54 protein-coding genes and 1 pseudogene (1 of these 55 running past the window's edge) are annotated in these 57383 nt (G+C 68.9%); 31 read left to right on the top strand and 24 right to left on the bottom strand.

What is annotated here, in order from left to right; all coding sequences use genetic code 11:
* Together ACYVKL_RS09070 and ACYVKL_RS09065 are read right to left on the bottom strand one after the other, a co-directional pair.
* On the bottom strand, positions 1-1404 hold the 5' portion of the coding sequence (locus ACYVKL_RS09070; RefSeq protein ID WP_379168285.1) for an AMP-binding protein. The gene continues 126 nt to the left of window position 1, outside the view; 1404 of the gene's 1530 nt are visible here — the first part of the coding sequence; its start codon is at positions 1402-1404; its stop codon lies off the left edge, out of view.
* 177 nt (positions 1405-1581) lie between these two features.
* Positions 1582-3024: an MFS transporter gene (locus ACYVKL_RS09065; protein WP_379168283.1), complete on the bottom strand. Its 1443-nt coding sequence runs from the start codon at positions 3022-3024 to the stop codon at positions 1582-1584.
* Positions 3025-3150: 126 nt separating this feature from the next.
* Between ACYVKL_RS09065 and ACYVKL_RS09060 the strand changes: the two genes are divergently transcribed.
* Positions 3151-3621, top strand: a complete 471-nt coding sequence (locus tag ACYVKL_RS09060) for a MarR family winged helix-turn-helix transcriptional regulator (RefSeq protein WP_379168280.1) — start codon at positions 3151-3153, stop codon at positions 3619-3621.
* 82 nt (positions 3622-3703) lie between these two features.
* On the opposite strand, the gene ctaD is transcribed toward ACYVKL_RS09060, so the two are convergent.
* On the bottom strand, positions 3704-5440 hold the full coding sequence (gene ctaD, locus ACYVKL_RS09055; protein WP_379168278.1) for an aa3-type cytochrome oxidase subunit I: 1737 nt from the start codon (positions 5438-5440) through the stop codon (positions 3704-3706).
* Positions 5441-5692: 252 nt separating this feature from the next.
* On the opposite strand from ctaD, the gene ACYVKL_RS09050 reads away from it, so the two are divergent.
* Positions 5693-6094 carry a hypothetical protein gene (locus ACYVKL_RS09050; protein WP_379168276.1) on the top strand — a complete coding sequence of 134 codons (402 nt, stop codon included), beginning with the start codon at positions 5693-5695 and terminating at the stop codon, positions 6092-6094.
* 12 nt (positions 6095-6106) lie between these two features.
* On the opposite strand, the gene ACYVKL_RS09045 is transcribed toward ACYVKL_RS09050, so the two are convergent.
* The gene (locus ACYVKL_RS09045) at positions 6107-6970 is read right to left on the bottom strand and encodes an LLM class flavin-dependent oxidoreductase (protein ID WP_379168274.1); all 864 of its coding nucleotides are present in this window, start codon (positions 6968-6970) and stop codon (positions 6107-6109) included.
* Positions 6971-7376: 406 nt separating this feature from the next.
* On the opposite strand from ACYVKL_RS09045, the gene ACYVKL_RS09040 reads away from it, so the two are divergent.
* From ACYVKL_RS09040 to ACYVKL_RS09030, 3 genes are all read left to right on the top strand, one after another.
* The gene (locus ACYVKL_RS09040; RefSeq protein WP_379168273.1) at positions 7377-8735 is read left to right on the top strand and encodes a WS/DGAT/MGAT family O-acyltransferase; all 1359 of its coding nucleotides are present in this window, start codon (positions 7377-7379) and stop codon (positions 8733-8735) included.
* A gap of 23 nt (positions 8736-8758) precedes the next feature.
* A complete protein-coding gene (locus tag ACYVKL_RS09035; RefSeq protein WP_379168889.1) occupies positions 8759-9541 on the top strand; it encodes an RluA family pseudouridine synthase in 783 nt (260 codons plus the stop codon).
* Between the two features lie 135 nt (positions 9542-9676).
* Positions 9677-10456: a metallophosphoesterase gene (locus tag ACYVKL_RS09030; RefSeq protein ID WP_379168271.1), complete on the top strand. Its 780-nt coding sequence runs from the start codon at positions 9677-9679 to the stop codon at positions 10454-10456.
* Here ACYVKL_RS09030 and ACYVKL_RS09025 read toward each other — a convergent pair.
* Positions 10437-11504, bottom strand: a complete 1068-nt coding sequence (locus ACYVKL_RS09025) for an AraC family transcriptional regulator (RefSeq protein ID WP_379168269.1) — start codon at positions 11502-11504, stop codon at positions 10437-10439. The genes ACYVKL_RS09030 and ACYVKL_RS09025 overlap by 20 nt on opposite strands.
* 97 nt (positions 11505-11601) lie before the next feature.
* On the opposite strand from ACYVKL_RS09025, the gene ACYVKL_RS09020 reads away from it, so the two are divergent.
* On the top strand, positions 11602-13056 hold the full coding sequence (locus ACYVKL_RS09020; RefSeq protein WP_379168268.1) for a flavin-containing monooxygenase: 1455 nt from the start codon (positions 11602-11604) through the stop codon (positions 13054-13056).
* A 58-nt stretch (positions 13057-13114) separates the two neighbouring features.
* Here the strand turns inward: ACYVKL_RS09020 and ACYVKL_RS09015 are convergent, their stop codons facing one another.
* Entirely contained in the window at positions 13115-13426 is a 312-nt protein-coding gene (locus ACYVKL_RS09015; protein ID WP_379168266.1) for a Rossmann-fold NAD(P)-binding domain-containing protein, read from the bottom strand.
* Positions 13427-13437: 11 nt separating this feature from the next.
* Complete coding sequence (locus ACYVKL_RS09010; RefSeq protein ID WP_379168264.1) at positions 13438-13596, bottom strand: hypothetical protein; 159 nt, start codon at positions 13594-13596, stop codon at positions 13438-13440.
* Between the two features lie 12 nt (positions 13597-13608).
* Between ACYVKL_RS09010 and ACYVKL_RS09005 the strand changes: the two genes are divergently transcribed.
* The 4 genes from ACYVKL_RS09005 to ACYVKL_RS08990 all read left to right on the top strand — a co-directional run bounded on the left by ACYVKL_RS09005 (position 13609) and on the right by ACYVKL_RS08990 (position 17783).
* Entirely contained in the window at positions 13609-14004 is a 396-nt protein-coding gene (locus ACYVKL_RS09005) for a TetR-like C-terminal domain-containing protein (protein WP_379168262.1), read from the top strand.
* A gap of 136 nt (positions 14005-14140) precedes the next feature.
* Positions 14141-16219, top strand: a complete 2079-nt coding sequence (locus ACYVKL_RS09000) for an ABC transporter ATP-binding protein (protein ID WP_379168887.1) — start codon at positions 14141-14143, stop codon at positions 16217-16219.
* Complete coding sequence (locus ACYVKL_RS08995; protein WP_379168260.1) at positions 16216-16980, top strand: energy-coupling factor transporter transmembrane component T family protein; 765 nt, start codon at positions 16216-16218, stop codon at positions 16978-16980. The genes ACYVKL_RS09000 and ACYVKL_RS08995 overlap by 4 nt, the downstream gene beginning before the upstream one ends.
* 167 nt (positions 16981-17147) lie before the next feature.
* Positions 17148-17783 carry a DUF8020 domain-containing protein gene (locus tag ACYVKL_RS08990; RefSeq protein WP_379168258.1) on the top strand — a complete coding sequence of 212 codons (636 nt, stop codon included), beginning with the start codon at positions 17148-17150 and terminating at the stop codon, positions 17781-17783.
* Between the two features lie 25 nt (positions 17784-17808).
* Here the strand turns inward: ACYVKL_RS08990 and ACYVKL_RS08985 are convergent, their stop codons facing one another.
* The gene (locus ACYVKL_RS08985; RefSeq protein WP_379168256.1) at positions 17809-18981 is read right to left on the bottom strand and encodes a lipase family protein; all 1173 of its coding nucleotides are present in this window, start codon (positions 18979-18981) and stop codon (positions 17809-17811) included.
* A 302-nt stretch (positions 18982-19283) separates the two neighbouring features.
* Between ACYVKL_RS08985 and yczE the strand changes: the two genes are divergently transcribed.
* The 4 genes from yczE (at position 19284) to ACYVKL_RS08965 (ending at position 22494) form a co-directional block, all read left to right on the top strand.
* The gene (gene yczE, locus ACYVKL_RS08980; RefSeq protein WP_379168254.1) at positions 19284-19934 is read left to right on the top strand and encodes a membrane protein YczE; all 651 of its coding nucleotides are present in this window, start codon (positions 19284-19286) and stop codon (positions 19932-19934) included.
* A 153-nt stretch (positions 19935-20087) separates the two neighbouring features.
* Positions 20088-20507, top strand: a complete 420-nt coding sequence (locus ACYVKL_RS08975) for a YciI family protein (protein ID WP_213558150.1) — start codon at positions 20088-20090, stop codon at positions 20505-20507.
* Positions 20508-20518: 11 nt separating this feature from the next.
* A complete protein-coding gene (locus ACYVKL_RS08970) occupies positions 20519-21799 on the top strand; it encodes an RNA polymerase sigma factor (protein WP_379168252.1) in 1281 nt (426 codons plus the stop codon).
* Between the two features lie 50 nt (positions 21800-21849).
* Positions 21850-22494 carry a cysteine hydrolase family protein gene (locus ACYVKL_RS08965; protein ID WP_357198235.1) on the top strand — a complete coding sequence of 215 codons (645 nt, stop codon included), beginning with the start codon at positions 21850-21852 and terminating at the stop codon, positions 22492-22494.
* On the opposite strand, the gene ACYVKL_RS08960 is transcribed toward ACYVKL_RS08965, so the two are convergent.
* From ACYVKL_RS08960 to ACYVKL_RS08945, 4 genes are all read right to left on the bottom strand, one after another.
* On the bottom strand, positions 22491-24749 hold the full coding sequence (locus ACYVKL_RS08960; RefSeq protein WP_379168250.1) for an ATP-dependent DNA ligase: 2259 nt from the start codon (positions 24747-24749) through the stop codon (positions 22491-22493). The two genes, ACYVKL_RS08965 and ACYVKL_RS08960, sit on opposite strands and share 4 nt — an antisense overlap.
* Before the next feature lie 132 nt (positions 24750-24881).
* Positions 24882-25256: an antitoxin gene (locus ACYVKL_RS08955; RefSeq protein WP_379168885.1), complete on the bottom strand. Its 375-nt coding sequence runs from the start codon at positions 25254-25256 to the stop codon at positions 24882-24884.
* Between the two features lie 35 nt (positions 25257-25291).
* Complete coding sequence (locus ACYVKL_RS08950) at positions 25292-26413, bottom strand: MBL fold metallo-hydrolase (protein ID WP_379168247.1); 1122 nt, start codon at positions 26411-26413, stop codon at positions 25292-25294.
* Positions 26414-26454: 41 nt separating this feature from the next.
* A complete protein-coding gene (locus ACYVKL_RS08945) occupies positions 26455-27180 on the bottom strand; it encodes an enoyl-CoA hydratase (RefSeq protein WP_379168244.1) in 726 nt (241 codons plus the stop codon).
* Between the two features lie 82 nt (positions 27181-27262).
* Here ACYVKL_RS08945 and ACYVKL_RS08940 point away from each other — a divergent pair, with 82 nt between their 5' ends.
* Positions 27263-28402: an NAD(P)-binding domain-containing protein gene (locus ACYVKL_RS08940; RefSeq protein WP_213558157.1), complete on the top strand. Its 1140-nt coding sequence runs from the start codon at positions 27263-27265 to the stop codon at positions 28400-28402.
* A 7-nt stretch (positions 28403-28409) separates the two neighbouring features.
* Here the strand turns inward: ACYVKL_RS08940 and ACYVKL_RS08935 are convergent, their stop codons facing one another.
* The 5 genes from ACYVKL_RS08935 to ACYVKL_RS08915 all read right to left on the bottom strand — a co-directional run bounded on the left by ACYVKL_RS08935 (position 28410) and on the right by ACYVKL_RS08915 (position 32475).
* The gene (locus ACYVKL_RS08935; protein ID WP_379168242.1) at positions 28410-29267 is read right to left on the bottom strand and encodes an aldo/keto reductase; all 858 of its coding nucleotides are present in this window, start codon (positions 29265-29267) and stop codon (positions 28410-28412) included.
* A 119-nt stretch (positions 29268-29386) separates the two neighbouring features.
* Positions 29387-30937 carry a carboxyl transferase domain-containing protein gene (locus ACYVKL_RS08930; RefSeq protein ID WP_379168240.1) on the bottom strand — a complete coding sequence of 517 codons (1551 nt, stop codon included), beginning with the start codon at positions 30935-30937 and terminating at the stop codon, positions 29387-29389.
* 159 nt (positions 30938-31096) lie between these two features.
* Positions 31097-31699 carry a GTP-binding protein gene (locus ACYVKL_RS08925; protein WP_174391578.1) on the bottom strand — a complete coding sequence of 201 codons (603 nt, stop codon included), beginning with the start codon at positions 31697-31699 and terminating at the stop codon, positions 31097-31099.
* Positions 31680-32054, bottom strand: coding sequence for a DUF742 domain-containing protein (locus ACYVKL_RS08920; RefSeq protein WP_033085504.1), 375 nt, complete (start codon positions 32052-32054; stop codon positions 31680-31682). Before ACYVKL_RS08920 ends, ACYVKL_RS08925 begins: the two co-directional genes overlap by 20 nt.
* 7 nt (positions 32055-32061) lie before the next feature.
* Positions 32062-32475 carry a roadblock/LC7 domain-containing protein gene (locus tag ACYVKL_RS08915; protein ID WP_029930951.1) on the bottom strand — a complete coding sequence of 138 codons (414 nt, stop codon included), beginning with the start codon at positions 32473-32475 and terminating at the stop codon, positions 32062-32064.
* A gap of 104 nt (positions 32476-32579) precedes the next feature.
* Between ACYVKL_RS08915 and ACYVKL_RS08910 the strand changes: the two genes are divergently transcribed.
* Positions 32580-34199, top strand: coding sequence for a pentapeptide repeat-containing protein (locus tag ACYVKL_RS08910; RefSeq protein ID WP_379168883.1), 1620 nt, complete (start codon positions 32580-32582; stop codon positions 34197-34199).
* A 411-nt stretch (positions 34200-34610) separates the two neighbouring features.
* Here the strand turns inward: ACYVKL_RS08910 and ACYVKL_RS08905 are convergent.
* Positions 34611-35108: pseudogene (locus ACYVKL_RS08905) on the bottom strand (sensor histidine kinase); the annotation flags it as partial.
* Positions 35109-36805: 1697 nt separating this feature from the next.
* Between ACYVKL_RS08905 and ACYVKL_RS08900 the strand changes: the two are divergent.
* From ACYVKL_RS08900 to ACYVKL_RS08870, 7 genes are all read left to right on the top strand, one after another.
* A complete protein-coding gene (locus ACYVKL_RS08900) occupies positions 36806-38935 on the top strand; it encodes an AMP-binding protein (RefSeq protein ID WP_379168237.1) in 2130 nt (709 codons plus the stop codon).
* A 117-nt stretch (positions 38936-39052) separates the two neighbouring features.
* Positions 39053-39439, top strand: a complete 387-nt coding sequence (locus tag ACYVKL_RS08895) for a hemophore-related protein (protein ID WP_379168235.1) — start codon at positions 39053-39055, stop codon at positions 39437-39439.
* A 25-nt stretch (positions 39440-39464) separates the two neighbouring features.
* Positions 39465-40172, top strand: a complete 708-nt coding sequence (locus ACYVKL_RS08890) for a response regulator transcription factor (protein WP_379168233.1) — start codon at positions 39465-39467, stop codon at positions 40170-40172.
* The gene (locus ACYVKL_RS08885; RefSeq protein ID WP_357198260.1) at positions 40169-41569 is read left to right on the top strand and encodes a sensor histidine kinase; all 1401 of its coding nucleotides are present in this window, start codon (positions 40169-40171) and stop codon (positions 41567-41569) included. Before ACYVKL_RS08890 ends, ACYVKL_RS08885 begins: the two co-directional genes overlap by 4 nt.
* Before the next feature lie 73 nt (positions 41570-41642).
* Positions 41643-42800: a YhgE/Pip domain-containing protein gene (locus ACYVKL_RS08880; RefSeq protein WP_379168231.1), complete on the top strand. Its 1158-nt coding sequence runs from the start codon at positions 41643-41645 to the stop codon at positions 42798-42800.
* Positions 42801-42948: 148 nt separating this feature from the next.
* A complete protein-coding gene (locus ACYVKL_RS08875) occupies positions 42949-43230 on the top strand; it encodes a hypothetical protein (RefSeq protein WP_213560659.1) in 282 nt (93 codons plus the stop codon).
* A gap of 55 nt (positions 43231-43285) precedes the next feature.
* Positions 43286-43960, top strand: a complete 675-nt coding sequence (locus tag ACYVKL_RS08870; RefSeq protein WP_379168229.1) for an RDD family protein — start codon at positions 43286-43288, stop codon at positions 43958-43960.
* A gap of 69 nt (positions 43961-44029) precedes the next feature.
* Here the strand turns inward: ACYVKL_RS08870 and ACYVKL_RS08865 are convergent, their stop codons facing one another.
* Positions 44030-44395 (bottom strand): FKBP-type peptidyl-prolyl cis-trans isomerase, encoded by a 366-nt coding sequence (locus tag ACYVKL_RS08865; RefSeq protein WP_213558167.1) that lies wholly within the window; start codon positions 44393-44395, stop codon positions 44030-44032.
* Between the two features lie 89 nt (positions 44396-44484).
* Here ACYVKL_RS08865 and ACYVKL_RS08860 point away from each other — a divergent pair, with 89 nt between their 5' ends.
* On the top strand, positions 44485-45288 hold the full coding sequence (locus tag ACYVKL_RS08860) for a TrmH family RNA methyltransferase (protein ID WP_379168226.1): 804 nt from the start codon (positions 44485-44487) through the stop codon (positions 45286-45288).
* Complete coding sequence (locus tag ACYVKL_RS08855) at positions 45285-45578, top strand: DUF2537 domain-containing protein (RefSeq protein WP_213558169.1); 294 nt, start codon at positions 45285-45287, stop codon at positions 45576-45578. Before ACYVKL_RS08860 ends, ACYVKL_RS08855 begins: the two co-directional genes overlap by 4 nt.
* A 25-nt stretch (positions 45579-45603) precedes the next feature.
* On the opposite strand, the gene ACYVKL_RS08850 is transcribed toward ACYVKL_RS08855, so the two are convergent.
* From ACYVKL_RS08850 to serC, 3 genes are all read right to left on the bottom strand, one after another.
* Positions 45604-46338 (bottom strand): DUF6928 family protein, encoded by a 735-nt coding sequence (locus ACYVKL_RS08850; RefSeq protein WP_379168223.1) that lies wholly within the window; start codon positions 46336-46338, stop codon positions 45604-45606.
* 217 nt (positions 46339-46555) lie between these two features.
* Positions 46556-47638: a septation protein SepH gene (sepH, locus tag ACYVKL_RS08845; protein ID WP_379168221.1), complete on the bottom strand. Its 1083-nt coding sequence runs from the start codon at positions 47636-47638 to the stop codon at positions 46556-46558.
* Between the two features lie 220 nt (positions 47639-47858).
* On the bottom strand, positions 47859-48983 hold the full coding sequence (serC, locus tag ACYVKL_RS08840; protein ID WP_357198274.1) for a phosphoserine transaminase: 1125 nt from the start codon (positions 48981-48983) through the stop codon (positions 47859-47861).
* A 132-nt stretch (positions 48984-49115) separates the two neighbouring features.
* Here serC and ACYVKL_RS08835 point away from each other — a divergent pair, with 132 nt between their 5' ends.
* Positions 49116-49922: a hypothetical protein gene (locus tag ACYVKL_RS08835; RefSeq protein ID WP_379168219.1), complete on the top strand. Its 807-nt coding sequence runs from the start codon at positions 49116-49118 to the stop codon at positions 49920-49922.
* On the opposite strand, the gene ACYVKL_RS08830 is transcribed toward ACYVKL_RS08835, so the two are convergent.
* The gene (locus ACYVKL_RS08830) at positions 49919-50788 is read right to left on the bottom strand and encodes a polysaccharide deacetylase family protein (RefSeq protein ID WP_379168216.1); all 870 of its coding nucleotides are present in this window, start codon (positions 50786-50788) and stop codon (positions 49919-49921) included. The genes ACYVKL_RS08835 and ACYVKL_RS08830 overlap by 4 nt on opposite strands.
* Before the next feature lie 359 nt (positions 50789-51147).
* Between ACYVKL_RS08830 and ACYVKL_RS08825 the strand changes: the two genes are divergently transcribed.
* Entirely contained in the window at positions 51148-51969 is an 822-nt protein-coding gene (locus ACYVKL_RS08825) for an RDD family protein (protein ID WP_379168214.1), read from the top strand.
* Between the two features lie 66 nt (positions 51970-52035).
* Here the strand turns inward: ACYVKL_RS08825 and ACYVKL_RS08820 are convergent, their stop codons facing one another.
* Positions 52036-53178, bottom strand: a complete 1143-nt coding sequence (locus tag ACYVKL_RS08820; protein WP_213558174.1) for a citrate synthase 2 — start codon at positions 53176-53178, stop codon at positions 52036-52038.
* Between the two features lie 133 nt (positions 53179-53311).
* On the opposite strand from ACYVKL_RS08820, the gene pdxH reads away from it, so the two are divergent.
* The 4 genes from pdxH (at position 53312) to ACYVKL_RS08800 (ending at position 57231) form a co-directional block, all read left to right on the top strand.
* On the top strand, positions 53312-54028 hold the full coding sequence (pdxH, locus tag ACYVKL_RS08815) for a pyridoxamine 5'-phosphate oxidase (RefSeq protein WP_379168881.1): 717 nt from the start codon (positions 53312-53314) through the stop codon (positions 54026-54028).
* Between the two features lie 109 nt (positions 54029-54137).
* The gene (locus tag ACYVKL_RS08810; protein ID WP_379168212.1) at positions 54138-55421 is read left to right on the top strand and encodes an MFS transporter; all 1284 of its coding nucleotides are present in this window, start codon (positions 54138-54140) and stop codon (positions 55419-55421) included.
* Positions 55422-55606: 185 nt separating this feature from the next.
* Positions 55607-56920, top strand: coding sequence for a citrate synthase (locus tag ACYVKL_RS08805; protein ID WP_357198297.1), 1314 nt, complete (start codon positions 55607-55609; stop codon positions 56918-56920).
* Between the two features lie 188 nt (positions 56921-57108).
* Positions 57109-57231, top strand: coding sequence for a hypothetical protein (locus ACYVKL_RS08800; RefSeq protein ID WP_379168210.1), 123 nt, complete (start codon positions 57109-57111; stop codon positions 57229-57231).
* Positions 57232-57383: the final 152 nt, after the last annotated feature.

Genomic DNA, 57383 nt, shown 5'->3' with positions numbered 1-57383 from the left:
TTCGCCGGTGCGGAACATGCGGTCGCCGTGCTCACTGAAGGGATCGGCGACCAGGCGCAGGCCGGTGGTGGCGGGGCGGCGGTGATAGCCGCGAGCCAAACCCGCACCGGCGATATAGATTTCGCCGACCACGCCGGGCGGGAGCGGGTTCAGTTTCTCGTCGAGGACGTAGCAGCGGGTGCCGACGACCGGGCCGCCGATGGAGACCGCCACGTGCGGCGCGACCGGGTGGTGCGGGCGGCTCATGGTGGCGTGCAGGCCGGTCTCCGCCCAGCCGTAGCCGCTCACGAACGACCGTCCGGCCGACCAGATTCCGGTCAGCTTGGCCGGGCAGGCCGTCCCCGTGGTGGCCAGCAGCCGCAGTCGCGGCAGCGGTTCGGCGCCGGGCAGGGTGGCCAGGATGTACGGAGTGAGCACGGCATGGGTGATCTCCGCGTCCAGCATGAGTTCGTACAGGTCCGCGCCCGCGTAGGGACCGGCCGGCGCCAGCACCAGGGTCGCCCCGGAAGCCAAGGCCAGCAACAGCTCCCACACCGCCGTGTCGCGTCCCGGCGTGGCCGCGGCCAGCACCCGGGCGTCGGGATCGGAGTCGCAGCGTTGCGCCTGGGTCACCACCAGATTGGCGAGCCCGGCGTGAGTGAGGGTCGCGCCCCGCACGACGCCGCTCGATTCGAGCGGGTAGACGATGTAGGCCGGATGCTGCAGGTGCAGTGGCCGCACCCGCTCGGCATCGGTGATCCGGTCGGCGATGGGCTCCGACCAGACCCCGGCCGGGCCGGGCGCGCTCTCACCGCTGCTGCGACGCAAGGGCCGGGCCGCGCCCTCGGCGAGCAACTCCCGGGCCCGCGCGTCGAGCACCTCGAGCGTGTCGCCGTCCTCGGCGTCCAAGGGGGTGATCCGATCGAGGTGCAGCCACGGCCCGGTCGCCAAGGCGGGCAGCACGTCCCGCCGGTAGTCGGCCGTAATCCCGGCGACCGCACCGGAATCGGCGAGGATCGGGGCAATCCGGGCGATCGGCGCGTCGGGGTCGACCGAGAGGAACGCGGCCCCCGCGTGGGCGACCGCGCACACCGCCACCACCCACTCCGGCGAGCGCGGCAGCGCCACCGCCACCACATCCTCCGGGCCGATGCCCGCCCTGATCAGCTTGCGCGCCAATCGGTTCGAGTGCGCGACCAGCTCGCGATAGGTGAGGGTGAGACTCCCGCACACCACGGCCGGGGCTTCCGGAGCGTAGGACGCGGCCCGGGTGAGCAGCCGGGGCAGGGTCAGCGGGACGGCCGTGCTGGTGTCGTTCCACCGGCGCAGCTGCCGCTGCCAGTCGTAGGGCGAGTCGGCGGATTCGGCGGTGCGGCCGGCGAATGCCGGTGCGGTGTCGCAAACATCCGGAGAATCGGCGAGCATTGTCCCTCCCGAAGTCGAGACCTGCGGATTGCGCCGGAGCGCGGCGGTTTCGCGCTCCGACTGCGGACAGTACAGCACCGAAGCAGCAAGTCAGCTGCTATTCCATTCGTGCCGCAAATGGACGGATGATCAGGCGTTATATGGACACTCGATCAATCCGCGACCACCGCCCCGCGCTCAGGCCGCGACAGCCTCCGTGGGCTCACCCGCCGGCTTCGAGCCGGTACCGGAATCACCCGTCGGGATGAACGACGCGATCGCAGCCGACGCCAAAGCCATCGCACAGCCGATGAAAAGCCCGGTGCGGAAACCACTTTCACTCGGCAGCTGATGCCCGCCCAAGCTGACCGTCATCTGGGACAGCACCGCGCCGACCACCGCCGCCGCGAACGACGTGCCGATGGAACGCATCACCGTGTTGAACCCGTTGGCCGCGGCGGTCTCCGACAGCGGCACCGCGCCCATGATCAGCGCCGGCATGGCGCCGTAGGCCAGCGCCACCCCGATGCTGCACACGCAGTAGGCCAGCACCAGCCCGGCCACCGATCCCATCAGCAGCGTCGAGAGCCCGTACCCGGCCGCCAGCACCAGCCCGCCCGCGACCAGCGTCACCTTGGGCCCGCGCAGCGCCGACAGTTTCGCGCCCAGCGGCGAGACCAGCATCATCATCAGGCCGCCGGGCGCCATCAGCAGGCCCATCGCCAGCATGGACTGCCCGAGCCCGTAGCCGGTGGCCTTCGGCAGCTGCAGCAGCTGCGGCACGATCAGCGAGGACGCGTACATGCCGAAGCCCAGCACCAGCGAGGAGGCGTTGGTGAGCAGCACTTTCGGGCGCGCGGTGACGCGCAGGTCGACCATGGGATCCGTGGTCCGCAGTTCCCACCAGCCCCACAGCGCCAGGATCACCACGGCCCCGGCGAACAGTCCCACGATGGCGCCGCTCCCCCAGCCCCAGGTCGCTCCCTTGGATACCGCCAGCAGCAGGCAGATCAGACCCGAACCCAAGCCCAGGGCCCCGACGCCGTCGAAGCGACCCGAGGCGCGCACCGGCACCGCGGGGATGACCAGGTAGAGCAGGACGGCGATGAGCACGCTGAGCCCGGTGGCCGCCCAGAACAGCACGTGCCAGTCCGTGTGCTGCGCGACGGCCGCGGCGATCGGCAGTCCGAGCGCGCCGCCGATGCCCATGGAGGCGCTCACCAGGGCGATGGCCGAACCCAGCCGTTCGGCCGGGACGAGGTCACGCAGCGCCGAAATGCCAAGGGGCAGAATACCCATGCCCATGCCTTGCAGGCCGCGGCCGATGATCATGGGGGCGACCGAGTCGGCGAGGGCGCACAGCAGCGAGCCAGCGATCAGCGGCACGGTGGAGACCAGCAGCATGAGCCGTTTGCCGTAGAGGTCGCCGAGCCGGCCGGCGACCGGCGTGGTGACCGAACCGGCGAGCAGGGTCGCGGTCACCACCCAGGAGGCGTTGGACCCGGAGGTGTGCAGGAGTTCCGGCAGCCGGCCGAGCAGCGGGACCACCAGGGTCTGCATGATGGCGGCGATGGTGCCGGCCAGGGCCAGGACGGGCACGATGCCGCCCGCTCCGGGCCGGTCTTCGTGATGGGAGGACACGCGCTTCTCCTGGGTCGTCGGGTCAACGCATGTGTACGATACATACTCTGTGCATAATGCACATAGATACTGTGACGCAGCTCACTTGTGATAGACAGATCGCGCAGCAGACATCGAGAGGACGGCATGGACCAGCCCGCGGAGACGCCCGAAAAGCCCACGGCCCGCGTGGAATTCGAAACCATGCTGCTCGGCCGTTACACCATCGCCGCCCGCTACCGCCGCGACGGCACCCGCCTCGACCGCAGCGCCTACGTGCTGCTCAGCCGACTCAGCGCCGAAGGACCCATGTCCATCGGCCAGCTCACCGAGGCCTTCGGACTCGACGCCTCCACCCTCAATCGCCAGACCGCCGCCCTGCTGCGCACCGGACTCGTCGACCGGATCCCCGACCCCGTCGGCGGCATCGCCCGCAAGTTCCGCATCACCGAAGCCGGCGAACAAGCCATGAAGGACGAGCACCTCGCCAATACCGAAGGCCTCGACCGCGTCATGGTGAACTGGTCCGCCGACGATGTGGCCACCTTCGCGAACTACCTCGAACGCTTCAACACCGATATCGAGCGCCTCGACGGCCGGCCCTGGCCCCGACCCTGACCGACCCCGGATTCCCGCCCCGCACAAGCGAAAACGCGGCGGCCGTCCGGAGACGACCGCCGCGTTCGGGAAGCGGATCGAACTAGGTGGAGGCCTTCTCGGTCGCATGCACCGCGTGGGCTCCCGAGCCCCAGCCCACGTGCGCCTCCGCCCGCATGCGGTCCACCATGTGCGGGTAGTGCAGCTCGAAAGCCGGTCGCTCCGAACGGATTCGGGGCAGCTCGTAGAAGTTGTGCCGCGGCGGCGGGCAGGAGGTCGCCCACTCCAGGGAGTTGCCGTAGCCCCACGGGTCGTCGACGGTCACGACCTCGCCGTAGCGGTAGGACTTGAAGACGTTCCACACGAACGGCAGCATCGACCCGCCCAGGATGAACGAACCGATGGTGGAAATGGTGTTGAGCGTGGTGAATCCGTCGCTCGGCAGGTAATCCGCGTACCGGCGCGGCATGCCCTGGTTTCCGAGCCAGTGCTGCACCAGGAACGTGGTGTGGAAACCGATGAACGTGGTCCAGAAATGCCACTTGCCCAGCCGCTCGTCGAGCATGCGCCCGGTCATCTTCGGGAACCAGAAGTAGATGCCCGCGAAGGTGGCGAAGGCGATGGTGCCGAACAGCACGTAATGGAAGTGCGCCACAACGAAATACGAGTCCGACACGTGGAAGTCCAGCGGCGGGCTCGCGAGGATCACGCCGGAGAGACCACCGAAGAGGAACGTCACGATGAAGCCGAGCGACCACAGCATCGGTGTCTCGAAGGTGAGCTGACCGCGCCACATGGTGCCGATCCAGTTGAAGAACTTCACCCCGGTCGGGACCGCGATGAGGAAGGTCATGAACGAGAAGTACGGCAGCAGCACCGCGCCGGTCGCGTACATGTGGTGCGCCCACACCGCGATCGAGAGCGCCGCGATCGCGATCGTCGCGTACACCAGCGTGGTGTAGCCGAAGATCGGCTTACGACTGAAGACCGGATAGATCTCCGACACGATGCCGAAGAACGGCAGCGCGATGATGTAGACCTCCGGGTGGCCGAAGTACCAGAACAGGTGCTGCCACAACAGACTGCCGCCACTGGCCGGGTCGTAGATGTGCCCGTGCAGGTGCCGGTCGTAGAACAGGGCCAGCGCGGCCGAGGTCAGGATCGGGAAGGCCAGCAGGACCAGCAGACTGGTGATCAGGATGTTCCAGGTGAAGATCGGCATCCGGAACATGGTCATGCCGGGGCAGCGCAGGCACACGATGGTGGTGATGAAGTTGACGCCGCCGAGGATGGTGCCCAGACCGGAGACGGCGACACCCAGGATCCACAGGTCACCGCCCACGCCCGGAGCGTGCACGATGTCCGAGAGCGGGGTGTAGGCGGTCCAGCCGAAGTCGGCCGCGCCGCCGGGGGTGACGAAACCCGCGGTCGCCATGCTCGCGCCGAACAGGTACAGCCAGTAGCTCAGCGCGTTCAGTCGCGGGAAGGCGACGTCGGGCGCGCCGATCTGCAGCGGCACAATGATATTGGCGAACGCGAACACCACGGCGGTCGCGTAGAACAGCAGCATGATGGTGCCGTGCATGGTGAACAGCTGGTTGAACTGTTCGGTGGAGAGGAACTGCAGGCCCGGGCGGGCCAGCTCACCGCGCATCAGCAGCGCCATCAGGCCGCCGATCAGGAAGAACGAGATCGAGGTGAACAGGTACATCTGACCGAGCATCTTGGGGTCGGTCGTCGTGAGCAATTGATGGATGAACGCCCCTTTGGAGCGTCTCCGGGGTGGGTAGGGCCGGACCGGCTCGAGGTCCTGTTCGGGCTTTGGAGATACCGCAGTCACCACATCCTCCTCGGGAGGGTTCCGTCCAGCTCTACCAATCGGGGCACATAGAACGGCGCACAGCGTACCGACAGCAATTAGATCTTCGCCGAAAACACTCCGGTCGGCACGGATAGCGATCGAAATGCAAGATACTGCAGGGCAACCGTGGACCTCACGGCGGCCGTCCACACAGGTTTGGCATGTTGTTCACCAGCGATTCACGCCGCTACATCATCAAAAGCTCATGTGGCGCGGTCCAATATCAGTGTTATGTCTCGATCGCTGCGCAACCGCGTTCTCACCGTCGCCGTGGTCGGCAGCCTCGGCACCCTGCTCGCCGTGGGGGCCGCCACCACCGCCAATGGCGAACCCCGGGCCGTCATCCAGGGCCGCACCGAGGTGACCGCCAACGTCACCGGCGAGAAGCCGAACAACAAGTGCCAGATCGCGGGCCACGACGTGAGCGGGCCGTGGGGTGTCGTCGGCGCCGACGGGACGGTCACCCTCACCCTGGGCTCGGTGTACCACGGCGGCAAACGACTACGGGTCATCTGCGAGGACCCCAAACGCGGCGACGCCAGCCTGCACACCGTGAAATCCGACCGCGTGGCATTCGACGGGCTGCTCTCCCCCATCCGCCAGATCATGCACAACCGCTTCTTCGCGGCCTGACCCCCGGAATCGCTAGAGCCGCGGACGGCCCGAACGGGCCGCGGCGACCGCCGCACGGACCGCGGGCGCGGTGTCGGCGGCGAAATGGTGGGTGGCGCGCTCGGCTTCCGGATTCACCGGGAGCAGGAATTCGCTGATGCCCTGGGTCAGGGCCACTTCCGTGATCTGATCCGGCGACATCGTCGGGTCGATGACATAGGCGCGGCGGATGAGGGCGGGGACGCGGCCGGCGGCGCGGGCGGCCTCGTCGATGGCGGTCATGCGGGCGGGCAGGGTCGGCGGCGGCGCGTAGGCGTAGCTGCCGAGCCAGCCGTCGGCGAGTTCGCCGGTCAAGCGGAGCGCGCGGGGACCGTAGACACCCAGCCAGATGCCGATCGGATGCGCCGGGAGCGGGCCGGGTTTCGCGCCGCGCAGCGGATAGAAGTCACCGGGCAGGCGGGAGCGGTCGGCCTCACCCCAGAGCGCGCGCAGCACGCCGATGGCCTCGCGCACCGCGGCCAGGGCCTGCCCGGGGGTGCGGCGCTCGCCGCCCATGGCCTCGATGGCGTCCCAGAACGCGCCCGCGCCCAGGCCCAGTTCGACGCGGCCGCCGCTGAGCAGGTCGAGGCTGGCGGCGCTGCGCGCCAGGACCGCGGGCGGGCGCAGCGGCAGGTTGGCGACGGCGGGCATCAGGGTCAGGGTGCGGGTGATGCCGGCCAGGTAGGACAGCAGGGTCCAGGTGTCGAGGAAGGCGGGTTGATACGGATGATCTTGGACGGCCAGCACTTCCAGCCCGGAGTCGTCGGCCTGCCGGACCAGGCGCAGCAGGGCACGCCCGCGCGCCGCCTCGGGCGGCACGAAGATCCCGAACCTGAGCTCATGCCCGTAATCCGCCATAGCAATTATCAAGCTACCGTTCGGCCGGGGAGCGCGAGTGATATCCGCCCGATTCGGCGAGTCCGGGAGGCAACCGTTTCAGATCGTGCCCGAGTGGAAATCGATCTCCATAGCCGTTGCCGGGCAACGGAATACGATCATGAAGCCGGCGACCCCACACCGCGCGCAGGCGCCGGCTCGACGACGGTGAACCTTGCGGCACAGCCTTTCCGTGGTCGCTGCGCACCGGCATCGCGATGACCTTCGCGACGCGCCCGGAAAGCGACGCCGGACGTTTGCCAGGGCCTTAAACAGGAACCGAATCCTTTACAGTGATAGCCTGATTCACAGTTAACGCAGCGGGGGGCAGCGTCGCCGCACCGTTACCGCTCGAGGCAGTTCTGCCCATCCGGCTTAGGCGACCCCCATGGACCTTCTCAACCCGATCGACGCCATCTTCCTGGCCATCGAATCTCGTGAACACCCCATGCACGTGGGCGGCCTGCAACTGTTCGAGCCGCCCGCCGACGCGGGGCCCGAATACACCCACGACCTGTTCGAGGCGATGTCCGCACGGACCGAGGTGCGCACCCGCTTCCGCCGCAAACCCAGCCGGCGGCTCGGCGGCTTCTCCAGCCTCACCTGGTCCCACGCCGACACCGTGGATCTCGGCTACCACCTGCGGCGATCCGCGCTACCCGGGCCCGGCGGCATGGACGATCTGCTGGATCTCACCGAACGCCTGCACGGCATCCTGCTGGATCGGCACCGGCCGCTCTGGGAAGCCCGGCTCATCGAGGGCCTGTCCGACGGCCGCTTCGCGATCTACATGAAGATGCACCACGCCCTCATCGACGGCGTCTCCGCCATGCGGCTGCTGCAGCGCACCCTCACCGACGATCAGCTCGACAGCCGGCTCAACGTCCCGTGGGGCACGCCGCCGGTGCCGCGCGACGACAGCGCCGAATCCGAAAGCCCTTGGGCGCAGGCCCGGCACGCGGTGCCGCGGCTGCTGCGGGCCGGCGGCTCGATCGCCGCGCCGTTGCGGGGCGCCCTCGACGGGCGGCTCACCCTGCCCATGACCGCGCCGCGCACCCTGCTCAACACCTCCATCGGCGGGGCCCGCCGGATCGCGGTGCGGTCCTGGCCGCTGGAACGGATCAACGCGGTCCGGATGGCCACCGGGGCCACCGTCAACGACGTGGTGCTGGCCATGAGCTCCGCCGCACTGCGCGCCTACCTGCTCGAACGCGACGCGCTGCCCGACGAGCCGCTGATCGCCATGGTGCCGGTCAACATCCGCAGCGCCGCCGAGGCCGATACCTCCGAAGGCAATCTGGTCGCGGCCTGCCTGGCGAACCTCGGCACCCACCTCGCCGACCCCGTCGACCGGCTGGCCGCGATCAGCACCTCCATGCGCGACGCCAAGCAGGTGTTCACGCAACTGCCGAAGCTGGAGGCCATGCTGCTGTCGGCGGCGCTGATGACCCCGCTCGGGGTGTCGCTGCTCCCCGGCTTCGAAGCGCTGCCGCGGATGCCGTTCAACCTGGTGATCTCCAACGTGCCCGGCCCGCGGAAACCGGTCTACATGCAGGGCGCGCGCCTGGACGCCAACTATCCGCTGTCGATTCCCTTCGAATCGCAGGCCATGAACATCACCCTCACCACCAACGGCGACAACCTCGACTTCGGACTGGTCGGCTGCCGCCGCACCGTGCCCGACCTGGATCGCATGATCGACCACCTGGAGCACGGTCTGGCCGAGCTCGAACAAGCGGTCGCCTGACACCTCATTACCCTGGACGGGTGATGTCGTGGCCCGAACTGCGCGAAGAGTGCCTGATCCTCGAGGACGAGGCGATCCTCGCCCTGAACAAGCCCGCCGGGATCTCGGTGACCGGCGAACGCCACGACACCGACATCGTGGAAATGGCGGCCGCGCAGGGCGAGACGCTGTACCCGGTGCATCGCATCGACAAGGTCACCTCGGGCCTGGTGCTGCTCGCCAAACAGTTGCCCGCGCACGGGGAACTCACCCGCCAGTTCAACAAGCGGACGGTGGAGAAGGCGTACCTCGCCGTCACCGCCTCCACCGGCCTGCCCGACCGCGGCGTCATCGATCTGCCGCTGAGCGTGGGCCGCAAGAACCGGGTGCGGATCGCCGCGCCCCGCGAGAGCATTCGCCGCGACGGCGACACCTGGCTGGTGTCCGAGCAGGATGTGCTGGCGGGCAAGAATTATCCGTCGGTCACCGAGTTCACCACGCTGGCCCGCACCGACTCCAGCACCGTGCTGGCACTGCGGCCGATCACCGGGCGGCGGCATCAGATTCGCGTGCACCTGGCCTGGATCGGCCACCCCATCGTCGGCGACCCGCTGTTCGACAAGTCCGGCGCGTTCGCCCGCACCCACCTGCACTCCTGGCGGCTTTCCTTGGACGCGTCGTGGCGGCCGGGAAGCCGCCTGGAGCTGGAAGCCGAGCCGGGCGCCGACTTCTGGCAGGCCGGCGACGGCGTGGTCACCGAGGACCCGCGGCAACTGTTGAGCAGCGCAAGCGAACTCATGGCCCGCACCACATCGCCCGGTCACTGATTCGCGTTCGCTATATTGGGTGGCGGGTCTCACCGAGGCCATATCCGGCCAGGTCAATTAGCCTGAATGGGGTGACCGCGGTGCGGCGGCACGGCCGGGCGCGATGTTGCGACCCATGACAGAAAGCGAACGCCGATGGTTCTGCTTGCTCAGCTCAGCGACACCCACTTCAATATGGGCGCACGCAATGTCGAACGCGCCGAACGGGTGATGGCCTTCCTCGCCGAGCTGCCGCAACGACCCGACGTCATCATCGTCACCGGCGACATCGCCGACGAAGGCGACGTCGAGGAGTACCAGCAGGCCCGCGCCGCCCTGACCGCCGACCTGCCCGTACTGATCCTGCCCGGCAATCACGACGACCGCGCCAACATGCGCAGCGTGCTGTTCCCCGGCAGCGAGGGCACCGCCCCGATCAACCAGTCGTACAGCGTCAACGGCGTCACCCTGGCCCTGCTCGACTCGAGCATCCCCGGCAAGCCGGAAGGACTGCTCGAAGACGAGACCTACGAGTTCCTCACCGACCTGCTCGCCGCCGCCCCAGCCGACGAAGTGGTGCTGATCGCCATGCACCATCCGCCGGTGCCGGTGCAGTCCACCGTCGTGGACCCGATTCGCCTCACCAACCCGGAACGGCTCGCCGAGATCGTGGCGGGCGACGACCGCATCGCGGCCGTCCTCACCGGCCACGTGCACGCCGGACTGATGACCCAGTTCGCGGGCAAACCGCTGATCGTGGCGCCCAGCGTCTCCTCCACCATCGGCTGCGAATGGGAAACGGCCGCACCGGGACACGTGCCCATCGACTTCGCGCCCGACCCGTCGCTGATCTTCCACTCCATCGTGGACGGCCGGCTGCTGTCCATGTTCCGGCCCATCGCCATGGGCGGCTGGCTCAGCGAACCAGCAGACTGACCGCGCCGCGCCGGTACGCCGACGGCGTGGTGCCGGTCCAGCGTTTGAAGGCGTGGATGAAGGTGGACGCCTCCGCGTAGCCGAGGCGGATCGCCACATCGCTCACCGACAACGGGGTGGCGGTCAGCATCTCCTCCGCCAGCGCGCGCCGCACCTCGTCCAGCAATTGCCGGTAGCTGGTGCCCGCCGCATCCAGGTGGCGGCGCAGGGTGCGGGTGCTCATGTTCAGATCCCTTGCCACCGAATCGATTCCGGGCGGCACCGCGAAACCGTCCAGGCCGCCGCGCGGCACCAGCCGCTCCCGCACCTCGGCGGCGATGCCGGTGCGGGCGCGGCGACGCGACACCAGATCCCGGCACTGCGCCAGGCACATGGCCCAGGTGTGCTCGTTGGCCTGCGGCAGGGGTTGATCCAGGACCATCGGATCCAGGCTGAACAGGTTGTGGTCGGACTCGAAATTCGGTGTCACGCCGTAGATCTCGGCGTACAGGCCGAGGTCGGCGGGGGCCGGGAAGTCGAAGTCGGCGCGCAGCAGGTGGATCCGGTGGCCGGTGAGGTCCGACATCATCTGGTGCATGGCGGTGACGTCGCGTTCCACCAGGAAGCGGCGGACGTCGGCGGGCACCCCTTCGTCGTGGATGCGGGCCACGAACTCGCCCGGGCGGAAGCGGGCCGCCGGGATGCAGAAGGTGAAACTCAATTCCAGGTAGCGCAGCGCGAAGGCGATGGCCTCGCCCAGGGTGGGACTGCTGACGCAGGCGAAACCGAAGATGCCGAAGGTGGTGATCCGGTACCGCCGGCCCACCTCCAGCCCCAGATTCGGGCGCGCGCCCAGCTCACGCACCAGATTGCGGATCACCGCCAGCTCGGTGCGGGCGTCGATCTGCTCGTCCGGGTTGGCCAGTTGCCGCTCGTTGAGGCCGCTGCCCTGCAGCATGCGGGCGGGCGGCACCCCGTGCTCGCGCGCGAATCCGACCATGAGCGCGACGCTCGCCACGCCGCGCGGGAAGTCCCAGTCGCGGATTCCCGCCTCCTGCACCGTGCCCATGACCTGATTATGGCCGAAATTCTCGATCCAGTCGCCCACTAAATTCGGCGCCCACTCCTACCCTGAGAAGAGGCTTCGATGTGTGAGGAGCACCACAATGCCGAAGATCATCATCATCGGCGCGGGTTTCGGCGGACTCGGCATGGCGATCGAGTTGCAGCGCAACGGCTTCCGCGAATTCACCATCCTGGAGAAGGCCGCTGACCTGGGCGGGGTGTGGCGGGAGAACACCTACCCCGGCGCGGCCTGCGACGTACCGTCGCCGCTGTACTCCTTCGCCCACGAACCCAAACCGAGGTGGCGGCAGCGATATTCGACGCGCGAGGACATCTGGGAGTACATGCACGGAGTCGCCGATCGCCACGGGCTGCGCGAGCACATCGTGTTCGGGGCCGAGGTCACCGAGGCGGAATTCGACGAGACGACCGGGCAGTGGACCGTCCGCACCGCCGACGGGGTCGCACGGACCGCCGACGTGCTCATCTCGGCGGTCGGGCAGCTGTCCCGGCCGGCCCTGCCACCGATACCCGGCATCGAACGGTTCGGCGGGGAGTCCTTCCACTCCGCGCAATGGGACCACCAGGTGGAATTGGCCGGCAAACGGGTGGCCTGCATCGGGACCGGGGCCAGCGCCATCCAATACATTCCCGAGATTCAACCGAAGGCCGCGCACCTGACGGTGTTCCAGCGGACCGCGGCCTGGGTGCTGCCCAAGTTCGACACCGACTACAAGCCGGTGCATCAGCGCGTGCTGGTCTCGATTCCGGGAATGCCGGTGGCCGAACGGCTTACGTGGTGGCTGCTCGCCGAGTTCGTGGCCTTGGGTCTGGTGGAGTTCCCCGGCATCGTGCGCGGGGTGTCGCGGATCGCGGAACACCACCTCGAGGAGCAGGTCAGCGACCCGGTGCTGCGCGCCAAACTCACCCCCGACTATCCGATCGGGTGCAAACGCGGACTGTTCTCCAACGACTACTACCCCGCCCTGTGCGAACCCAATGTCACCCTGGAGACCACCTCGATCAGCGAGATCCTCCCCGAGGGCATCCGCACCGCCGACGGCGTGCTGCACGAGGCCGACGTGATCATCTACGGCACCGGCTTCAAGGGCACGGAATTCCTGTGGCCCATGAAGATTCGCGGCCGCGGCGCCCGCAACCTCGACGACGCCTGGGACGGCGGCGCGCACGCCTACCTCGGCATCACCGTCCCCGAATTCCCCAACCTGTTCCTGGTCTACGGCCCCAACACCAACCTCGGCGTCGGCTCCATCATCTACATGATCGAATCCCAGACCCACTACATCCGCCGCGCCCTGCAACTGCTCGGCGAACACCCCCGCACCTACCTGGAAGTCCGCCCCGACCCCGAACACTCCTACAACGACGCCCTCCAACACCGCCTGGCCCGCACCCCCTGGAACTTCTGCACCAGCTGGTACCGCACCCCCTCCGGCCGCATCACCAACAACTGGCCCGGCACCACCCGCAGCTACCGCCGCCGCACCCGCGACCTCCACCTCCCCGACTACACCTTCACCCAGATTCGCCGCTAGCCAGCAACCCTTTGGCACATTCACCGCATACGCCCCGTCCGAATCGGTGAGAACAGGGTCAGGCGGGTTGGGGAGCGGGGACGAGGGCGAAGCGGACGAGGCTGTCGGGCAGGGCGCGGGTGGGGACCCGGTAGCGCTGCGCCAGGATCTGGGCCAGTTCGGGGAAGGAGATGGCCGCGCCCGCGCAGATGTAGCGATTGTTCACGGCGCCGGGGGTTTCCATCGCGAGGCGGTGCGCGACGGCCAGGTCGCGGACGTCGACGGTCGCGAAGTTCAGGCGAGGAACGCCGGGCATTCCGCCGGCCAGCAAGGCGCGGATGCCGTCGACGGAGGTGCCCGCCTCGGCGCGCAGGATGGGGCCGATGATCATGCCCGGATTGATCACGGCCAGTTCGATTTCCGGGTGACCGCCGCGTCCCAGCCCGCGTCCGCGCCGAGGTCGGCCTCAACCAGCTCGACGCCCGGCAGCAGCGCGGCCACGTCGGCGGCGCGGGCGGCCGATCGCACGGTGCCGCGGAGCCGATAGCCCTGGCCGAGCAATTCCTGGATGACATGGCCCGCGACATACCCGGACGCACCGCCCTCATCGCCATGGCCGACGGCTACGTCGATTTCGCCCGCGACCACCCCGCCTACTTCCGCATCATGTTCCGCCCCGAACTCTCCCAACCCGACAAACACCCCGACACCGAGGCCGCGGGCGACGCCGCCTACGCCGTCCTCGTCGCCGCCGTCGCCGCGGCCGCCGACTCCGGCTTCCTCCCCGCCACCGACACCGAAACCACCACCCTGGCCTGGTGGTCCCTCGCCCACGGCATGGCCTCCCTCACCGTCGACGGGAAATTCGCCCTCCGCGCCACCCAATCGGGCACCACCCCGGAGGCCCTCACCGACCGCATCACCCGCATCTTCGCCGAGTTGATCGACCGCAGGTCGACCGACGACTGACCGCAACCTTGTGGGTGTCGTGCCCGGAGTCTGTGGAGATCTCGAGAGGTCGCGGGGGTCGGCCCCCGGACACGGCAGACTGGAAGGCGTGACCGATTCCTACCAGATTCGCGGCGACCTGGCTGAGCCGGTCGGCGTGGCGAGCGCCGGGAGAAGTGATGGGGTGACGCTGCCTGCCGGAGCGTTGCGGCCGATCGAGCTGGCGGCGGGGGCTGTGCTGGGCGGAGCCACCGTGGGGCTGGTGACCGTGGGGGCGCTGCTGCCGTTCGCGGCCGCGCTGCAATTGGTGGCGGCGGTGCCGATGGGACTGCTCGCGCATCGGCACCGGTTCCGCGCGCAATTGGCGACCACCATCGCGGGGACGCTGGTGACGTTCGTGGCGGCGGGGCTGCTGCCCGCGGAGAACCTGATCGGTGTCGCGGTGATCGGCGGGATCATCGGGACCGTCAAGCGCCGGGGCGGTGGGCTGCCCGCGGTGGCGGTGCTGTCGACGGTGGCCGGGTTCGTGATGGCGACCGCGACGGTCGGGATGCTGCTGGTCTTCGCGCGGTCCCGGGCCCTGCTGTTCGACAGCATCCGCAACTCCGCACAGGGCATCGAAAGCCTTGCGGCGAAACAGTCCTGGCTGGAACCGGTCGGCCGGGCCGTCGCCGGCTACACCGACACCGTGCTGCACTGGTGGTGGGCGTTCGTGGGCGGCGGCATCGTCGCGGCCATGCTGATCAGCGGACTGGTGTCGTGGTTCGTGCTCGGCCGGGTGCTGGATCGACTGGCCTGGCTGCCCGGGCGCGACAGCCTGCTGGACGCGCCCGCCGACCCGCGTCCGGTCGCGCCGCTGCCGGTCACGTTGCGCGACGTCACCTTCCGCTACCAGAGTGCGCGGACCGACGCGCTGCACCACATCGAGCTGACCGTCGACGTCGGTGAATTCGTGGCGGTGGTCGGGCACAACGGATCCGGAAAGTCCACGCTCACCAGGATTCTCGCGGGCCGCCCACCGACCTCCGGCACGGTCACGAGGCCGGGCTCGGCGGGTCTCGGTGTGCGCGGCGGCACCGCCATGGTCCTGCAACGCCCCGAAAGCCAGACCCTGGGCGTGCTCGTCGCCGACGACGTGGTGTGGGGACTGCCCACCGCGGACGCCGCGGCCGTAGATATAGACGGACTACTCGCCGAGGTCGGCCTGACCGGGATGTGCGGACGCGAGACCGCGACCCTGTCCGGTGGGCAGCAGCAGCGACTCGCCGTGGCCGCCGCCCTCGCCCGGCAGCCCACCCTGCTCATCGCCGACGAAGCCACCTCCATGATCGACCCGGAAGGCCGCCGCGACCTGGTCGCACTGCTGGCCCGGCTGCCGCGCCGGCATCCGATGGCCGTCGTCCTGGTGACCCATCACGAAGCGGACGCGGCCGCCGCGGACCGCGTCATCCACCTGGAGCAGGGCCGCTCGGTCGCGCACCTGCCCGCCTGGCCGCGCCCGGTGCGCGACCTGCGCCGCCGGCCCATGGGCGAACCCGTTCTCGAATTGACCGGTGTCGGCCACACCTACAACCGCGGCACCCCGTGGGAAGCCCCCGCCCTGCACGACATCGACCTGAGCGTCCGGCGCGGCGAGGCCCTGCTCATCGTGGGCGGCAACGGGTCCGGCAAGTCGACGCTCGCGTGGATCATGGCCGGGCTGACCATGCCCACCTCAGGCACCTGTGTGCTGCGCGAACCCATGGGCACGGCCCGCCCCGTGCACAAGCGAATCGGGGCCGTGCAGCTCGCTTTCCAGCATTCCCGGCTGCAACTGCAGCGCCAGGACGTGGGCACCGAGATCGAGGATTGGGGTGGCCGCGGCAGTTACGCGGTGGCCCGCGCCCTGGACCAGGTGGGCCTGGACCGAACCCTGGCCACCCGATCGATCGAGGAACTCAGCGGCGGTCAGGCCAAACGGGTGGTGCTGGCGGCCATCGTCGCCAGTCATCCCCAGGTGGTGGTGCTCGACGAACCACTCGCCGGATTGGATCCTGAAGGTCGCGCCGGTGTGGTGGAATTGCTTGCCCGCCTGCGTGATTCGGGTCTGACCTTGATCGTCATCTCGCACGACGTGGCCGACATGACCGCGGTGTGCGACCGCACCGTCCACCTGCGCGACGGCCGACTCGTCGAAAATCCCTCCGCCGCAGTGCACTACGCACCGGCACGCCACTTCACCGGAGGTTTCCGATGAGCAGCGTCATCCTCCGCGAGGTCCCCGTCGACAGCCCCGTGCATCGACTGTGGGCCGGTACCAAGATGATCGCCGTCTTCGCGGTCAGCCTGCTGCTCATGTTCATTCCCTCCTGGCCGCTGCTCGGGGTGGCCGCCGCATTCCTGGTGGCGGTGTTCCTGCTGGCGCGGCTGCCGTTGGGCACGCTGCCCCGTTTCCCGTGGCTGCTGTGGGCGGGTGTGCTGATCGGCGCGGCCATCAACGCGCCCGTCGGGGCGTCGGCGCTGCTGCGGTACGCGCAGGTGGTCGTGTTCGGATTCCTGCTGCTGGGCGCGTCGTTCCTGGTCGCCTGGACCACGCCGATGGGTGAGGTCGCGCCCGCCCTGGCCAAACTCGGCGCGCCGCTGAAGCGAATCGGGTGGACTCGCAACGGTGTTCGCCACGCCGTTCCGGTGGACGAGTGGGCGGTGGTCGTGGCCCTGACGCTGCGCGGCCTGCCGTTGCTGCTCGAGGAGATGCGATTGCTGCGCGCGGCGCGGCGGCTGCGGCCCAAGGATTCGCTGCTGCACCGGGCGTCGGAGAACCCGTTGGTCGACATCCTGACCGCGAGCATGGCGGTTTCCAGCCGCCGCGCGAGCGAACTCGGCGAGGCCATCACGACCCGCGGCGGCACCGGCGAACTGACCGCCCGGCCGAGCTCGCCGGGCCGCGCCGATGCGGTGGCGCTGCTGGTGGTTTGTCTGGTGTGTGCTCTCGGCATAGCGGTCGAACTGGTCTTATAGAACGACGCGAGCCGAAAATGATCGGGGTTTGTCGGTCCCGCACGCTACCGTGATTCCCGGTAGAACGCGTTGCCGAAAGGCAGCCGGGCTCAGCGCTGTGTGCAAGGGGGAATTCTCGGACCTGAGCCGTGTGTTGCCACAAAAACCTGATCAAGATTGGAAGACCCATGATGCTGCGCAAGATCACCGCTGTCGCCGCGCCTGTTGTCACGGCTGTCGCCATCGCCGGAGCCGGTGTGGCCCACGCCGACGCGACGGTGCCCGATATCGGCTACCAGACCCAGCTCGTCGGCGAGACAGTCGTCACCACGCTCACCAACGGCACCTTCGAACTGGCCGGTGGGGCGGTGGACATCAAGGACGCCAACGGCTCGACGGTGCTCGAACTGCCGCTGGCCTTCTCGCAGGACGGTCTGAGCTACCCGATGCCCGCCACGGTCGGTGACGGCGGCGCCACCCTGAGCCTGACCGCGGTCAAGGACGTCGCGGCGGCCACCCCGGTACTGCACCCGGTGGCCTCGCTCACCGAGAACCAGCTCGCCATGCAGAACTTCAGCAGCCAGTTCGGCATCGCCACCGCCATCGGCAGCTTCGTCGGCCTGGCGGTCGGCGGCGCCATCGGACTCATCGGATTCCTCGGTGGCGCTTTCGGTTTCGCGACCGTGCCGCTCGCGGCGACGGTCGGCGCGATCATCGGCAGCCTGGTAGTGGGCGGTCCGGCCCTGATCCTCGCGGGTGTGGATCTGATCGGCACGCTGACCGCGGCGCCCGGCACCACCAAGTGGGCGAACCCCGGCGCCTAGTCGTGCGAACGCCGGGTGTGCGGTGTCAGCGCACCGTGCACCCGGCGGCCACCGGCTCGCCCGCGAAACGGTCGGACAGAAAATTCATGGCCCCCAAGGCTTCTCCGATCGCGGCCGGATTGTGGCCCGGGATCGTGGAATGCACCGCGGTGAGGGTCGCGCCCAGCGCGCAGTAGCGGTCGACGAGAGCGCTGAAGCCGGCGGACGGGATCACGTCGTCGGAATTGCTGTGGTACAGGTACAGCGGCACGTCGGGCGCCCAGCCGCCCAGCTCCTGATGGTCGGTCGCCGAGCGGAACTCCCGGCTGTCGACCAGATCCGGCGCCGCCGAGTAGTCGTCCAGGTGCCCGTAGAGGTGGTGGACCACGAGGTCGCTGCCGCAGGCCGCGGCTTCCTGATCGAGCAGCGCGCGACCGCTGTTATCGAGCGCGTCCGCCAGTCGAGGATCGTTGCGCGTCATGGCAATCAGAATCAGGACTCCGAGTCCGGCTTGGACGCCGCCGTCCACGCCGCGCGCGATGGCGGGGATATCGGCGGGAACTCCGCCGGATGTCACTCCGGCGAACCAGACCTCGGGCGCGTAGCTCGCCCGCAACTGCATGGCCCACAGGGTGGCGAAGGCGCCGCCCGAATAGCCCCAGGCGCCGAGCGGGCTGCGGTCGGTGATGCCGAGTGGTGCAAAGGCTTTGGCGGCCCGGACGCCGTCGAGCACGCCGCGGCCGGAGTTCACGCCGTCGAAGAATCGGGACTGCGCGCCCTCGTAATCGGGCACCACCACCGCCCAGCCGCGGCGGAGCGCCTCGATCAGGAACGGCACGTCGAGCACGGTGTTGGTGATCGCGGTGTCGCGGGCGCCGCGGAGCGCGAACGATGGGGCGCAACGGGTTCCGAGGCTGTCCTCGGCGATCTGATACGACAGCAGTGGCCGATCGCCGGGGCCGTTCCAGGGGATGAGGGGCGTCATGACGGTGGCGACGTCGGCGGCGGCCGCCCCGGCGGAGTCGGTGGTGCGGTACTTCACCTGCCAGCCCGCGATCGGTAGCGGGAGACCGAAGACGGAGATCGGCCGGGAGTCGAGGATCGCCCCATTTCCGTACTCGCCCAAGTCGATCGGCATCGCATAGAACGGGTCATCGTCGGGAACCGGGATGTCGGCTCGCGTGCCCGGGACGGCGATCGCCGCCGCCAGTAGGGTCACCGCCCCGATCAGGCCGACGCGCCACCAATGTCGGACCCATGCGCCATCCCGCCGCATCACGCCTCCCGCGTCGTATCACCCGACGCTCCAGACACCACGGACCCGTTGTTCGCGCCGATCAGAACTCCAGCGCATCGGATACCACAAGGTACTGCCGGTATTCGGCCCGGTCAACGGCGTCCCGCGCGTCGTAACTACGGCGTTGCGCGGTTTCTTGTACGAAAAACATATATCCAGATAGAAGTCCAGCTATTCCCAACTGGATCTACCGATTGCATGCCAGTTGCCATCATGCTCGACGCATGCTGCTGCGCCGCCTCCTCGCCCTCTACGTCGGACTCTGGTTGTACGGCCTGTCCATGGCCGTCATGATCCGCGCCGCCCTCGGCCTGGACCCGTGGGACGTCTTCCACCAGGGCGTAGCCGATCACGTACCGCTGAGTTTCGGCACGGTCGTGGCGATCACTGGCGCCGCGGTCCTGCTGGCCTGGATTCCTTTGCGGCAGTGGCCAGGTCTGGGCACGGTCAGCAACGTCGTGGTGATCGGCATCTCAGTAGATGTCGGCCTATGGCTACTGCCCGAACTACCGGGTCTACCCCTCCGAATCGGGGCCATGGGCGCAGCGGTAGTCCTCAACGCAATAGCAACAGTCCTCTACATCGGCGCGGGCATGGGCCCGGGCCCCCGTGATGGCCTGATGACTGGCCTGGTCCGCCGCACCGCCCGCCCGGTTTGGGTGGTGCGGACAGGCTTGGAGGCGACCGTGTTGTCCGTAGGTTGGCTCCTCGGCGGCAGCGTCGGCATCGGCACCCTGGTCTACGCCTTCGGCATCGGCCCCCTGATCCAACTCATGATCCCGTACGTGAACCGCTACCTGCCCGGCTTCCACGAGCCGGAATCCGCGAGCGCGCCGACCCCCGAAACGGAGTCCGAACTCTCTCCCACCACGTGAGCACCGCGATGTGGTCAGCCGGTACGAGGCTCGGCTGTTCGGAAGCGCTGGAACCTGTCGATCTTTTTTCGCACGCCGTGTCGATTTCCCTGGGCCGCCGTTCGACCTTGGCGTGAGAGGGTCGGACAGCGACCCGCGACAAGGAGGACCATCGTGAAGTACATGCTCATCTGGCGCGCCACCGACGAGGGCAATGCGGCCATGGCCGAGGCCGACTTCGAGAAGATGATCGAAACCGTCGGGCGCTTCAACGACGAGCTGATCCGGGCCGGGGTGCTGCTGGCGGCGGAGGGCCTCGACAGCCCGGAAGACAGCGTGGTGGTGGACTTCTCGTCCGAGCCGCCGCTGGTCACCGACGGACCGTACGGCGAGACCAAGGAGCTGTTCGGCGGCTTCTACATCTTGAACGTCGCGTCCAAGGAGGAGGCCGTCGAATGGGCCAAGCGGGCACCGTCCCTGGGCGCGGGATTCAAGACCGAGATCCGGCGGGTCACCACCATCGACGAATTCCCGCAGGACAACGAGTGGATCCGCAAGGAACGTGCTTGGCGCGAAAAGACCGGACAGCTGTGAGCTGCTGAGGGATGGCCGTCGCTACCGGTCGTGAGGCCGTCGCCGCGGTGTGGCGCATCGAATCCGCCCGCATCGTCGGCGCACTGGCCCGATACACCGGCGATTTCGCACTCGCCGAAGACCTGGCACAGGAAGCACTGGCGGAAGCGTTGGTGACCTGGCCGCGGGACGGTGTGCCCCGCAACCCGTCCGGTTGGTTGCTCACGGTCGGACGACGGCGGGCCATCGATGCCTTCCGCCGGCGCGCCATCCGTGACGATCGGTACGCCGCCCTCGCCCGCGAACTCGGCGAGGGCGGCACGGCGACCGGCGGGCCGGGCGCGGAGGCTCCCGATTCGGAACCACTCTGGGACCCGGATCAGATCGACGACGACGTGCTCGCCCTGATGTTCGTGTCGTGCCACCCGGTCCTGTCGCGGGAGGCCCGGGTGGCGTTGACCCTGCGCGTGGTCGGCGGCCTGACCAGCGACGAGATCGCCAAAGCCTGCCTGGTCCCGACCGCGACCGTGCAGGCCCGGATCACACGCGCCAAGAAGACCCTCGCGGCGGCGCGAGTTCCGTTCGGGGTACCGCCCGAGAACGAGCGCGGGGCGCGACTCGGCTCGGTGCTCAATGTCATCTACGTGATCTTCACCGAAGGCTCCTCGGCCACCTCCGGATCCGACCTCATCCGTCTGGACCTCGCCGCCGAGGCGCAGCGGCTCGCTCGGGTGCTGGCGCACCTCATGCCGGCCGAACCCGAAGTCCACGGCCTGCTGGCCCTGCTCGAACTGACCGCCGCCCGCTTTCCCGCCCGGGTCGACGCGCATGGACACCCGGTTCTGCTGGAACAACAGAATCGAATGCGCTGGGACCGGACCGCGATACGGCGCGGCCGGGCCGCACTGCAGCAGGCGGCCCGAGCCGGGCGCGGGCTCGGCGCGTACGGTCTGCAGGCCGCGATCGCCGAATGCCATGCGATCGCCGACTCGGTGGACGACACCGACTGGGATCGCATCGTGCTGCTCTACGAAGCGCTCGGCCGGCTCGCCCCGTCCCCGATCGTGGACCTCAACCGGGCGGTCGCGGTCTGCATGGCACAGGGCCCGGCGGCCGCACTGACCATCGTCGACGAGCTCGAAACCGCCGCGGAGCTCGCGGACTCGCATCTGCTGGCGAGCGTCCGCGGCGAGCTGCTCGCCAAACTAGACCGGCGGAACGAAGCCCGGGCGGCCTTCGCACGCGCGATCGACCTGTGCCGCAACGACCGCGAACGCGCCCTGCTCGAAGGCAAGCTGGCCGAACTCGGGTGAGGCGTAGGGTGGCGAAAGAGGGTGGGGCACTGGGCTATTGCGGAGGGCTTATGCGGCGCGGGAATGGGCTGGAGATACCGGAGACGCTCGAGGACGTCTGTGCACCGGAGAGCATGGCGGTCGTCGTGTACGACATGCAGGTCGGGGTGCTGGGGCAGCTCGAGGACGGGGCGGCGATCACCGAACGGGTGGTGCGGGTCGTCGAGGCCGCGCGGCGCGGCGGCTATCCCGTGATCTTCCTACGGCACTTCTTCCTGCCGAAACGGCTGATGGGGAAGTTCGCGCTGCGGATGGCGATGAGCTGGCAGGGTGCGGAATCAGCGGAGGACGTGGTGCCGATCCTGCAGCGGGATACGCCGGCCTTCCAGCTGGTGCCCGAACTGCAGCCGCGCGAGGGCGAAGTGGTGTTCGACAAGACGTCGATGTCGGCGTTCGAGGGCACTCCCCTGGCATCCACGCTGCGGGATCTCGGGATCGGGGCGTACGCGATCGTCGGGGTCGCGCTGGAGATCGGGATCGCGCCGACCGTGAGCCACTCCACCGACCTGGGGTTCGTGCCGATCGTGATCCGGGACGGGGTCGGCGGGCGCGACACGGCGGGCCTACAGCGGGCCTGGGACGACTTCGCGTTCCAGGGGCACGCCATCGTCACCGATTCCGACACCATCGTGCCGCTGCTGGAGAAGACGAGTTAGTCGGAGCCGGGGATCCACGCCGGATGCCACAGGCGTCCGGTCTCGGTCCAATTCTGGAAGCGGACCGTGCCCGTCAGCTTCGGCGTCACCCAGACGGCGTCACGGCGTTCGTCGGCGGTGAGGTCGTTGCCGAACGGGCTGGTCTTGCGTTCCAGACGGCGCAGGCGGTCGGCGAGATCGCTCATCTCCTGCTCACTGAAACCCGTGCCGACCCGGCCGAGGTAGTACAGCTCGCCCTGATGCCGGACGCCGACCAGCAGGGACGCGAACTGCCGTGCCGCCGAACGCCGATAGCCGCCGACCACCACCGACAGCGTCCGCCAGTTGCGGGTCTTGATCCAGGACTGGCCGCGGCGACCGGGCAGGTAGACCGAGTCGCGGCGTTTGGCGACCACCCCCTCCATGCCGTGTTCCTGGCTATAGCGCAGCGCATCCGCGCCCGAGCCACGCAGCTGCGGCGGCACGATCAGCGAACGCGCCTGCCCGGCAAGAGCTTCCAGGACCCGCCTCCGATCGTCGTAGCGTTTGCGGACCAGCGAGGTGCCGTCCAGGTACAGCAGGTCGAAGGCCAGGAAGACGGCGCGGTCCGAATCGGCGCGCAGCAGGCCGAGATTCGCGCCGCCGTGCTCGTCGAAGACCACCGCCTCGCCGTCCAGCACCGCGGCGTGGCCGGACAGTTCCGTACCCAGCACCGCCAGGCCCGGATACTTCCCGGTGACGACGTGACCGGCGCGGCTGCGCAAGGTCACCGCGCCGTCCTCGATCTCGGCGATCAACCGGAAGCCGTCCCATTTGGTCTCGAAGGCCCACTGCCCGGCGTCGAGGGTCGTCACGTCACCGGCCGTGGCCAGCATCGGCTCGATCCCGCGCGGCATCGGCGCGGGCGCCCGTGGCGCCGAGACCTGTTGCGCCCCATTGTCTTCCGGTGGAGTCTGATCCTTCATCAGATGCATGAGCCATTGATTGCCGTTGGTCCGGATCAGCGCGTACCGCCCGATCAGCCGCTGCCCGCGCAACCAGACGATGACCTCGTCGTCCCGCCACTTCTCGGTCTCGTAGGTGCCCGAATCCCAGATCGTCATCTCGCCGCCGCCGTACTCACCCTTGGGGATGGTCCCGTGGAAGGTGAGGTACTCGATCGGATGGTCCTCGGTGTGCACGGCCAGCCGGTTCTCGCCGGTATCGGTGGGCGGGCCCTTGGGGACCGCCCAGGACGCGAGGACGCCGTCGCGTTCCAGCCGGACATCCCAGTGCAGGCGGCGGGCGTGATGCTCCTGCACCACGAATCGATCCCCCGGCCCGGCGTCGGGCCGGCCGGGAGGCACCGGTTCGGGGGTACGGCCGGGATCGCGCATGGACCGATAGGTGTCGAGCCGATCCGGTTCCGGCAGCGGGTCGTCCAATCCCGCCAGCAGGTCGCCCTGCTCCTCGAATCGCCGTAGCACTTCGCCGAAGGTCAAGTGCCGCAGCCGCTTCGGCTGCTCGATCTCCGACCAGTCGCGCGGCGCGGCCACCCACGGCTCGGCGCGGCCGCGCAGCGAATACGGCGCGATGGTGGTCTTGGCGGGATTGTTCTGGCTCCAGTCCAGGAACACCTTGCCCGCCCGCGCCGACTTGGCCATGACGGCCGTCACCAGCTCCGGCCGCAGCTGCTGCAGATTGGTGGCGACCTGTTTGGCGACCGTCGACGCCCCGTTCGGGCCGAGCCTGCGGTCCAGCGGCACGTAGATGTGGATTCCCTTGGAGCCGCTGGTGACCGGGTACGCCTGCAAACCCACCTCGCGCACCACATCGCGCAGGATCAAAGCGACCTCGGCGCACCGGTCGAGCCCCGCGCCCGGCCCGGGATCCAGATCGAACACCAGGCGGGTGACGTCACCGACCTCGGCGCCGTCGAAACGCCATTGCGGCACATGCAATTCCAGGGCGGCCTGCTGCCCGAGCCAGGCCATGCCGGCCACCGAGTCGATGAGCGGATAGGTGACCGGCCGATCGGAATGCCGAACGGTGCGCCGTTCCAACCACTTCGGCGCGTGCTCGGCCAGGTTCTTCTCGAAGAACGACTGCTCGTCCACCCCGTTCGGCCACCGCTTACGGGTCACCGGGCGGTCCGCGATATGCGGCAGCAGCGCCGGGGCGATGGCCGTGAAATAGTCGATGACCGCACCCTTGGTGGTCCCGGTAGCCGGGTACAGCACCTTGTCGAGGTTGGTCAGCCCAACCTCGATGCCCCCGAAATCCCGGCGGGACCCCATGACAGCAGTTTAGGGCCGGGTCCCGCCCGAAACCCGCAACCACGCACGGCCGTGAAAAGCCAACGGGCCGTTCGGGTCAAGCGGCGGAGCTCCCCCGCCACTCCCGAACAGCCCGTGGAAAGACCGGTACGACTAGGCCGGAGGCTGTTCGCCTGCCGCGGGCTCCGGGGCCGGTTCGGCCGCCGACTCGGCGGGGGCGGGCTCGGCGGGAGCGGGCTCGGCAGGAGCGGGCTCGGCAGGAGCGGGCTCGGCAGGAGCGGGCTCGGCAGGAGCGGGCTCGGCAGGAGCGGGCTCGGCGGCCGCCTCGGCGGGCGCTTCCGCCGCAGCCGTGTCGGTCGGGATAGCGTTCTTGACCGCCTCCGTGCCCTTGCCGATCTGGGAGGAGAACTTCCCCCCGGTTTTCTCGTCGATCACGTGACCGGCCTTGTCGACCGCCTGCTCGATCTTCTCGGCGTTCTGGGCCGCCACTTCCTTGCCCTTGCCGACCAAGCCCTTGAGCGTGTCCATGAGACTCACAGCCCTGCTCCTTCAATCTCGGTCCGTTATTGGCGAATATCCTCCCACCACGAATCCCGTGGTGGCAGGCCAATCGGGTCGATCCGCTGGCCCGGCTTCGGCACGGCAACGTGTGTCCCGGCCGCCTCCGCCGCCTCGACCAACCGCTGCACCGGCTCCGACCAGCCGTGGAAGGCCAGATTGAAGGTGGCCCAGTGAATCGGCACCAGCAGCCCGAACCCCGCATCGCCGACGCACAGATCGGCGTGGGCGGAAACCGCCTCCTCCGGGTTCATGTGCACGTCCGGCCAGTGCCGATCGTAGGCGCCGATGGGCAGCAGGGTCAGGTCGAACGGGCCCAGCCGGGCGCCCGCCTCCGCGAACGCCTTGGTGTAGCCGGTGTCGCCGCCGAAATAGACGCGCCGGGTCGGACCCGCGATGGACCACGACGCCCACAGGGTGGTGTTGCGCACCAGGCCGCGACCGGAGAAGTGCCGCGCCTCCGAACAGGTGATCACCAGATCCGTGCCGTCACCGCGATCACGCTTCAGTTCCGACAGCGAAACCGAAGCGGTCCAATCCAATTCGACGACCCGTTCGTCCGGCACCGACCAGTGCCGCAGGTGCGCGCCGATGCCGACCGGCACGATGAACACGCAATCCTGGCTCTCGACCAGCGCGGTCACCGTGTCGCGGTCGAGGTGGTCGTAATGGTCGTGCGAGATGAGCACCGCGTCCAGCGCCGGCAGCTCCGACAACGGCGACGGCACCGGATGCAGGCGGGCCGGGCCCACCAGCGGCGAGGGCGACACCCGCTCACTCCACACCGGATCGGTCAGCACCCGATAGCCGTCCACCTCGACCAGGCAGGTGGCGTGCCCGTACCAGGTCACCGCCAGCTCGCCGGCCTGCTCCGGCAGCTCGGGCGTCACCAGCGGGATGGTCCCCGGCGGGCGGCCGTTATTGCGCTGGGTGGCCAGTTGGTACAGCAACTCCAGCCCGGAACCGGTGAGCTGACTGCTCGGCTCGGTGTTGTGGAACTGCCGATTGCGATAGGTGGTCGCCCCGCGCGCGGTCGGCGCGATAGCCGAAATCGACGCGCCCATGGCCGAGGGAATCCCCCAAGCCGCCCGCACCACCCAGGAAAGACCGAAAGCGCCCGCTGCCATACCCACCAGTCTCCGCGCATTCTCCCGCGCGCGCTGCCCGTTCATCGGCCCTCGAACTTCGCGGTCCGCTTCTCCTGGCGCGCCACCCGGGCTTCCTTCGCGTCATCGCTCCGCCACGCCGCGTCCAGGGCCGCGCTCTGCGCGGCGGTGTCGGGGCCGCGGGAGTCGTCGTCGTTGAAGACCAGCTTCAGATGCCGCAGCGACAGCGGCGCGAGCTCGGCGATCTGCTTGGCCCAGGCCTGCGCGTCGGCCAGGGTCCCGATCTTGTTGGCGAAACCGAACGCGTAGGCGTCCGCGGCGGACACCCGCTCGGCGCCCATCAGAATGGTCCGGGCCGGACCGGAACCGATCAGCGACGACAGCCGCCGCACGGTCCAACGGTCAACGGAGATACCGAGTTTCGCGGCCGGGACCGCGATGAAGGAATCGGGCGACATCACCCGCAGGTCCGAGGCCAGGGCCAGTTGCACCCCCGCCCCCAGCGCCCCGCCGTTGATGGCAGCGATCACCGGCACCGGAATGGTTTCGATGGTGCGCAGCATGGACAGCAGGCCGTTCAGGAAGCTGTCCGAATACACGCCGTCCAGATCCGCGCCCGCACTGAAGATCGGGCCCTGACCGGTCAGCACGATCACCCGGGCCGACGTCGCGGCCTCCTCGAGCGCGGCGTGCAAGCGGCCGATCAGTTCCTCGTTCAGGGCGTTCCGGCGATCCGGACGCTGCAGTTCGATGGTCACGACCTCGCCATCGCGGCTGACTCCGAGCATCTGTCCCTTCCCCACTATCCAAACTCACCAGGTGCCTGACCCATGATCGGCTTTCACTCTAGGTGCGCGTACCGTCGGGTCCGTGACCGCAACACCCGATGTCGACATCCTTGTCATCGGCGCGGGGCAGGCCGGATTATCGGTCGGCTACCACCTGCGCAGGCTCGGATTGCGGCCCGAACAGGACTTCCTCATCGTCGACCACTCCCCCGCCGCGGGCGGAGCCTGGCAATTCCGGTGGCCGTCACTGACATTGAGCACCGTCAACCGGGTGCACGACCTGCCGGGCATGTCCTTCGAGGAGACGCTGCCCGCGGGCTCGGACAACGCACAGGCCGCCACCGCCGTACCGCACTACTTCGAGCTCTACGAGAAACGCTTCGACCTGCGCGTGCACCGGCCGATATCGGTGACCGTGGTCTGCGACCGCGCCACCGCCGCCACCTGCCCCAACCAGCAGGTCGACGGGCTGCTGCACGCGGAACTGAAACCCGGCGCGACCGTGCGGACGCGCGGGCTGGTCAACGCCACCGGCACCTGGGACAAGCCGTTCATCCCCTACTACCGGGGCGCGGAAACCTTCGCCGGACGGCAGCTGCACGCCCACGATTACCGGGCCGCAACGGAATTCGAGGGCAAGCACGTCGTCGTGGTCGGCGCCGGCATCACCGCCGTGCAACTGCTCGACGAGATCTCGCAGGTCACCACCACGACCTGGGTGACCCGCCGCGAACCCGTCTTCCGCACAGCACAATTCGCGCCCGAGGACGGGCGGGCCGCGGTGGCCATGGTGGAAGACCGGGTCCGGCGCGGACTTCCACCCGGATCGGTGGTGTCGGTGACCGGCCTGCCCGAGGACGCCCGGGTCCGGGCCATGCGCGCCCGCGGCGCGCTCGACCGGCGACCCATGTTCGACCACATCGAACCCGACGGCATCCGCTGGGCCGACGGCGGCTTCCAGCGCGCCGACGTCATCCTGTGGGCCACCGGATTCCGCAGCGCCCTCGACCATCTGGCCCCGCTGCGACTGCGCGGACCCGGCGGCGGCATCACCATGGGCGGACGCCTCGCCACCCGGGTCGAATCCGATCCCCGCATTCACCTGATCGGCTACGGGCCCTCCGCCAGCACCATCGGCGCCAACCGGGCCGGACGGGCCGCCGCGGTCGAATTGACCTCGTACCTGGGCATTCCCACCCACCCGAACCGGCCGGAGGACTGAGCTCGGCTCAGGCGGGGGCGTCCATGTCGAACAGGTCGGGGTCGGCGCCCTGCCGCGCGCCCTTGTCGATCCCGGCGATCTGCGTCATCTCCCGGCCGGTGAGCTCGAAATCGAAGATCGCCAGGTTCTCCGCCATCCGCTTCGGGTCACCGGACTTGGGGATGGCCACGTTCCCCAACTGCATGTGCCAGCGCAGAATGACCTGCGCCGGCGTGCGGCCCAGCTTGTCGGCCAGGGCGATGATCACCGAATCGTTGAATTCCGCGCCGCGGCCCAGCGGACTCCACGCCTCGGTCACGATGCCGTGCGCGGCATGGAACGCCCGCAGCTCCGACTGCGCGTAATACGGGTGCAGCTCAACCTGATTGATGGCCGGCACCTCACCGGTCTCCCCGATCACCCGCTCCAGGTGCGCGCGGGTGAAGTTCGAGACGCCGATCGACACCACCCGGCCCTGCCGCTTGAGCGACTGCATCGCCCGGAAGGTGTCGACATACCGATCGGCCGCGGGCACCGGCCAATGAATCAGGAACAGGTCGAGGCGGTCCAGGCCCAGCCGCTTCAGACTGGCGTCGAAGGCGCGCATCGTCGCGTCGTACCCGTGGTCGGCGTTCCACAGCTTGGTGGTGACGAACACCTCGTCGCGCGGCAGCCCCGAGTCATGGATCGCGCGACCCACTTCCTCCTCGTTGCCGTAGAAGGCGGCGGTGTCGATACTCCGGTAACCGAGCTCCAGGGCCGACACGATGGTGCCGACCGCGTCACCCCCATCGACCTTGTAGGCCCCGAACCCCAGTTTCGGCATCACCTGCCCATCACTGAGCACGATCGCTGGGATGTCGCTGGCCTCGAACCGGTACGTCACCATGTCGAAGTTAGAAGCGCAGGTCCATGCCGTCAACCGAGTGCTGCATTCGGAAAACCGCGTGTCGAGCCCCCTCGGCAGCAAATAGACAGCTTCAGAGAAACGGGACGTGACGAGAACTACGCTCCGAGGCCCAGGCGGCGATAGCGCAGGTGGCGAGCGGCGCGCAGGGCGTCGAGGGGGCGGGCGGTGAGGGCGGCCAGCTCCTCGGCGATGGTCTCGACCATGCGCATCGCGAAGTCCACCGGCTCCTCGGCGGCGTCCGGGTACTCGTGCACGATGCGGTCGACGATGCCGTCGGCCTCCAGATCCACCGCGCGGATGCGTTGCGCGGCAGCCAATCCGGGAGCGTGCCAGGTGTCGCGGTGGATGATCGCGCTGGCGCCCTCCGGGGGCAGCGGGGCCAGCCAGCCGTTGGCGGCGGCCAGCACGCGGTCGGCGGGGAGCAGGGCCAGCGCGCCGCCACCACTGCCCTGGCCCAGCAGCACCGACACCGTGGGCGTGTCCAGGGTGACGAGATCGGCCAGGCAGCGGGCGATCTCCGGGGCCAGACCGCGCTCCTCCGCCTCGCGGGACAAGGAGGCGCCGGCGGTATCGATCACCAGCACCAAAGGCACACGCAACTCCGCCGCCAGGTGCATACTGCGGCGCGCCTCGCGCAGGGCCGCCGGGCCCATGGTGTTGTCGGGTGACTGGCCGGCGCGGTCATGGCCGAAAACGATGCACGGCTGGCCGCGGAAACGGGCCAGTGCGTGCACGACCGTGCGATCCAGCTCGCCCTGACCGGTGCCGGACAACGGGACCCGGTCGGTGACATGGCGCAACAACTCGCGAATGCCCGGACGGTCCCCGCGCCGCGAGATCAGCACCGACTGCCAGGCATGCACCTCGGCCGTATCCAGCACGGCCAGGCCACCCCGCTCCTGCGGGCCCGCCAGGAACTCGCCCACCCCGGCCGCGGGGGGCGGCGCGTCACCGCCATTGCCGGGCAACGGAATCGGGCCGTCACACAACACCACCAGGGTCCGATGCGCGATACGGCGGAAGACCGAAACCGGCACCACGCCGTCGATAACACCGTTGTGGTAAAGGTTTTCGGCTGTCTGCACACCCTCCGGAAACTGTTTCCCGTAGAGCGCCTGGTAAACCCGAGGCCCGAGGAATCCGACCAGAGCACCCGGTTCGGCGAAAGTCATGTGCCCCAACGAACCCCACGAGGCGAACACCCCGCCCATGGTCGGATCACGCAGATACACCAGATACGGATGACCGGCGGCCTTGTGTACCGCCAGCGCCCCCGCCACCTTCACCATCTGCACGAAAGCGACTGTGCCCTCCTGCATTCGGGTGCCACCCGAGGTCGGCGAGGCGAGCAGCGGCAACCCCAATTCGGTGGCGCGCTCGACGGCCGTCACGATGCGTTCGGCCGCGGCCACCCCGATGGACCCCGCCAGAAACGCGAACTCGCACGCGATCACGGCGACCCGCCGTCCGCGCAGCAACCCCTCCCCGGTGAGCACCGCTTCATCGGTACCCGCCGTTGCCGCGGCAGCCGACAACTCCTTGCGATACTCCGGCGACGCATCCACCACCACGGGTGGCCGATCCCAGCTCACGAAGGAACCGGGATCCAGCAATTCGCCGAGCAACTCCCGCGCCGAGATCTTCATGAGGCATGAGAGTAGCTATAAATCGCCCACCCACAGTTCGCGGCCCGCCTCGGCCTGGACTGACGGAGCGGGGGAGCGAAGCGGAGGAGCGGAGGAGGGAAGGCCGAGGTTACGAGGGCCGCGAACCGCGGCGGCGGAGCCGCCGCAATTCAACACAGCTCAGTAGCCTTGTACGACCTTGCGGAGGGCGTACTCGGTGACCGCGACCAGGGCCTGCTTGACCGGTTCCCGGCGACGGGCGTCGATCGAGAGGATCGGCACGTCGGCGGGCACCGCCAGGGCCTGGCGGATGTCCTCCACCGGATACCGTGGCGCATCATCGAATTCGTTGATGGCGACCAGGAAGGGTAGGTTACGCGCCTCGAAGTAGTCGACGGCGGCGAAACTGTCCTCCAACCGGCGGGTGTCGACCAGCACCACGGCGCCGATGGCGCCCTTGATCAGGTCGTCCCACATGAACCAGAAGCGGTACTGGCCGGGCGTGCCGAACAGGTACAGCACCAGGTCGTCGGCCAGGCTGATCCGGCCGAAGTCCATGGCCACCGTGGTGGTGGCCTTCGACGGGACCCCGGTCAGGGAGTCCACGCCGACACTGGCATTGGTCACCAAAGCCTCGGTGCGCAGCGGAACGATCTCCGACACGGCACCGACCAGGGTGGTCTTGCCGACACCGAAACCACCGGCCACGACGATCTTGGCCGACGTGGGCTTGCTGGTGCGCGTGTCGACCTGTGTCGTCGAATCAAATACGCCGGAGTCCACTGAGAACCCTTTCGATCAGCTCGCGACGTTCATCGTCGCTGGAATCGTCTTTCAATGTCGCCGATACCCGCACATGGCCTGCATCGATGAGGTCGGCAACCAGCACCCGCGCGACCCCGAGCGGGATGCCCAGGCGCGCGGCTACTTCGGCAACCGACGGCGATTCTCTGCACAACTCCACGATTGACGTCTCGATGTTGGTGAGTTCGAACTGCCGCTCGAGGGCGACCGGATGCGATGCGACGAGCGCCTCCAAGGCGAGCTCCACCTTCGGCCGGGTGCGACCGGCCGTCAGTGAATACGGGCGAACCAAGCTCGGTTCGGCGCTCCCAACGCGTTCGTTGTCTATGTCCATCCCGCCATCAGGAACCCATCGTGACGCGAGGTGTGGCCTGAACCGTCTGGCCCACTCGCTCGACCAACAAAGCCATCTCGTATCCGACCTGACCGATGTCACACGACGTATTCGTCAGGACCGCCAGATACGAGCCGTCACCGACAGCCATGAGCAGCAGGTAGCCGTGTTCCATCTCGACCACCGACTGCAGCACGGTGCCGCCCTCGAACAAGTTCGACACACCCACCGAGAGGCTCGCGAGCCCCGCGGTCACAGCGGACAGCTGCTCGGCACGGTCCACGGGCAGCTGCGCGCTCGCGGCCATCAGCAGGCCGTCAGCGGATACCAGGACCGCGTGCGCAACGCCGGGAACCTCATTGGCGAAGTTCGAAACCAGCCAATCCAGCTGTCGCTTCGTACCACCTAGATCGGGGTTCATCGGTCTCCTTTATCTCCGGTTAGGTTCATAGCTTGCATGGCACGGCCATCCCGGACGCCCTGCTGGTGACGACTCAGACTTGACCTGATGGATTCTGGGTCTCGGTGGGCCGCCTTGTCAGCGTTTCCGTTCACACCGCCGGGCACAAGTCGGTTACCCGGATCACGTTGCGGCAGACCGGCTGCCGTCCGCTTGTCCGGCGCGGACTGACTGACCCGCTGCGCGGCCTGCCAGCCCTCGTCACCCGGGGATTCGAACGACGAGGCCACCTGGGACCGATCGGCACTCGGATCGGAGAGCCACGCCGACATCATCTCCGCGAAGATCGGCGTGCCGCCCATGATCGAGTCACCGGGCGCATCCGCCGGCTGCAACCGCGTCTGGAAGAACGAGGCCGCCTTCGCCGGGTTGGACCGGAAGCTGTGCCGTCCGGGCTCCTTGACACCGTCGTCACCGCTCTGCGGCAGACCGATGCCCGGAATCGGGGCGGGACGCTGCGGCAGCACCGCACCCGGATCACGCTGCGGCAGACCGGTCGCACCGCGCTGCGGCAGACCGATACCCCGATCCGCGCCCTGCTCCTGGTGCGGCAGTGGATCGTTCAGCGGATCACGCTTCGGCAGCGGACCACTCAGCGGATCACGCTGAGTCAGACCACCCGAGAGCGAATCGGCGCCCGGCGCACCGCGCTGCGGCAGGCCGGTGCCCGGACCACGCTGCGGCAAGCCATTACCGGCATCACGCTGCGGGAGACCGTTCGAACCACGCTGCGGGAGACCACCGTCGGACGGACCACGCTGGGGCAGACCGCCCTCAGCCGGACCACGCTGCGGGAGACCACCGTCGGCGGGACCGCGCTGGGGCAGACCACCCTCAGCCGGACCACGCTGCGGGAGACCACCCTCGGACGGACCACGCTGGGGCAGACCACCCTCAGCCGGACCACGCTGGGGCAGACCACCCTCAGCCGGACCACGCTGCGGCAGGCCACCACCGGAAGGACCACGCTGCGGGAGACCACCGGCGGCGGAGTCGCGCTGCGGCAGACCACCGTCGCGCGGGGGCAGCGCGTCACGCTGTGCGGCGGGGCCGCGCTGGGGCGCGCCCGGCGCTCCCGGACCCCGCTGCCCCGGAGCGCCATTGGCGCCCGGCTGACGGGTCGGCAGACCACCGGCGGCCGAATCCCGCTGCGGCTGAGCATCCGCGGCCGGGTCACGACGAGTCGGACCCGAATCGGCTCCGCCACGCGGCTGCGGCGCGCCGTTCGCACCCGGATCCCGCTGCGGCATGCCGCCGGGGGCGGGACGCTGCGGCTGTCCGAGTCCGGCCTCACGGCCGGGGGCGCCATTGGCGCCCGGCTGCCGGGTCGGCAGACCGGTCGGCCCGGCCGGAGCGGCATCCGCTCCGCGCTGCGGCGGCAGACCCACGGACGGATTGCGTTGCGGCATGGACCCGGACTGGCCCGGCTGCGGCATCGCACCGGTCTGACCCGGCTGCGACGCACCTCCCGGCGCTCCCGGTCCGCGCGGCGCGGCGCCCGGCTCCCCCGGTGCACCCGGTCGCGGCGGCATGCCGCCCGGAGCACCTTGACGCTTGAGCATGTTGGCGGCGAGGCCGCCCCGCGGCTGCGCCGGGGGCTCGCCCTGGCCACGCTGCGGCAGCGCGGCGCCCGGCTGGGCGGCGGGCGCGGACGGACCGTTCACACCCGGATCCCGCTGGGGTAGGCCGGGTCTCGCGCCGCCCGGCGCGGACACCGTGTGCTTGACGGTCGGACCGTTCACACCCGGCTGACGGGTCGGCAGACCACCGGGCACCTGCGCGCCCGGCTGCCGGGTGGGCAGACCGGTCGAGGCGCTCGCCGCGGCCGGAGCCGGAGCGGGAGCCGGGCTCGGGGCGGCGCCCGCGGGCGCGCCCGCCGGAATCGGCCCGCTCACACCCGGATCCACGGTGACCATGACATTGCCGGTCGCCGTGCGGGTGACCGCACGCATCTGCATGGAGGCCGGAGTGCCGGCCTGGTTGCCCGCACCCTGCGACGCGGGAGCCGACGGAGTCGGAGCCGAGGGCTGCTGCCCCGGCTGCTGCGGCGGCACCGAGATGGCCCCGCCCACCGCCACGATCAGCGGCTTGGGCACGTGCACGGTGACGGTCACACCCGGATCCCGGGCGGTGTCGAAGGTCGGGCGCAGGCGCACGGTCAGGCCGTGGCGCTCGGCCAGGCGGCCGACCACGAACAGACCCATGTGGCGCGCGGTGTCCGGGCCGACCTCGGCCACGGCCTCCAGTCGCCGGTTGATCTCGGCCATCTCGGCCGGGGGCATACCGATACCGCGGTCGGCGACCTCGATCAGCAGACCCTGGTCGTGGGCCTGGGCGAAGGTGAACTTGACGTCGGTCTCCGGCGGAGACGCGCGCAGCGCGTTGTCCAGGAGCTCGGCGAACAGGTGCGCGAGGTCGGAGGCGGCGGGCTCGACCAGCGAACCGCGCGGGGTCGCGCCCAGCTTGACGCGTTCGTAGTCCTCCACCTCGGAGATGGCGGCGCGCAGCACGTCGGCGATCTCGACCGGCGCGGACTTGGTCCGGCGCTGCTTGGTGCCGGCCAGAATCAGCAGGTTGTCGCCGTTTCGCCGCATACGGGCGGCGAGGTGGTCGAGGCGGAAGAGGTTCTCGAGCAGGCGCGGGTCCTTCTCGTCGTACTCCATCGCCTCGATGAGCGAGAGCTGATGGTCGACAAGGGACTTGGAGCGCCGCGCCAGGGTCTCGAACATGTCGTTGACCTGGGTACGCATGGCGGCCTGGTCGGCGGCCAGGCGCAGCGCCTGACCGTGGATGTCGTCGACGGCGCGAGCCAGCTGGCCGACCTCTTCGTCGGTGTGCACCGGCATCGGTTCCAGCGGCACGTCTTCGGGGTCGGCGCCCTCACGCAGCGCGGAGACTTCCTGGCCGAGGTCGTATTCGGCGACGCGCAGGGCGGCCAGGCGCAGACGGCGCAGCGGGACGATCATCGCGCGCGCGATCAGCACGGCCAGCGCCAGGGCGCCGAGGATGGTGGCGATGACGATGATCGAGTAGCGGATCGCGTCGGAACGCGCCGCGGCCGACAGATCATCGACTCGGGAAACGATGTCCTTGGTCGCGCCGGACGCGATGGACTGATAGCCGTTGATGCTCGAGACCAGCGAGTCCTTCAGCTCGGCCACCGGCAGCTGACCGGCCAGCGCCTGCGGGCCGTTGACCAGCTGGACGCGGGTGTCGGCGCCACGCTGCAGATCGGCGATGGTCGCATCGCCGTCCGGGAAGCGGTGGGCGAGCACGGCCAGCATCTGCCGCTCGGTGCTGACACTGATCTGGATGTCCTTGAGGCCATCCTTCGGGTTGCTGCGTAGCGCTTCCGCCATGCCGGCGACCTCGTTGAACAGCATCCATCGGGTGTTCAGCGAGTCGACCAGGCGCAGCTTGGACTGGTCCACGGCCCGGTCGGCGACGGTCGACACGATGCTTTCCACCGTGCGCACGCTGTCGCCGCGAATCCGCTCGACCTGGGCGACCGTGTCGGGAATCGACTTCGAGGGCGCCAGACCCTGAGCGCGGATCGCCTTGGCGCCCACGATCATCTCGTCCAGCGCCGCACGGGCTGTGGGCAGGTCACTCAGCCGGGCCGCGGCCTTCTCGGCGAACGAGATCGCCGTATCCAATTGAGTGAGTTCCGGATCGGAGGTCAAGGACTGGGTCGGGCCCAGCATGACCATCTGCCCACTGGCCACCTGCGCTGCGTCGGCACTGAGCCCGGTGATCGCCGGGATCACCCCGACGTGGTCGGTGGCCGTCGAGAGCCGACTCGAATCGGCGAACTCGGCCGAGATCCTGGACGCACCCAGCACAACAGCGACCAACAGCGGCACGGCGAGCACCGCCGTGACCTTCCAGCGCAGGTCCCAGTTGCTCAGCGCCCAGCGCTTATTGCTGCCGGACCTAGCGGCGTCACGCATCTCCCACTCACTTTCCAAACTGGCCCCAGCCACGCGCCATCAGCGAGCCTCCGAGCGATCGCACGCTTGGCTCGACAGACGATGCTGACCGAGAACGGCGGCTGGCCGAGAAATTGCGTCCATGACGGCCGAAATATGTGACATGCGATTCTAACGGATCAATAACTTCTTGTGTGACCTCTTGGCAACCACCGGCTTCTGACCAGCCGTTTGCAGGCAAAATCAAAGGTCGCGGCGCCCGCCCGGACGTCGCGTGAAGTCTGCCACAATCAGGCTGATCTATCGAGGCGGGCATCTTCAGCGCTTCTCAGGACACAAGTCGGAGCTAGGGAGTCACCGGGTTGAACGCTAAGCAGGAGTACCGACCGGCGTATCAGCTGAGCCTGGTCGATCCCTCGGAGTTCTGGCGCACCGCGGCCGAATCCATCAGCTGGGATGTGCCTCCCACCCAGATTCTCGATACCGCAGCCCGCCCGACGGCGCGGTGGTTTCCCGACGCTCGCCTCAACACCTCCTACAACGCGCTGGATCGTCATGTGCGCGAGATCACAACTCCGGACGGGTCTTTCGAGGGTCAGGAGGGGGGTCGCGCCCAGCAACCGGCCCTAATATACGACTCGGCTATGACCGGGTCCAGGCGAATCTACACATATCGGGAACTGCTCGACGAAGTCGCCCGATTTGCCGGATCCATGCTGCGACTGGGCGTCAAGACCGGTGACCGCGTTGTCATCTATATGCCGATGATTCCCGAAGCCGTGGTGGCCATGCTCGCCTGCGCCCGAATCGGCGCGGTGCACTCGGTGGTCTTCGGCGGCTTCGCCGCCCACGAACTCGCGGCCCGCATCGACGACGCCGAACCTGTGCTGATCATCACGGCCTCCGGCGGCCTGGAACCCGGCCGCCGCATCGAATACCCGCCCATCGTGCTGGCCGCCCTCGACCTCGCGCTGACCACCGCCCCGCGCACGGTGCTGGTCAAGCAGCGAGAAGGCTTCCCCACCATTCGTTTCCCCGCCGAGCAGGCCGCCACCGACTCGCTGCCGGCCTCCTCCGAGACCGTGGCCGCCCGCTGGCTGGACTGGGACGAGGCGCAGATCGGCGCCGAACCGGCCGAACCGGTCTCCCTGGCCGCGACCGATCCCCTCTATATCCTCTACACCTCCGGCACCACCGGGAAACCCAAGGGCGTGGTGCGCGACAACGGCGGGCACGCGGTCGCCTTGGCCTGGTCGATGCGCAACATCTACGAGCTCGGCCCGGGGCAGACCATGCTCACCACCTCCGATATCGGCTGGGTGGTCGGGCACTCCTACATCGTCTACGCGCCACTGCTGGTCGGCGCCACCACGATCCTCTTCGAGGGCAAGCCGATCGGAACCCCCGACGCGGGCACGTTCTGGCGCCTGGTGGACGAATACAAGGTGGATGTGATGTTCACCGCACCGACCGCGCTACGCGCCATCCGCCGCGCCGATCCCGAGGCCGCGCTCGCCCACCAGCACGATCTGTCCGGGCTGCGGGCGCTGTTCTGCGCGGGTGAACGACTGGATCCGGCCACCTACGAATGGACCGTCGACACCCTGCTCGCCGACCGCCCCGACTGCCCGGTGGTGGATCACTGGTGGCAGACCGAGACCGGCTGGCCCATCTGCGCGAATCCGCTCGGACTCCAGCAGCTTCCGATCAAGCCGGGTTCGGCGTCCGTGCCGGTGCCCGGGTACCGGCTGCGGGTGCTCGACTCCGAGGGCAACGCGGTCGCCCCGAACACCGAGGGCAATATCGTCATCGGGCTGCCGCTGCCGCCCGGCACCCTGACCACGCTGTGGAAGGACGACGAGCGCTACGAACGCTCCTATCTCTCCGCCTACCCCGGCCACTATCTGACCGGGGACTCCGGCTTCTTCGACGAGGACGGCTACCTGTTCGTCCTGGGCCGCAGTGACGACGTCATCAATATGGCCGGGCACCGGCTGTCCGCGGGCGGGATCGAGGCGGCCATCGCCGGGCATCCGGCCGTGGCCGAGACCGCGGTGGTCGGCATTCCGGACGAGCTCAAGGGCCAGCGGCCGATCGGGTACGTGGTGCTCAAGACCGGCGTCGACATCGAGCCCGAACGGCTGCGCGCCGAGATCATCGACCGGGTGCGGGAGCGGGTCGGCGCCATCGCCACCCTCTACGACGTGGTCGCGCTGTCCTCGCTGCCCAAGACCCGCTCCGGAAAGATCCTGCGCCGCACCATGCGTCAGATCGCGGCGGGCGAATCCTTCGAGGTGCCGCCCACCATCGACGACGCCGCCATGCTGCCCACCCTGGAGAAGCAGATCCGCGACGCGGTGACGCTGATGGAGGACAAGGAGCGGATCGCCGCCGCCGAGGCCGCCGCGGTCGCCACCACCCCGATCCGCCGGCCCGACCCGAACGCCGGCGATCCGGCCGCGCCGACCGGCGACACCGCCGTCTCGGGCTAGCCTCAGAGTCTTTTCAGAATTGGTTCATCGGCCTCCTAGTTGAAGGGTTTAGCGTCGGGCGGGCGTGCGGGAGTCGCACGCGACTGTCGCTGTGCCTACTGCAAAGAAGGTCGCTGAATGAGCTTCGTCCGTAATCGTCGTGCCGGTGTGCTCCTCGGAGCCGGCGCGGTCGCCGCCGTCGCCCTCGCCCTCGCGCCCGCCACCGCCTCCGCCGCCCCGGCGGATCTGGTTGCGCCGCTCCTGAACTCGACCTGCTCGTTCGCCCAGGTGGACGCGGCGCTGCACGACAAGTCCCCGGCCCTGGCCCAGTTCCTGGACCAGAACCCCGGCTACAAGGCCGAATTGAAGGCCAAGTTCGACCTGTCCCCGGCCGAGCGACAGGCCGAACTCGACCAGTACCTGCGCGACAACCCGGACGCCGCCAACCAGGCCGCCGCCGACCCGCGCGCCGGTGGAATCGCCGCCTCCATCCAGCAGGTCGCCGACTCTTGCAACAACTACTGACCTAGCGGCTGCCAGAATGGAGCCCGTGGTCGAACGCGGTGAGGTACCTACAGTCCTGGTCGTCGACGACGACGAAGATGTGCTCGCGTCGGTCGAGCGCGGGCTCCGGCTGTCCGGGTTCCGGGTGGTCATCGCCCGGGACGGGGCGGCGGCGCTGCGCAGCGTGAACGAATTCGCCCCGGACGCCATCGTGCTGGACATGAACATGCCGATCCTGGACGGGGCAGGCGTGGTGACCGCGCTGCGGGCCATGGGCAACGAGGTGCCGATCTGCGTGCTGTCCGCCCGCAGTTCGGTCGACGACCGCATCGCCGGGCTGGAGTCGGGGGCCGACGATTACCTGGTCAAACCGTTCGTGCTGGCCGAGCTGGTGGCGCGGATCAAGGCGCTGCTGCGGCGGCGCAGTGACGTGCCCGCGTCCGTGATTCCGGGCGCGATCACGGTGGGGCCCTTGGAGGTCGACGTCGCCGGGTATCGGGCGCTGCTGCACGGCGCCGAGATCGAGCTCACCAAGCGGGAATTCGAGCTGCTCTCCACGCTCGCCCGCAGCGCCGGCGTGGTGCTGAGCCGGGAACGGCTGCTGGAGCTGGTGTGGGGCTACGACTTCGCGGCCGACACCAATGTCGTCGACGTCTTCGTCGGCTATCTGCGCCGCAAGCTCGAGGTGGAGGACACCCCGCGGCTGCTGCACACCATCCGCGGCGTCGGGTTCGTGCTGCGGGCACCCAAATGACCGGGGCGGCAGGCCCTTTCGCGCCCGCGGGCAAGCGCGCCGGCCGCCGCTGGTCCTACACGCTGCGCCTGCGCGTCGCCGCGGCGGCCGCGCTGGGCGCGACCATCATCGTGGCGATCCTGAGCTGGATCACCATCTACGCGATCGGCCGCAGCAATATGGCGCAGGCCGATCAACAGCTGTCGATGGTGTCGCGGCTGGTGCTCATCCAGCCCGTCTTCGCCGTCAATGTGGTCGACATCCTCGCGCCCAACAAGGAAATGGCGCTGACCGTGCGCATGGCGGACGGCTCGCTGGCCAGCACGCCGGTGCGGCTGCCCGAGCTGCCGGTCGGCAATGCCACCGTCATCGTCGACGGCAGCACCTACCGTGTGCTCACCACGACCGAGGCACAGCCCGCGGGACGCGTTGTCTCCCTGGGCATTCCGACCAACCAGACCGAGAAGACCATCAACGAGCAGCGACGCTGGGTGTACCTGGCCGCGGCGCTGGCGGTGACGGCCTCGGCCGGGCTGGGCTGGCTGCTGGGCGGGCGCGCGGTGCGGCCCATCGTGAAACTCACCCGCGCGCTCGACGAGCGCAGCCCCAGTGGTGAACCGGGCATCCCGCTGGACGGTTCCGGGGTGAAGGAGGCCGACAAGCTCGCCGAGGCGGTCAACACCCTGCTGGAGCGCGTGGACCGGGCGCAGCAGGAAACCGCCACCGCGCTGGAGACCGCACGCGATTTCGCCGCGGTGTCCGCGCACGAACTGCGCACTCCGCTCACCGCCATGCGCACCGACCTCGAGGTGCTCAGCACCCTCGACCTGAACGAGGAACAGCGGCGCGAGATCCTGACCGACCTGCAACGCGGCCAGAATCGGGTGGAGACCACCCTGGCCGCGCTGGAACGGCTGGCCGCGGGTGATCTCACCAATGACGGGGACCACGTGGTCACCGATGTGGGCGAACTCTGCGACGCCGCCGCGCAGTACGCCATGCGGCACTTCCCGCAGTTGACGGTGCGGATCGACACCGACGCCGAGCTGGTCACCCGGGGCCTGCCCACCGGGCTGCGGCTGGCCGTGGACAACGCCCTCACCAATTCGGCGCGGCACGGCGGGGCGACCCAGGCGCTGGTGTCGGCGCATCGCGCGCGCGACGGGCGCATCGTCATCACCGTCGACGACAACGGGCGCGGGCTGCCGGTCGCCGAGCGCGAGCAGGTGTTCGCGCGTTTCTTCCGGGGCAGTCAGGCCACCAAGGGCGGCTCCGGGCTGGGGCTGGCGTTGGTCGCGCAGCAGGCCCAATTGCACGGCGGCCGCGCGTATTTCGATGATGGACTACTGGGCGGGGTGCGCCTGGTGCTGGAGATTCCCGACCGCGGGGCGTGGTGGCCGCCGTCGGCCCCGGTGTGAGTGCACCGGTCTTTACCGAACTCTCAGACAACCGACAGAGCTGCGGGCATACCGGACCCGTACGGTCTGAACAGTGTTCGGAAAACGATCTCGCTGGGTCCTCGTCGTCCTGCTGCTCGCCGCCGCCGTCGCCGCGGGCGCGGTGGGCATCACCCGGTTGCGTTCCGCGCCGACCGCGGTCGCGCTGATCAACGACGACTCCGGCCCGTTGGGCGCGCGCATCGCGAAGGGCCTGCAGGACAGCGGAATCCGGCACTGGGATGTGGTCGACGAGGCGAGCGCCGCGGACTACGCGGCCGTGGTCACGTTGCCCGCCGACCTGAGCGCCGACATCAATTCCCTGGTCACCGACAAGCCCAAGAAGGCGCAGGTCACCGTGACCACCCACGATCGAGCCGACCCGAATCTGGTCAATGACGCGGTGACCGAGGTGACGAAGAAGGTCAGCGCGGCCGGGCTGGACACCCTGTTCTCGACCATGAACACCGCGCGACTGCAGGTCTCGCAGATCTCCGGGACGTCGGGGCTGCTCAGCGCGGGCGTACAGGCGGCGGCCGACGGCGCCCAGCAGTTCTCGGGCGGGGCGGATCAGCTGACCGGTTTCCTGGCGCAGGCGAAAGCCGGTGCGGGGCAGCTGACCTCCGGGATCGACGCACTGAACGCGACCTTGTCCGCGGCCACCACGCAGGCGAATCAGCTTGCCACGGCGCTGGATTCGACCGGGGTCACCATGTGGCAGGTCTCGCAGGCGGCGAGCACGCTCTCTGGCGGCCTCAACCTCGTGGTGCCGTTGCTGCAGGCGCTGCCGTTCGCCGGGGATCCGCAGCTGGCGAGTGTCATCACCCAGCTCCAGGGTTTGCAGAACGTGGCGAATCAGGCGGATGTCCAGCTCAGCGGCTTCGCCAAGCTGACCGGCACCCAAGTCACTCCGGATACCAAGGTCGGGCAGCTGCTGCGCGACGCGGCCGGACGGCTGAATGACGCAAGCGCCCAGTTGAATCAGGGCGCGTCGCTGGCGCAGAGCATTCCGGCGATCGCCGATCAGGCGGGCGCGCAGCTGGTGACCGCGATGGATGCGCTGACCGGCGGAGTCGCCCAATTGCAGTCCGTCACCAAGCTTCTGAGCAATCAGACGAACCAGGCCATGGGCTCACTCCCCCAGCTCGGCGTCCCCCAGCAGACCGTGATCGCGGCGGCCCTGACCGACCCGGTCGACATCGTTCGCAAATAACGTTTGCAAACAATCAGCAACGATCGGCGGTTCGCGGGAGTACACTGTGCCCGAATTGCTCTAATCGAGACGTTTCATCAGCTCGTCTGCTCGTTCCGCACCTTGGCTCCACCCAGCGCCCGGTACCGGAGAGGAAACGATCGTGAGCATGTTGATGGCCGCGCACGACATGTACGGCACGGTTCTCGCCCAGATGGGCAATCCCACCGCGGAAACCCCGCCGATGGCCGACAAGATGATGAAGATGTTCCGCTACTTCACCTGGTTCACCCAGATGTCGGGCATCGCCGCCATCACCTACGGCGGCGGGCGTTTCGCCTGGGAGAAATGGGGCGGCGGCTCGGCCTCCCCCAAGATGGTCGCCAACGCCATGCTCGGCGGCGCGACCGCCACCAGCGCGGGAACCATCATGAATGCCATCGTGGGGTAGCGATTCGGGAGACAATGCGGGGGCCATACCCCCGCATCCCCCTGGGGAGGAACCGATGACCTACGGCAACGATCCCTACTCGCAGCAACCGCAGCAGCCCGGATACGGGCAGCAGCCACCCGGGTACGGTCAGCAGCCGCCTCCCGGATACGGTCAGCAACCGCCCCCCGGCTATGGTCAGCAACCACCCGGCGGCTACCCCGGACAGCCTCAGGACTACGGGTACCAGCCCGCCCCCGGCTATGCCGCCTACCCGGCACCGCCCTACGCCAGTTGGGGCGCGCGCGTCGGCGCGTATCTGATCGACCGGCTGATCGTCTTCGTCCCCGCCGCCATCTTCTACGGCCTGGGATTCGCCATCGGTTTCAAGGACGCCGACTGCGTCACCGAGCAGACCGACACCTCCTACAGCACCAACTGTTCGGGTGGGCTGTCCGGGGCGGGCGTCGCGCTCATCGTCGTCGGCGCCCTGATCGCCCTGGTCGGCGGCCTCTGGCTGATCTACCGGGAGGGCACCACCGGCCAGACCCCCGGCCGGAAGATGCTCAACATCAAGCTGATTCGCGAAGCCGACGGCCAGGTGCTCGGCTTCGGGATGGCCTTCGTCCGCCAGCTCTGCCACGCGGTGGACAGTCTCGCCTGCTATCTCGGCTGGCTCTGGCCGATCTGGGACGCCAAGCGGCAGACCTTCGCCGACAAGATCATCAGCAGCATCGTCGTCAAGGTGTAGCGGTCCGAACACGACAGTGCCCGCCGCGCGGAATGCGCGGCGGGCACTGGTCTTTCGGCGTCCGGCGCGTCAGTTGACGACGTCCAGCAGGTCGATGACGAAGACCAGGGTCTTGCCGGAGAGGTGGTGGCCGGCGCCCGCGGGGCCGTAGGCCAGGGTCGGCGGGATGGTGAGCTGACGACGGCCGCCGACCTTCATGCCGGGGATGCCGTCCTGCCAGCCCTGGATCAGGCCGCGCAGCGGGAAGACGATCGACTCGCCGCGGTCCCAGGAGGCGTCGAACTGCTCGCCCGAGTCGTACTCGACGCCCACGTAGTGGACATCGACGGTGTCGCCGGGCTTGGCTTCGCTGCCGGCGCCCACAACGAGGTCCTTGATCACGAGTTCGGCGGGGGCGGGGCCGTCCTGGAACTCGATTTCCGGCTTGCTGCTCATGGGCTGTCCTCTTCGATTAGGGGATCGGAACGTTGACCACCCTATGCCCCGCGTATTCGGCCGCCCCCGGCGGAGGCGAAAATGGGCCGGTGGCCGAAGTAATCGATATCGACGATCCAGCAGATCCGCGGGTCGCCGATTTCCGCGACCTCAATAACGCCGATCGACGGCCCGACCTGCCCGGGGGCAAGGGTTTGGTGATCGCGGAGGGCGTGGTGGTGGTGCAGCGGATGCTGGCCTCGCGGTTCACGCCGTTCGCATTGTTCGGGGTCGCCAACCGATATGAGCAGCTGCGCGAGGATCTCGCGGCGGTGGATATTCCGTATTACCGGACCAGTGCCGACGTGATGGCGCAGGTGGTCGGATTCCATTTGAATCGGGGCGTGCTCGCGGGGGCATATCGGCCGCGGGAACTCACCCCCGCGGAAGTGGTCGCGCAGGCGCGCACGGTGGCGGTGCTCGAGGGCGTGAACGACCACGAGAACATCGGATCCATCTTCCGCAATGCCGCCGGACTCGGCGCGGACGCGGTGCTGTTCGGGGACCGGTGCTCGGATCCGCTGTACCGGCGGGCCGTGCGAGTGTCGATGGGGCACGTGCTGCGGGTCCCGTTCGCGCAGCTGCCGCCGTTCCCGGCGGGGCTGGACGTGCTGCGCGACAACGGTTTCCAGATCGTGGCGCTGACCCCGAATCCGAAGGCGGACACCCTCGCCACCGCCATGACCGGCGAGAAGGTCGCGCTGCTGCTGGGCGCGGAAGGGCCCGGGCTGACCGAGGAGACCATGCGGGCCAGCGACATCCGGGCACGCATCCCTATGACTCCGGGGACCGATTCGCTTAATGTGGCGACAGCGGCCGCCATGGCCTTCTACGAGAGAGTGCGAACCGAGTGAGTCATCCGCCCGACGGACCCTACGGATACGGGTATTCCGAACCGACCCCGTGGGCCAGCGGCATCGCCGTGGTCGTGCTGGTGACGGCGTTGACCGCCACGGGCGTGTACGCGTTCGGCGCCGCGCTGGCGCAGATCCATTGGCTGCTGGCGGTGGTGGTCAATCTGATCGCGGTCGGCGGGGCCGCGCCGACCGCCTGGCGCTGGCGGTACGCGCCGGTGACCCGGTGGGTGATCGCGGGCCTGGGCGCGGGCGTGCTGGTGGCCTGGCTGAGCCTGCTGCTGTTCTGATCCCGCCGCACCGAGGCCCGGAGTGTCAGGAGACGCGGTCGCGTCCGCGCAGCCAGCGCAGCAGTCCGCGTTTCCCGTTGTGCTCGACCGGCGGTTCCGGTTCGCTGTCCAGTGCGGGCGCTTCCCCCTTGGGGTACAGCGAGAACCCGCAGATCTGGATCTGGTCGGGGGTCAGGTCGTCCTCGGAAACCTGGTTCCGGTACCGGAATCCGAGCCACTCCTGATTGGCGGCGTCGGCGAAGTCCGGCGGGTCGAAGGGCAGCAGCTGCGGGTCGGGCAGTTCGCCGGGTACCAGCCGGATGGGATGCTCGCCCGCCCAGTAGGGCCGCTCCCAGACCCGCGGCATGCCCTCGTCCTCGAGGATGTTGACCCGGGTCGCGCTGAAGGAGCGGCGGAATTCGCCACGCTCCCAATACGCGAACGCGCCCCAGCCCAGTGACAGGTCGTAGGAGATCAGGAAGGTCTGCTCGGAGGCGAGCGGGCGGACCAGCAGCTCCGGCAGCCGGGTGGGCCGCGGCAGCGCAGCCTGGGTGGAGCAGACGACGGTGACGCCGGGATAGCAACCGATGTAGACGGATTCGCGGTCCGGGCCCGCCCAGACCTTCATGGTGCCGGAGGCGGCCGGCACCACGTCCCGGTCCGGATTGAGCTGTTTGGCGAGCGCGAAGGCGGCATCGGGGTCGGGTCCCGGATGCGCGCGCAGCACGGCCACCGGATCGGGGGCGTCGACGTACCAGAGGGATGAGACCGTTGATGGCACCGAAGTCACCTCCCTCGCACGCGAGCTACCTTTTAGCAACACATAGCGGCCGGGTCGGAACCGACGCCGATCGGCCGGGACCGACCGCCAACGGGATTGAATCTACCCCCGCGACAGCCCGAAATGCGGCTGTTCCCAACGCCGTTTCGCGGCGCGGCGACGAACGACATGCCGGAGGGTTAGTTACCCTCCGGCATTCGTGAAGATCGAAAGGGCGTCAGTGACCCGAGCTGCGCACGCCTAGCAGCACGTCCTCCCAGGACGGCATCGGAGCCTTGCCGCCGCGCTTGGCCCGATTCGGCTTCTGCGCGTTGGCTTTCGCGGCGGGCTGCGCCGGAGCGGGCGCCGGTTCCGGAGTGGCCTCGGCGGCCGGAGCCGGAGCGGGCGGCGTGGCGGGCAGTGCGGGGGCCGCCGCGGTCGCGGCCGGAGCAGCAGGCTGCACCGGAGCCGCCGGTTCCACCGCCGCCGGAGCCGGCGCGGGTGCGGGTGCAGGCGCCGGAGCGGCGGCCGTGGTCACCGGGACCGTGCCGTCGCCGACGGCGGCGCGCTGCTCGTAGTAGTCATCCACGTTCTGCTGCTGGGCGACTCGCGCCGGCGCGGGTTCGTACTCGACGGTCCGTTCCTCGCGCGGGGCGGGCGCGGGCGCGGCCACCGGAACCTCCGCCAGGACCGGGTCGGTCTGGTCCGGCAGGATGGTCGCCAGACCCCGCAGGGCCCGGCCGAAGTCGGGATCGATGAGGTCCGAGGCCGGATCGTCGAGCGGCACCACGGAACCGCCGTGCGCGTCGGGCTGGTAGCGCCAATGGGCGGCGATCACCGAACGGCCCGCCTGCCACTGCAATTGGGCGACCCAGTAGCCCTTCTCGTCCTTCCAGGCATCCCATTCGGCGACCTCGATATTGTGGCCGCGCTCGGCGAAGGCGGCCGACACGATCTCGATCAGGGTCTCGATGGCGGGACCGTCGTTGCGGACGGGGTGCGCCTTCTGCGCCAGCTCGGCGGCCCGGGCGCGTTCCAGCAGAACGGGATACGCGAAACGTTCGACGCGCGAGAGCGGCATGCCCGACTCTTCGGTGACCTGCTCCACCGAGGCGCCGGCACGGATACGAGCCTGGATATCGCGAGGGCGCATCGTGGCTTCCGTTTCGATCTCGATTTGGCCGAATCGGGCAAGATCTCCGCGGGCAGCGGCGCGCAACTTATCGTCGGCGGCGAGGCGGTACTTCTGACCGCTCTCGGTGTCGATGCATACGATATGCGTGGAATCGGGCGTCAATCCGATTACTCGAAGTTCACGCACCGTTACCTCCTGTTCGCTGCGCAACTCACAGCTATAGCTAGGCTCGCGACACCGCCCACGATCTGGAACAGTAGTGCACTTCTGTGAATCATGGGGCAAGACACGCGGCGCGGAAATCTGTTCCCAGACTTCCGCGCCGCATTAGTGTGATCGATTCGCCTCAGCTCCGAAACCGGGTTTCACGTGGCGCGTTCGCCCGATCAGGCGCCATTTCTACTGATCAGCCGAGCTTTTCGACGACCCAGTCGATGCAGCGGGTCAGCTGCGACACATCGTCGGGGTCGATGGCCGGGAACATGCCGACACGCAGCTGGTTACGGCCCAGCTTCCGGTACGGCTCGGTGTCCACGATGCCGTTGGCCCGCAGCACCTTCGCGACCTGCGCGGCGTCGACGGTGTCTACGAAGTCGATGGTGCCGACAACCTGCGAGCGCAGCGCCGGGTTCTGCACGAACGGCGTGGCGTACGCGCTGGTCTCGGCCCACGAGTACAGGCGCGAGGACGAGTCGGCGGTGCGCTTCACGGCCCAGTCCAGACCGCCATTGCCGTTCATCCACTCGATCTGGTTGGCGAACAGCAACATCGTGGCAAGCGCCGGCGTGTTGTAGGTCTGATCCTTGGTCGAGTTGTCGATCGCGATCGGCAGCGACAGGAACTCCGGGGTCCAGCGACCCGAGTTCTTGATCTCCTCCACCCGCTCCAGCGCCTTCGGGCTCATCAGCGCGATCCACAGGCCGCCGTCGGAGGCGAAGCACTTCTGCGGGGCGAAGTAGTACACGTCGGTGTCGGCGATGTTCACCGGCAGACCGCCGGCGCCCGAGGTGGCGTCGATGGCGACCAGGGCGTGCTCGGAACCGGCCGGACGCGACACCGGGATGGCGACACCGGTCGAGGTCTCGTTGTGGGCCCAGCCGATCAGGTCGACCGACGGGTCGGAGGTGGGCTCGGGGGCGTCGCCCGGCTCCGACTTCACCACGATCGGGTCACCGATGAACGGGTTGCCCTTGGCGACCGAGGCGAACTTCGAGGAGAACTCGCCGTTGCTCAGGTGCAGCGACTTCTCGCGGATCAGGCCGAAGGCGGCGGCGTCCCAGAACGCCGTGGTGCCACCGTTGCCCAGCACGACCTCGTAACCGTCGGGCAGGGAGAACAATTCGCGCAGACCCGAGCGCACCCGTGCCACCACGTCCTTGACCGGCTTCTGCCGGTGCGAGGTACCGAACACCGAAGCGCCGGTATCCACCAGGGACTGCAGCTGTTCGGGACGCACCTTGGAGGGTCCGCAGCCGAACCGTCCGTCGGCGGGCTTGAGATCGTCGGGGATGGTCGGGAACGCAGAGGTCATGGCGACCAGGGTAGTAGTGCTATCACCCGCGCTCACGGCCGGGTCCGGTCCGAAAAACAATCCCGCGGGCGGGTACCGGAAACGGCGCGTACGGCTGTGTTCGGCACCACACAGCCGTTACGGTTTACCGCCATGGACATGGCCGCAGAGCAGCGACCGAGCACCACATCCGACCAGCCGCCCGCTTCCACCCTGGCGCCACCCCCGGATTCGGACCGGCAATCCCCAACGGATTCGACACCGGTCCGGCCCGATCCGATGCGCCCTCGGCCCGATCCTGCGCGTCCCCGGCCCGGCGAAGTCCCCCGCCTCGGACTGCTGGCCCGGCTGTCCTCGCAATTCGGCTCCCGCGGCCTGACCCGCCGCGGCCCGCTCCTCGACGACGCCGCCCGCCGCGCACTGCTGCTGCACGGCCTCGAGGGCACCGCCACCGTGCTGAGCGCGCACGCCGACGCCGAGACCGGCCCGGAGTTCTGGGTGCGCGTCCAACTCGAGGACCGGCACGCCTACGAGACCCGGGTCCGCCAGCGCGCCACCACCGCCGACCGGGAATGGATGCAGCCCGGCGACATCGTCTGCTGCCGGGTCGATCCGGGCGATCACGATCGGGTGGTGCTGTATCTGCCCGCACCCGAGGAGACTTCGCGCACCAATATCGCCAAGATCCTGGCAGACGGCCGCCGCGCCCGCGCCACCGTGCTGGCCACCACCCCGGTGGCGGCGGATTACACCGGCCGCGACGACCCGGTGCTGCGCCTGGACCTGGAACTGCGCGCCTGGGACGAACCGAGCCCGTGGCGGGTGCGGGTGGTGCAGCCGGTCCCGCTGTCCGCCCTGGAACTGGTCGATCTGGGCCGGCATCTGGAGGTGGCGTTCTTCACGGTCGACCGCGGTGAATCGGTCGCGGTCGACTGGGCCGCTTCCCGGCGCGACGACTAGGGCAGATGCACGAATTCGAAGCCGTTGGCCCGCAGCGCCGGGAGCGCGGCCAGCATGCCCGGGCCGGTGCCCGACTTGGGGCGATGCATGTGGGCGAGTGAGATGCCGCCGGACTTGGCCGCCGACATCGCGGACTGCACCTGGCCGGCGGAGGCCGTCGCACCGAAATCGGCGTTCACCGAATAGCCGACCGGGGTTTCGCCCAGTTCCTGCACGATCGACACCGCCACCTCGTCGTAGTGGGCGGTGCCGGCCCGGAAGAAGCGCGGGCCGTGCCCGGTCAGGGCGGCGATGCGCTGATGATTGCCCCACACCTCGTCCACCGCGGCCTGGGCCGAGGCGGTGCCCTTGATCTCGTAGGCGGCGCGGCCGTTCACCGACAGCGGGCAGTGCGCGGTGCCGTGATTGCCGATCTCGAACAGCGGGTTACCGGCCAGCTGCCCGGCGCGGGCCGGGTTGGCGTCGATCCAGCGCTTGTTCAGGAACAGGGTGGCCGGAATCCGCTGCGCCTGCAGGAAGGACAGCAGGTTCTCGTCGATGTCGTTGTTGCCGGGGCCGCCGCAGGCGTCGAAGGTGACGGCGAACTGCTTGCCGGCCGGGTTGAACCCGGTGAGGATGCCGTCGAGGTCGACGCCCCACGCCTTCGGGGTCTGACCGGCATGCTTGGCCGCCACCGCGTCCGGGGACACCGTGGAGACCGGTAGCCGCGCCGGCGCGCCGGCCGGATCGGCCGCGCCACGGGGCGGTTCGAGGATGCGGTCGGACGAGTTGCCGTTCGCCACACCGCATCCGGCGGTGGCGAGACCAGCGGCCAGTGCCGCACCCACGGCGAAGAAGCCGCGTCTGGACAGTCCTGCGTCGAGCACCGGTGCAGGTTATGTGAATCCTGGGCCGCTAGCCACAACCAGAATCACGATTCTTCCAACCGTCGCGAACCGGCAACCAATTCGCCACCACGGTTGGAGCAGCCGTAATCCATTGTTCGACCGCACGATTCACCAGGGATGCGCACGGCGCGGCAGGGGCGGGCCGCACCACCCATAGGTGAATCGGCAATCTCGCAGCGCGCACAGCGTGTCCGCATTTCCAGCGCCATTCGGACTCCTCGTCCGCACGCTACCGACCCGGGCGCACCAGTGTGATCGATTTCCTTTTCATATCGGGGCCCCGAGTGCCCCAGACTGTAGCCTGCCCGACCGAAACAACCCTTTTGCAAGGAAGCGCATTGACTTATCCGAACAACCCGTACCCGCAGCAGCAGCCGGGGTACGGCTACCCGCCCGCCGACCAGCCCGCCCCGGGCTACGGCGCGCCCCAGCCCGGTTACGCGGCCCCGCCGCCCGGCTACGGGGCTCCCCAGTCGCCTTACGGCGCACCGCAACCCGCGTACGGGGCGCCCCAGCAGCCGGCGTACGACGCACCCCAGCCCGCCTACGGCGCTCCGCAGCCCGGTTACGGCGCGCCGCAACCCGCGTACGGCGCTCCGCAGCCCGGCTACGGTGCGCCCCAAACTCCTTATGGCGCACCGCAACCCGCGTATGGCGCACCCCAGCCCGGCTATGCTCCGTTCGGGGGATACGGGGCACAGTATGCGAGCTGGGGAGCACGAGCGGGCGCCTATCTCATCGACGGCCTGATCTACGCACTGCCCGCGGTGATCCTGCGGGTCATCGGGGTGACCGCGGGCACCTCGAAGGTGGAGTGCGAGGTCACCAGCGGCTATCACACCTCCTGCACCGGTGGCGGATTGAACGCGATCGGCTGGATCTGCATGCTGCTGGCCGCGGTCGTCTACCTCGGCGGCCTCGCGTTCCTCGCGAACCAGGAGGGCACCACCGGTCAGACGCCCGGCAAGAAGGTGGCCGGCATTCGCCTGATTCGCGAATCCACCGGGCAGCCCGTCGGTTTCGGCCTGGCGTTCGGCCGCAAGCTGCTGCACATCATCGACGCTCTCCCCTGCTACCTCGGCTTCCTGTGGCCGGCTTGGGACGAGAAGAAGCAGACCTTCGCCGACAAGGCGGTCGGCACCATCGTCGTGAAGGCGTAGCACCCCACTGAACGGCAATGGCCCGCAGCGATCATTCGCTGCGGGCCATTGTTCGTTCGAGGCACTCTAGTTGTGCGACACCAGGTCCCACCCGGTGACGGTCTCCGGCTTGCGGGGGGCCGGGCCGGTGTAGATGGCGGCCGGGCGGACCAGCTTGCCGAGCTGCTTCTGCTCGAGGATGTGGGCGCACCAGCCGGCGGTGCGGCCACAGGTGAACATGGCGGGCATCATGTGCGCCGGGACCTCGGCGAAGTCCAGGATCACGGCGGCCCAGAACTCGACGTTGGTCTCGATGGCGCGGTCGGGGCGGCGTTCCCGCAGTTCGGCCAGGGCGGCCTGCTCCAGGGCGGCGGCGACCTCGTAGCGCGGGGCGTCCAGGCGCTTGGCGGTGGCGCGCAGCACGCGGGCGCGGGGGTCCTCGGCGCGGTAGACGCGGTGGCCGAAGCCCATCAGCTTTTCCTTGCGGTCCAGGATGCCCTTGACCAGAGCCCGTGCGTCGCCCGACTTCTCGACGGCTTCGATCATCGGCAGCACGCGGGCGGGGGCGCCGCCGTGCAGCGGTCCGGACATGGCGCCGATGGCGCCGGACAGCGAGGCCGCCACGTCGGCGCCGGTGGAGGCGATGACGCGGGCGGTGAAGGTGGAGGCGTTCATGCCGTGCTCGGCGGCCGAGACCCAGTAGGCGTCGATGGCCGCGGTGTGGCGCGGGTCCGGGTCACCCTTCCAGCGGGTCATGAACCGCTCGGTAATGGTGGTGCACTCGTCGATCTTCTTCTGCGAGACGGCCGGCTGGTAGATGCCGCGCGCCGACTGGGCGACGTACGACAGCGCCATCACCGAGGCCCGGGCGAGGTTCTCGCGGGCGGTGTCGTCGTCGATGTCGAGCAGCGGCTCGTAGCCCCAGATGGGGGCCAGCATGGCCAGGCCGGCCTGCACGTCGACGCGGACGTCGCCGGTGTGGATGGGCAGCGGGAACGGCTCGGCGGGCGGTAGGCCGCGACCGAATTCGCCGTCCACGAGTAGCGCCCACACGTCACCGAAGGTGACCCGGTTGGCGACCAGGTCCTCGATGTCGACGCCGCGATACCGGAGCGCACCGCCGTCCTTGTCGGGTTCGGCGATGTCGGTGGTGAAGGCCACCACTCCTTCGAGACCGCTGACGAAACCGTCGGGGACGACGGAGCTGGGTACCGCAGCGCTGGCAGTCATGTTGTGACTCTCCTTGCAAATGGTGCTGCCCGATCCATGGGCAGCCACGCCGATCAACTGGAGCTTAACCCCAGCATTACTCCGGAGTAACGTCTGGCCCATGGTTGACCAGGAGAAATTGGCCACTGGGCCGATGGCGCACGAAGTCCCGGTGGATATCGATATCGCGGCTTTGCGTGTCGAGTACGGGGTCGATCAGGGCGACAACCATCCGCACCGCGACACCGACCTGGACGAGACCTGGTTGGCCGACGGCTGGGAGCCGTTGCTGCGCAATTGGATCGAGGACGCCACCAGCGCGGGCATGACCGACCCCAATTCCATGGTGCTCAGCACCGTGGAGATCACCGAGACCGGTCCGCGCCCGTCCTCGCGAACCGTGTTGTGCAAGGGGCTGTCTCCCGAAGGTGTGACTTTTTACACGAATTACGACTCGTTCAAGGGCCGCCAGCTGACCCAAACCCCGTACGCGTCGGCCACTTTCGTCTGGCCCGCGATGGGGCGGCAGGTGACGGTGCGCGGCCCGGTGCGGCGGGTGTCCGCCGAGGCCACCGCGGTGTACTGGCAGTCCCGCCCGCGCGGGTCGCGGCTGGGGGCGTGGGCCTCGGAGCAGTCGCGGACCATCGCCTCGCGGGCGGATCTGGACGAGCGCATGAACCAGACCCAAGCTCGCTTCGCCGAGGTGGACGACGTTCCGGTGCCGCCGTTCTGGGGTGGCTTCCAGATCCGGCCGGAGACCGTCGAGTTCTGGCAGGGCCGTCGCAGCCGCATGCACAACCGCATCCGGGTCACCGCCGAGCCGGGCAATACCGATGTGTCGGCCATGAAAGTCGAACGCCTCCAGCCGTGAACGAACCTTTTCGCTCACCCGGAAGAGTTGGATATCTCACGTTCAAATGATGGGATCATCGGTCCAAATTTACTGGCCAAGCGCACTTTGACCTGGCTAGGTTGAGTCGGTGAAGCTGCTCGCCGACATAACTCCATTACGGAATCCCGACTACCGGAGGCTCTGGACCACCGGCATCGTCACCGTGATCGGCGCGCAGCTGTCCGTCGTAGCCGTCCCCAAACAGCTCTACGACATCACCCACAGTTCGTCCTACGTGGGCCTGGCCGGCCTGTTCGGCCTGATCCCGCTCATCGTCTTCGGGCTCTGGGGCGGCGCGCTCGCCGACGCCATGGACCGCCGCAAGATGCTGCTCATCACCTCCGCCGGCACCGGCCTGACCGCGCTGGCCTTCTGGGCGCAGGCCGCGGCCGGACTGAACAACGTGTGGCTGGTGCTGATCCTGTTCTCGGCCCAGCAGGCGTTCTTCGCCATGAACCAGCCCGCCCGCAGCGCCATCTACCCGCGGCTGCTGCCGCCCGAGCAGCTGCCGGCGGCCAATTCGCTGAGCATGACGGTCATGCAGTTCGGCGCCATCGCGGGACCGGTGCTGGCGGGCATGCTGATTCCGTTCGCGGGCCTGTCCACGCTCTACCTGCTCGACGCGGTCGCCCTGCTGGCCACGCTGTGGGCCTCCTGGAAGCTGCCGCCCATCCCGCCGCACGGCGAGTCCCGGCGCGCGGGCCTGCGCGAGGTGTTCGACGGCTTCGCCTACCTGGCCACCCAGCGGATTCTGCTGGCCTCCTTCGCGGTGGACGTGGTGGCCATGGTGTTCGGCATGCCGCGCGCCCTGTTCCCGCAGATGGCGCAGGACAGTTTCGGCGACTCCGCTTCCGGTGGAACGGCTCTGGGCCTGCTGTTCGCGGCCATGTCGGTGGGCGCGGTGCTGGGCGGGGTGTTCTCCGGCTGGCTGTCGCGGGTGCGGCGGCAGGGCCTGGCGGTGGTGGTCTGCATCGTGCTGTGGGGGCTCGGCATGGTCGGTTTCGGCCTGGCGGTGGGCCTGATCGGGCACGGGCTGAGCATGACGCTCGCGCTCTGGATCGCGCTGGCCTGCCTGGCCTTCGGCGGCGCGGTGGACATGTTCTCGGCGGCGCTGCGCACCACCATGCTGCAGTCGGTGGCGACCGACGAGATGCGCGGCCGGCTACAGGGCGTGTTCATCGTTGTCGTGGCGGGTGGACCGCGCATCGGTGATGTTGCGCACGGTTTCGCGGCCGCGGCGGTGGGTACCGCGACGGCCGCCGCGGGCGGCGGCGCGCTCGTCGTGATCGGCATGATGGCGGCGGCCGTGGTGTTTCCCGCGTTCGTGCGATACCGGGTGGCACGTGCCCATTCCGAGGTTCCGGTGGCCTGACGTCCGGCCTTCATGCACATAGCACATGACCGCCGCTCGCCTCACCTGCGAACGATGTGACTGTGAGGTAGTCAAGGGACACCCTCATTACTCGGGCGTAGTGGACAGCGGCTAGCGTTGAGGCAAGCGCATCGTGTGTCACCCGCGTCGATGCCTACGGTTTCAAGCCTGAGAGGGATCCTTCCGTGCCCGCTGAGAACATCATCAACGTCGACGACGACGCCAAGCCGGTACTCCAATACCCGGGCGGCGAGTACCCGATGACCGTCGCCAAGGCTGTCGAGGGCAATGACGGGATCGACCTGGGCAAGCTGCTCGCCAGCACCGGGTACACCACCTACGACCCCGGTTTCATGAACACCGCGTCGACCAAGTCGGCCATCACCTACATCGACGGTGAGGCGGGCATCCTGCGCTACCGCGGGTACCCGATCGAGCAGCTGGCGGGCAAGGCGACCTTCATCGAGGTCAGCTACCTGCTCATCTACGGCGAGCTGCCGACCCCGACCCAGCTCGACGACTTCACCGACCGGATCCGCCGGCACACCCTGCTGCACGAGGACCTGAAGCGGTTCTTCGACGGCTTCCCGCGCAACGCGCACCCGATGCCGGTGCTGTCCTCGGCGGTCAACGCGCTGTCGGCCTACTACCAGGACTCGCTGGACCCGCGCGACCCCGAGCAGGTCGAGCTGTCCACCATCCGACTACTCGCCAAGCTGCCGACCATCGCGGCCTACGCGTACAAGAAGTCGGTCGGCCAGCCGTTCCTGTACCCGGACAACTCGCTGTCGCTGGTGGAGAACTTCCTGCGGATGACCTTCGGCTTCCCGGCCGAGCCCTACGAGGTCGACCCGGAGATCGCCGCCGCGCTGGACATGCTGCTCGTCCTGCACGCCGACCACGAGCAGAACTGCTCGACTTCGACTGTGCGCCTGGTGGGTTCGTCCGACGCCAACCTGTTCACCTCGGTGTCCGGCGGCATCAACGCGCTCTGGGGCCCGCTGCACGGCGGCGCCAACCAGGCCGTGCTGGAGATGCTCGACGAGATCAAGGCCAACGGCGGCGACGTCAAGGAGTTCGTCCGCAAGGTCAAGAACAAGGAAGACGGCGTGAAGCTCATGGGCTTCGGGCACCGCGTCTACCGCAACTACGACCCGCGCGCGACGCTGGTCAAGAAGGTCGCGGACAACATCCTGGCCAAGATCGGCGGCGACGACCAGCTGCTCGACATCGCCAAGGCGCTGGAAGAGGCCGCGCTCACCGATGAGTACTTCATCGAGCGTCGCCTGTACCCGAACGTCGACTTCTACACCGGCGTCATCTACCGGGCCATGGGCTTCCCGACCCGCATGTTCACCGTGCTGTTCGCCATGGGCCGGCTGCCGGGCTGGATCGCGCACTGGCGCGAGATGCACAGCGAGCCGCTGAAGATCGGCCGTCCGCGCCAGATCTACACCGGTTACGGTGAGCGCGACTACGTGGAGATCAACGCTCGTTGATCCCTTCGGGCCTGCGCCCGAACAGATTTCGCGGAATCCCCGCCGCCCACGCATCGTGGCGGCGGGGATTTTCGTTTACAAGGACTTGTTAAGGATCTTGCTGGAGCGGGGCGGCAATCTTGTTCTCGGGAGCGGGAAACCGGCTCACAGAACACGAAACAGATTGTGCCGCAAGCACAAACGGATGAATGAGGGAACACATGAACCCGCTGTACCTGCTCAACGCCGGATCCTCGATCGCCGCCAACGCGACGGCCGCCATCGGCAATCTGATCAACATCTTCAACGCACTGACCCACCCGCACCCCTGAGCCGACGCTGAGGGACAGCGCCGGGGGGCGAGGTTCCGGGGGTGACGTCGGGGGGCGACACCCGGAGGGGACGACAGGTTCCGGGGGAATCGGGGGAATCGCAGTCGGGGGGCTGCACTCCGGGGGGGGAATCGCAGTCGGGGGCTGCGCTC

The sequence above is a fragment of the Nocardia tengchongensis genome, from assembly GCF_054781395.1.
This window is presented reverse-complemented; position numbering and strand designations above follow the sequence as displayed.

Excerpts from the sequence above, each read along its gene's own strand:
- ACYVKL_RS08820 (WP_213558174.1), bottom strand. The coding sequence starts at position 53,178 with ATGACTGCCAGCGCTGCGGTACCCAGCTCCGTCGTCCCCGACGGTTTC.
- ACYVKL_RS08960 (WP_379168250.1), bottom strand. The coding sequence starts at position 24,749 with ATGGGGTCCCGCCGGGATTTCGGGGGCATCGAGGTTGGGCTGACCAAC.
- ACYVKL_RS08835 (WP_379168219.1), top strand. The coding sequence starts at position 49,116 with ATGGACATGGCCGCAGAGCAGCGACCGAGCACCACATCCGACCAGCCG.
- ACYVKL_RS09045 (WP_379168274.1), bottom strand. The coding sequence starts at position 6,970 with ATGGCGGATTACGGGCATGAGCTCAGGTTCGGGATCTTCGTGCCGCCC.
- ACYVKL_RS09020 (WP_379168268.1), top strand. The coding sequence starts at position 11,602 with ATGCCGAAGATCATCATCATCGGCGCGGGTTTCGGCGGACTCGGCATG.
- ACYVKL_RS09035 (WP_379168889.1), top strand. The coding sequence starts at position 8,759 with ATGTCGTGGCCCGAACTGCGCGAAGAGTGCCTGATCCTCGAGGACGAG.
- ACYVKL_RS08920 (WP_033085504.1), bottom strand. The coding sequence starts at position 32,054 with ATGGACATAGACAACGAACGCGTTGGGAGCGCCGAACCGAGCTTGGTT.
- ACYVKL_RS08865 (WP_213558167.1), bottom strand. The coding sequence starts at position 44,395 with ATGAGCAGCAAGCCGGAAATCGAGTTCCAGGACGGCCCCGCCCCCGCC.
- ACYVKL_RS08965 (WP_357198235.1), top strand. The coding sequence starts at position 21,850 with ATGCGGCGCGGGAATGGGCTGGAGATACCGGAGACGCTCGAGGACGTC.
- ACYVKL_RS09030 (WP_379168271.1), top strand. The coding sequence starts at position 9,677 with ATGGTTCTGCTTGCTCAGCTCAGCGACACCCACTTCAATATGGGCGCA.
- serC (WP_357198274.1), bottom strand. The coding sequence starts at position 48,983 with ATGACCTCTGCGTTCCCGACCATCCCCGACGATCTCAAGCCCGCCGAC.
- pdxH (WP_379168881.1), top strand. The coding sequence starts at position 53,312 with ATGGCGCACGAAGTCCCGGTGGATATCGATATCGCGGCTTTGCGTGTC.
- ACYVKL_RS08895 (WP_379168235.1), top strand. The coding sequence starts at position 39,053 with ATGAGCTTCGTCCGTAATCGTCGTGCCGGTGTGCTCCTCGGAGCCGGC.
- ACYVKL_RS08915 (WP_029930951.1), bottom strand. The coding sequence starts at position 32,475 with ATGAACCCCGATCTAGGTGGTACGAAGCGACAGCTGGATTGGCTGGTT.
- yczE (WP_379168254.1), top strand. The coding sequence starts at position 19,284 with ATGCTGCTGCGCCGCCTCCTCGCCCTCTACGTCGGACTCTGGTTGTAC.
- ACYVKL_RS08800 (WP_379168210.1), top strand. The coding sequence starts at position 57,109 with ATGAGGGAACACATGAACCCGCTGTACCTGCTCAACGCCGGATCCTCG.
- ACYVKL_RS08970 (WP_379168252.1), top strand. The coding sequence starts at position 20,519 with ATGGCCGTCGCTACCGGTCGTGAGGCCGTCGCCGCGGTGTGGCGCATC.
- ACYVKL_RS09050 (WP_379168276.1), top strand. The coding sequence starts at position 5,693 with ATGTCTCGATCGCTGCGCAACCGCGTTCTCACCGTCGCCGTGGTCGGC.
- ACYVKL_RS08885 (WP_357198260.1), top strand. The coding sequence starts at position 40,169 with ATGACCGGGGCGGCAGGCCCTTTCGCGCCCGCGGGCAAGCGCGCCGGC.
- ACYVKL_RS08870 (WP_379168229.1), top strand. The coding sequence starts at position 43,286 with ATGACCTACGGCAACGATCCCTACTCGCAGCAACCGCAGCAGCCCGGA.
- ACYVKL_RS08875 (WP_213560659.1), top strand. The coding sequence starts at position 42,949 with ATGTTGATGGCCGCGCACGACATGTACGGCACGGTTCTCGCCCAGATG.
- ACYVKL_RS08930 (WP_379168240.1), bottom strand. The coding sequence starts at position 30,937 with ATGAAGATCTCGGCGCGGGAGTTGCTCGGCGAATTGCTGGATCCCGGT.
- ACYVKL_RS09060 (WP_379168280.1), top strand. The coding sequence starts at position 3,151 with ATGGACCAGCCCGCGGAGACGCCCGAAAAGCCCACGGCCCGCGTGGAA.
- ACYVKL_RS09025 (WP_379168269.1), bottom strand. The coding sequence starts at position 11,504 with ATGGGCACGGTGCAGGAGGCGGGAATCCGCGACTGGGACTTCCCGCGC.
- ACYVKL_RS09040 (WP_379168273.1), top strand. The coding sequence starts at position 7,377 with ATGGACCTTCTCAACCCGATCGACGCCATCTTCCTGGCCATCGAATCT.
- ACYVKL_RS08995 (WP_379168260.1), top strand. The coding sequence starts at position 16,216 with ATGAGCAGCGTCATCCTCCGCGAGGTCCCCGTCGACAGCCCCGTGCAT.
- ACYVKL_RS09015 (WP_379168266.1), bottom strand. The coding sequence starts at position 13,426 with ATGATCATCGGCCCCATCCTGCGCGCCGAGGCGGGCACCTCCGTCGAC.
- ACYVKL_RS08945 (WP_379168244.1), bottom strand. The coding sequence starts at position 27,180 with ATGCTCGGAGTCAGCCGCGATGGCGAGGTCGTGACCATCGAACTGCAG.
- ACYVKL_RS09005 (WP_379168262.1), top strand. The coding sequence starts at position 13,609 with ATGGCCCGCGACATACCCGGACGCACCGCCCTCATCGCCATGGCCGAC.
- ACYVKL_RS08990 (WP_379168258.1), top strand. The coding sequence starts at position 17,148 with ATGATGCTGCGCAAGATCACCGCTGTCGCCGCGCCTGTTGTCACGGCT.
- ACYVKL_RS08950 (WP_379168247.1), bottom strand. The coding sequence starts at position 26,413 with ATGGCAGCGGGCGCTTTCGGTCTTTCCTGGGTGGTGCGGGCGGCTTGG.
- ACYVKL_RS08955 (WP_379168885.1), bottom strand. The coding sequence starts at position 25,256 with ATGGACACGCTCAAGGGCTTGGTCGGCAAGGGCAAGGAAGTGGCGGCC.